At 53.8% G+C, this 41,034-nt stretch carries 48 protein-coding genes; 10 read left to right on the top strand and 38 right to left on the bottom strand.

Annotated features, from left to right (window positions below):
• Positions 1-198 precede the first annotated feature (198 nt).
• The 24 genes from ACLHIL_RS07390 to ACLHIL_RS07505 form a co-directional block, all read right to left on the bottom strand.
• Positions 199-471: a hypothetical protein gene (locus tag ACLHIL_RS07390; RefSeq protein ID WP_411297317.1), complete on the bottom strand. Its 273-nt coding sequence runs from the start codon at positions 469-471 to the stop codon at positions 199-201.
• Between the two features lie 4 nt (positions 472-475).
• Complete coding sequence (locus ACLHIL_RS07395; RefSeq protein WP_411297318.1) at positions 476-1,678, bottom strand: peptidoglycan DD-metalloendopeptidase family protein; 1,203 nt, start codon at positions 1,676-1,678, stop codon at positions 476-478.
• Between the two features lie 78 nt (positions 1,679-1,756).
• A complete protein-coding gene (locus ACLHIL_RS07400) occupies positions 1,757-2,017 on the bottom strand; it encodes a hypothetical protein (RefSeq protein ID WP_411297319.1) in 261 nt (86 codons plus the stop codon).
• 17 nt (positions 2,018-2,034) lie between these two features.
• Positions 2,035-2,538 (bottom strand): hypothetical protein, encoded by a 504-nt coding sequence (locus ACLHIL_RS07405; RefSeq protein WP_411297320.1) that lies wholly within the window; start codon positions 2,536-2,538, stop codon positions 2,035-2,037.
• A 2-nt stretch (positions 2,539-2,540) separates the two neighbouring features.
• Positions 2,541-2,855 (bottom strand): hypothetical protein, encoded by a 315-nt coding sequence (locus ACLHIL_RS07410; protein WP_411297321.1) that lies wholly within the window; start codon positions 2,853-2,855, stop codon positions 2,541-2,543.
• A gap of 35 nt (positions 2,856-2,890) precedes the next feature.
• Positions 2,891-3,436, bottom strand: a complete 546-nt coding sequence (locus ACLHIL_RS07415) for a hypothetical protein (protein WP_411297322.1) — start codon at positions 3,434-3,436, stop codon at positions 2,891-2,893.
• Positions 3,429-4,436 carry a hypothetical protein gene (locus ACLHIL_RS07420; RefSeq protein ID WP_411297323.1) on the bottom strand — a complete coding sequence of 336 codons (1,008 nt, stop codon included), beginning with the start codon at positions 4,434-4,436 and terminating at the stop codon, positions 3,429-3,431. Before ACLHIL_RS07420 ends, ACLHIL_RS07415 begins: the two co-directional genes overlap by 8 nt.
• Before the next feature lie 12 nt (positions 4,437-4,448).
• Positions 4,449-6,614 carry a hypothetical protein gene (locus ACLHIL_RS07425; protein ID WP_411297324.1) on the bottom strand — a complete coding sequence of 722 codons (2,166 nt, stop codon included), beginning with the start codon at positions 6,612-6,614 and terminating at the stop codon, positions 4,449-4,451.
• The gene (locus ACLHIL_RS07430; RefSeq protein ID WP_411297325.1) at positions 6,611-9,997 is read right to left on the bottom strand and encodes a tape measure protein; all 3,387 of its coding nucleotides are present in this window, start codon (positions 9,995-9,997) and stop codon (positions 6,611-6,613) included. Before ACLHIL_RS07430 ends, ACLHIL_RS07425 begins: the two co-directional genes overlap by 4 nt.
• A 34-nt stretch (positions 9,998-10,031) precedes the next feature.
• A complete protein-coding gene (locus ACLHIL_RS07435; protein ID WP_411297326.1) occupies positions 10,032-10,454 on the bottom strand; it encodes a DUF5361 domain-containing protein in 423 nt (140 codons plus the stop codon).
• Positions 10,409-10,708, bottom strand: a complete 300-nt coding sequence (locus tag ACLHIL_RS07440) for a hypothetical protein (RefSeq protein WP_411297327.1) — start codon at positions 10,706-10,708, stop codon at positions 10,409-10,411. Before ACLHIL_RS07440 ends, ACLHIL_RS07435 begins: the two co-directional genes overlap by 46 nt.
• A 127-nt stretch (positions 10,709-10,835) precedes the next feature.
• The gene (locus ACLHIL_RS07445) at positions 10,836-11,399 is read right to left on the bottom strand and encodes a hypothetical protein (RefSeq protein ID WP_411297328.1); all 564 of its coding nucleotides are present in this window, start codon (positions 11,397-11,399) and stop codon (positions 10,836-10,838) included.
• Positions 11,386-11,571: a hypothetical protein gene (locus ACLHIL_RS07450; protein WP_411297329.1), complete on the bottom strand. Its 186-nt coding sequence runs from the start codon at positions 11,569-11,571 to the stop codon at positions 11,386-11,388. Before ACLHIL_RS07450 ends, ACLHIL_RS07445 begins: the two co-directional genes overlap by 14 nt.
• Entirely contained in the window at positions 11,558-11,965 is a 408-nt protein-coding gene (locus ACLHIL_RS07455) for a hypothetical protein (RefSeq protein ID WP_411297330.1), read from the bottom strand. The genes ACLHIL_RS07450 and ACLHIL_RS07455 overlap by 14 nt, the downstream gene beginning before the upstream one ends.
• Positions 11,962-12,300, bottom strand: coding sequence for a hypothetical protein (locus tag ACLHIL_RS07460; RefSeq protein WP_411297331.1), 339 nt, complete (start codon positions 12,298-12,300; stop codon positions 11,962-11,964). The genes ACLHIL_RS07455 and ACLHIL_RS07460 overlap by 4 nt, the downstream gene beginning before the upstream one ends.
• Positions 12,225-12,596 carry a hypothetical protein gene (locus ACLHIL_RS07465; protein WP_411297332.1) on the bottom strand — a complete coding sequence of 124 codons (372 nt, stop codon included), beginning with the start codon at positions 12,594-12,596 and terminating at the stop codon, positions 12,225-12,227. Before ACLHIL_RS07465 ends, ACLHIL_RS07460 begins: the two co-directional genes overlap by 76 nt.
• Positions 12,584-13,093: a hypothetical protein gene (locus ACLHIL_RS07470; RefSeq protein WP_411297333.1), complete on the bottom strand. Its 510-nt coding sequence runs from the start codon at positions 13,091-13,093 to the stop codon at positions 12,584-12,586. The genes ACLHIL_RS07465 and ACLHIL_RS07470 overlap by 13 nt, the downstream gene beginning before the upstream one ends.
• A 106-nt stretch (positions 13,094-13,199) precedes the next feature.
• A complete protein-coding gene (locus tag ACLHIL_RS07475; protein ID WP_411297334.1) occupies positions 13,200-14,123 on the bottom strand; it encodes a phage major capsid protein in 924 nt (307 codons plus the stop codon).
• A gap of 2 nt (positions 14,124-14,125) precedes the next feature.
• Positions 14,126-14,596, bottom strand: coding sequence for a hypothetical protein (locus ACLHIL_RS07480; RefSeq protein ID WP_411297335.1), 471 nt, complete (start codon positions 14,594-14,596; stop codon positions 14,126-14,128).
• 813 nt (positions 14,597-15,409) lie between these two features.
• On the bottom strand, positions 15,410-16,750 hold the full coding sequence (locus ACLHIL_RS07485; RefSeq protein ID WP_411297336.1) for a hypothetical protein: 1,341 nt from the start codon (positions 16,748-16,750) through the stop codon (positions 15,410-15,412).
• A gap of 79 nt (positions 16,751-16,829) precedes the next feature.
• Positions 16,830-18,227, bottom strand: coding sequence for a phage portal protein (locus ACLHIL_RS07490; RefSeq protein ID WP_411297337.1), 1,398 nt, complete (start codon positions 18,225-18,227; stop codon positions 16,830-16,832).
• Positions 18,224-19,729: a terminase gene (locus tag ACLHIL_RS07495; protein WP_411297338.1), complete on the bottom strand. Its 1,506-nt coding sequence runs from the start codon at positions 19,727-19,729 to the stop codon at positions 18,224-18,226. Before ACLHIL_RS07495 ends, ACLHIL_RS07490 begins: the two co-directional genes overlap by 4 nt.
• Positions 19,668-20,093 carry a hypothetical protein gene (locus ACLHIL_RS07500; RefSeq protein ID WP_411297339.1) on the bottom strand — a complete coding sequence of 142 codons (426 nt, stop codon included), beginning with the start codon at positions 20,091-20,093 and terminating at the stop codon, positions 19,668-19,670. The genes ACLHIL_RS07495 and ACLHIL_RS07500 overlap by 62 nt, the downstream gene beginning before the upstream one ends.
• A 46-nt stretch (positions 20,094-20,139) precedes the next feature.
• Entirely contained in the window at positions 20,140-20,529 is a 390-nt protein-coding gene (locus ACLHIL_RS07505) for a hypothetical protein (protein WP_411297340.1), read from the bottom strand.
• Positions 20,530-22,757: 2,228 nt separating this feature from the next.
• Here ACLHIL_RS07505 and ACLHIL_RS07510 point away from each other — a divergent pair.
• From ACLHIL_RS07510 to ACLHIL_RS07520, 3 genes are all read left to right on the top strand, one after another.
• On the top strand, positions 22,758-22,883 hold the full coding sequence (locus ACLHIL_RS07510; RefSeq protein WP_411297341.1) for a hypothetical protein: 126 nt from the start codon (positions 22,758-22,760) through the stop codon (positions 22,881-22,883).
• A 252-nt stretch (positions 22,884-23,135) separates the two neighbouring features.
• The gene (locus ACLHIL_RS07515; RefSeq protein ID WP_411297342.1) at positions 23,136-23,333 is read left to right on the top strand and encodes a helix-turn-helix transcriptional regulator; all 198 of its coding nucleotides are present in this window, start codon (positions 23,136-23,138) and stop codon (positions 23,331-23,333) included.
• A 246-nt stretch (positions 23,334-23,579) separates the two neighbouring features.
• Positions 23,580-23,768, top strand: coding sequence for a hypothetical protein (locus ACLHIL_RS07520; RefSeq protein WP_411297343.1), 189 nt, complete (start codon positions 23,580-23,582; stop codon positions 23,766-23,768).
• Positions 23,769-23,865: 97 nt separating this feature from the next.
• Here ACLHIL_RS07520 and ACLHIL_RS07525 read toward each other — a convergent pair whose 3' ends face one another.
• The 9 genes from ACLHIL_RS07525 to ACLHIL_RS07565 all read right to left on the bottom strand — a co-directional run bounded on the left by ACLHIL_RS07525 (position 23,866) and on the right by ACLHIL_RS07565 (position 31,910).
• Entirely contained in the window at positions 23,866-24,495 is a 630-nt protein-coding gene (locus ACLHIL_RS07525; protein ID WP_411297344.1) for a hypothetical protein, read from the bottom strand.
• A 13-nt stretch (positions 24,496-24,508) separates the two neighbouring features.
• On the bottom strand, positions 24,509-24,673 hold the full coding sequence (locus ACLHIL_RS07530; RefSeq protein WP_411297345.1) for a hypothetical protein: 165 nt from the start codon (positions 24,671-24,673) through the stop codon (positions 24,509-24,511).
• Between the two features lie 19 nt (positions 24,674-24,692).
• Positions 24,693-26,057: a DEAD/DEAH box helicase gene (locus tag ACLHIL_RS07535; protein ID WP_411297346.1), complete on the bottom strand. Its 1,365-nt coding sequence runs from the start codon at positions 26,055-26,057 to the stop codon at positions 24,693-24,695.
• Complete coding sequence (locus ACLHIL_RS07540) at positions 26,054-26,722, bottom strand: VRR-NUC domain-containing protein (RefSeq protein WP_411297347.1); 669 nt, start codon at positions 26,720-26,722, stop codon at positions 26,054-26,056. Before ACLHIL_RS07540 ends, ACLHIL_RS07535 begins: the two co-directional genes overlap by 4 nt.
• Positions 26,715-29,189 (bottom strand): phage/plasmid primase, P4 family, encoded by a 2,475-nt coding sequence (locus ACLHIL_RS07545; RefSeq protein ID WP_411297348.1) that lies wholly within the window; start codon positions 29,187-29,189, stop codon positions 26,715-26,717. Before ACLHIL_RS07545 ends, ACLHIL_RS07540 begins: the two co-directional genes overlap by 8 nt.
• A 125-nt stretch (positions 29,190-29,314) precedes the next feature.
• Positions 29,315-29,899 carry a hypothetical protein gene (locus ACLHIL_RS07550; RefSeq protein ID WP_411297349.1) on the bottom strand — a complete coding sequence of 195 codons (585 nt, stop codon included), beginning with the start codon at positions 29,897-29,899 and terminating at the stop codon, positions 29,315-29,317.
• Between the two features lie 30 nt (positions 29,900-29,929).
• Entirely contained in the window at positions 29,930-30,769 is an 840-nt protein-coding gene (locus ACLHIL_RS07555; RefSeq protein WP_411297350.1) for a hypothetical protein, read from the bottom strand.
• Positions 30,766-31,125 (bottom strand): hypothetical protein, encoded by a 360-nt coding sequence (locus ACLHIL_RS07560; protein WP_411297351.1) that lies wholly within the window; start codon positions 31,123-31,125, stop codon positions 30,766-30,768. The genes ACLHIL_RS07555 and ACLHIL_RS07560 overlap by 4 nt, the downstream gene beginning before the upstream one ends.
• A gap of 41 nt (positions 31,126-31,166) precedes the next feature.
• Complete coding sequence (locus ACLHIL_RS07565) at positions 31,167-31,910, bottom strand: DUF2800 domain-containing protein (protein ID WP_411297352.1); 744 nt, start codon at positions 31,908-31,910, stop codon at positions 31,167-31,169.
• Between the two features lie 206 nt (positions 31,911-32,116).
• Between ACLHIL_RS07565 and ACLHIL_RS07570 the strand changes: the two genes are divergently transcribed.
• A complete protein-coding gene (locus tag ACLHIL_RS07570; protein ID WP_411297353.1) occupies positions 32,117-32,320 on the top strand; it encodes a hypothetical protein in 204 nt (67 codons plus the stop codon).
• A gap of 48 nt (positions 32,321-32,368) precedes the next feature.
• On the opposite strand, the gene ACLHIL_RS07575 is transcribed toward ACLHIL_RS07570, so the two are convergent.
• Together ACLHIL_RS07575 and ACLHIL_RS07580 are read right to left on the bottom strand one after the other, a co-directional pair.
• The gene (locus tag ACLHIL_RS07575; RefSeq protein WP_411297354.1) at positions 32,369-32,644 is read right to left on the bottom strand and encodes a helix-turn-helix domain-containing protein; all 276 of its coding nucleotides are present in this window, start codon (positions 32,642-32,644) and stop codon (positions 32,369-32,371) included.
• Between the two features lie 64 nt (positions 32,645-32,708).
• Positions 32,709-32,918: a hypothetical protein gene (locus ACLHIL_RS07580; RefSeq protein WP_411297355.1), complete on the bottom strand. Its 210-nt coding sequence runs from the start codon at positions 32,916-32,918 to the stop codon at positions 32,709-32,711.
• Positions 32,919-33,369: 451 nt separating this feature from the next.
• On the opposite strand from ACLHIL_RS07580, the gene ACLHIL_RS07585 reads away from it, so the two are divergent.
• From ACLHIL_RS07585 to ACLHIL_RS07610, 6 genes are all read left to right on the top strand, one after another.
• Complete coding sequence (locus tag ACLHIL_RS07585; protein WP_411297356.1) at positions 33,370-33,873, top strand: hypothetical protein; 504 nt, start codon at positions 33,370-33,372, stop codon at positions 33,871-33,873.
• 415 nt (positions 33,874-34,288) lie between these two features.
• Positions 34,289-34,705, top strand: a complete 417-nt coding sequence (locus ACLHIL_RS07590) for a DUF6782 family putative metallopeptidase (RefSeq protein ID WP_411297357.1) — start codon at positions 34,289-34,291, stop codon at positions 34,703-34,705.
• 3 nt (positions 34,706-34,708) lie between these two features.
• A complete protein-coding gene (locus tag ACLHIL_RS07595) occupies positions 34,709-35,278 on the top strand; it encodes a hypothetical protein (protein ID WP_411297358.1) in 570 nt (189 codons plus the stop codon).
• A 69-nt stretch (positions 35,279-35,347) separates the two neighbouring features.
• Positions 35,348-35,692 (top strand): helix-turn-helix domain-containing protein, encoded by a 345-nt coding sequence (locus ACLHIL_RS07600; RefSeq protein ID WP_411297359.1) that lies wholly within the window; start codon positions 35,348-35,350, stop codon positions 35,690-35,692.
• A 5-nt stretch (positions 35,693-35,697) separates the two neighbouring features.
• Positions 35,698-36,129, top strand: a complete 432-nt coding sequence (locus ACLHIL_RS07605; RefSeq protein ID WP_411297360.1) for a hypothetical protein — start codon at positions 35,698-35,700, stop codon at positions 36,127-36,129.
• Positions 36,130-36,995: 866 nt separating this feature from the next.
• The gene (locus tag ACLHIL_RS07610; RefSeq protein ID WP_411297361.1) at positions 36,996-37,157 is read left to right on the top strand and encodes a hypothetical protein; all 162 of its coding nucleotides are present in this window, start codon (positions 36,996-36,998) and stop codon (positions 37,155-37,157) included.
• A gap of 242 nt (positions 37,158-37,399) precedes the next feature.
• Here the strand turns inward: ACLHIL_RS07610 and ACLHIL_RS07615 are convergent, their stop codons facing one another.
• The 3 genes from ACLHIL_RS07615 to ACLHIL_RS07625 are packed head-to-tail and all read right to left on the bottom strand — an operon-like array spanning position 37,400 to position 40,477.
• Positions 37,400-38,398: a HaeIII family restriction endonuclease gene (locus ACLHIL_RS07615; RefSeq protein ID WP_411297362.1), complete on the bottom strand. Its 999-nt coding sequence runs from the start codon at positions 38,396-38,398 to the stop codon at positions 37,400-37,402.
• 16 nt (positions 38,399-38,414) lie between these two features.
• A complete protein-coding gene (locus ACLHIL_RS07620) occupies positions 38,415-39,347 on the bottom strand; it encodes a DNA cytosine methyltransferase (RefSeq protein ID WP_411297363.1) in 933 nt (310 codons plus the stop codon).
• 26 nt (positions 39,348-39,373) lie between these two features.
• Complete coding sequence (locus tag ACLHIL_RS07625) at positions 39,374-40,477, bottom strand: tyrosine-type recombinase/integrase (RefSeq protein ID WP_411297364.1); 1,104 nt, start codon at positions 40,475-40,477, stop codon at positions 39,374-39,376.
• Between the last annotated feature and the right edge of the window lie 557 nt (positions 40,478-41,034).

The raw sequence follows: 41,034 nt of genomic DNA on the forward strand, positions 1-41,034 counted from the left end.
GCGGTGGAGGAGGGAGCAGAACCCTTCCGCATGGTAGAAGGATTTTACGCGTTTTCGCCCCACTTCCACCCCGCTTTTTCGAACACATGTTCGCCCCACTTTGTGCACTTCACCACACTCTGCCCCACTTATAAAAATAGGAGGGCTGACTACCACACTCCTCGCATGCGATAGCCAGCCCATACCCATTATTATGCGTTAAACATCCGCCACATGTTTTCCGTGTCCACTAGTTACCGTGTTTACCCCGTCTGTGGTGGGGATGTCCGGCGCGTCCTGTGGGTGTTTGGTTGGTCGGTATGCCAACGCTGTGCCGGAGGCGGTCATGCCGAGGATCGCGGCGGTGAGGGTCTGCCATAGCGGGGATGTTGACTGATCCACAATCCCATAGGCGGTCAGGATTGCTAGCCCTGCTAGAGCAATCCCGTAGATCCAGGAACGCACGTGCGGCGCAAAAATCGTATCCATCATGTTTTTATCCTTTCCGTGTTGTTGCCAGGACCCGCTGGAGAGCTTTAATGGTTTCCCCGCCGAATTGCCCATCGAGTAGACAGCCGGCGTATTGCCCGAGAGATTGTAGGTAGCGTTGGGTTTCGTACACCGTGTAATAGCCCAGGTCGCCATCTACCGTGTAACCCACATAGAAGCCCCTGGTTTGTAGCCATTGTTGCCAGGCCTGCCAGGTGTAGCGTCCGGGCTGCCCGTCGATCTCACGGGCATAGACATGCCGGTCGCGCAGAAACTCTTGCAGCCCTTTAACAGTTTCGCCACCAAAATCTCCGTCAATAGAGCGCTCGTAGTAGGTGATTTTCCCGTCCCCATTCTCATCACCAGCATTAGTGCTAGTGGTGGTTGGTGTGGGTGCGCCTTGTCCGGTTGTTGAGCCGATTATTACCCCGTGGGTGGCGAAATCCTCACGCGGATTCCGCGTCTTACCATTAACATCCCAACATTCGAAATGTAGGTGCGGTCCGGTGACGTTACCTGTTGCGCCCATGAGTCCGATCTGTTGACCGAGCGCCACCTGTTGACCGACCATAACCTGGATAGCCGATAGGTGCCCGTAGTATTGGCGCTCCCCATCAGGATTACGAATAAGAATCCCATTACCTGACCTGCCTGCCACAGGTGCCCAGCCGGCTTTTTCTACCACCCCCGCATAGGCGGCATACACGGGTGTACCCGTCTGGTTCGCTATATCAATCCCGGCATGCAACATGGCAGGGATATTCACGGATAGGCGGGGCCGCCATCCGTATTCCGAAGCGACCATCCCTACCGCCGGTGAAGCCATCGTCACCATAGATCCTCCTTGTGTGAAAGTGTTCAGAATATTTGCCCCGGTCCAGCCCCGACCGGTAGCAGGGAAGATCCCCACCCCCAGATCCGGGTTGCGGGCTTCGATTGTTGTGCCATCCCCACGCGAGATCGCAATATGGGTCGGCGTCCACAAAAACGCCCCACGAGTAGTAATGCCTTCCTCGACGCTGATCTGTCGGCCCATGACTGCTAGCGCGGTCGAATGCCGATCCTCACCGCGGGCAAGCAGCCCGATCTGTTGGAGCCCCCAGACGATCAGCCCCGAACAATCAAACTCGCCTGGACCATCCGCGCCCCACACGTACGGGCAGCCCGCTTTGGACTCAACCAGACGCATAAACGTCTCTAGTTCCCTCATCAACACCCTCCCTTTACTCGTGCTTTTCGGGCATAAAAATAGACCCACATCGGGCCTTACACATGTTTTCTTTTTTGGTTATTCCTCGTTACGTATCGTCCACTCCGTCCAGGCGTCCTCAGGCACATCAGGCGGGTCAATCCCATGCTCAATCATCATCTGACGCAACACCGAAACGTATTCACGTAACTCCATACGCGCCGCATGCAGCGAATCCATTTCCGTGCGAGACTTACGCCGCGAACGCCGCCGCTGTTGCACCCCGGACACACCTTGTTTCAACAACTCAACCGTTAACGTCGAGCCAGCGATCAAACCAATAATCGCCCCTGCATCCATCTAGTCCCACTCTCTTCCTAGCCTGCCGCGATAATCCCTAGCTCTTGCTCAGCTGCCACATGCAACCGTGCCTGTGTCTCTGGTAGTAACGGACCTTTACCAAACGCATAGGGCATGTGAGCCACCCGGCGAAACCGCGTGAACCCAAAAAGCACACCGAGGAAAATAGAGCACACAGAAGCCAACGGGGCGTGTAACAGCAAGTCACGGTGAACAAACAATTGGGCCGTGACTAGTCGGAATCCCCAAATCGCGAGCCCGCCAGCCATCGCTAACGCCGATAACCGCTCCAACCAGTACGCGCCCCGCCACGCTGAGGGCATACCCGTACAACCAGCAAACACAAGCAGCAGCCCACACATGAGACGCAAACACGCAGCAACCGGGGATACTCCAGGCAGGTGGAGTAAAAGGTCGATGCCGACCAGTAGTGTCAGTCCGTAGGCTGCCACCATTGCGGCGGTGACCGCCCGCGGCTCTTCCAACGTATGCCACAGCGCTATAACAAGTTTCTTCGACATGACTAGACCACCACCCCAAGATCCGTGGCTGTACCCGTCTCGCAGGTAACACACTCACGTACCGTGCTGATAATCATCTCGTCAGTAATCACCCGTGGATCAAAACCAATCCGACCATGAGCACCCTCATAGGCCTGAGCCTGGACCGCCTTATCATAGGCTTCGATAATCGGTTTACTTGCCGCGATCTTACCTAAAAACCGTGCCGTGAAATCATGAGCGTCTACCACACCCACCAGTAACGCCGCCGTATAAACCCGGCGACGAAAATCCTCATCCTCAATCAACGCATTCAACGACGTCAACGCAACCATCACTAATCAACCCCTAAAATATTGTTCCTACAGTTTCTCTATGCTGGGACGAGTTCCCAACGCAGCTTCTTCACCTTCGACGCATCCTGATCAGCCAACTGCCAAATACAAATCCACGTACCAGAAGCGTCCTTTTGCGAGGTGTAAGACGATACGAACGTCACCGACGCCGAATCCACAACCTCATAATGAAACCCCCACCCAGACGGAGGAGTAAACGGAAACGGTACCCGGATCTTCGCCCACGCCAACGGAGCCATATACCCAAACCCAAACGACGGCAGAGACTGAAAACCAAAACGGTTATACGTTTTACCGTTGATAGTGATTTGGGTTGGTGAGACTACTTCTGGGGGTGGCCCGCCGCCCATTTTGCCCATCACGATCAGACGCCTACCCACCCGTAGGCATAGCACTCGATCCCCTGGGGTGAGTGCCACCAGGGTGCGCGGAGTCGTTCCTAGCGGGTTCGCCGCACCGTCCTCTCGTACCCGTAACGGGTTCACTGAGGCGACCGTCGCCCAAAACCATCGTTGGCCCGTATCCGTATCGGGCGCGAATAGATCAATAAACGGGTTAGCCACCACGCACCTCCCTTGATGTGACCATCATTAACGCGCCTGCCTGGCAGGTAATCCGGATCTCCTCCACCGTTTCCCGCCCGCCATCACGACCGGCGATCACACTGTTTAACTCCAGCGGGGACACCTCCACCGAACGGCTACGCGTCCATGTCGCCTGCTGAGCCTCGCGTAGACGTCGCTGTGCCATCCCATCCAGCACTGCTTGCGATGTTGCCTCTACTGACTCGTCGTGGATGGCTCGCCAGGTGCCTGTGCGGGCGAAATCCTCCCGGTCTTGCGCCACCGCGATCAGATCCGGCGCGTCACCATCCCCGCGAGCCTGAAGTATCACCTTGTTCGCGGCGGTTTCCGGAAAACTTGTTGTCACTTGTGGCTCGTAAAGATCCCGCCCGCCCGGCGTGTAGACCCGCACCACCGGACGCAGATTCGGAGCCGTATAGGGGGTGACGCGATACTGGCCGGAATAGTCGGTGTAGAGAGCGAAAAAACCGGCCGCGTCTAGCAAATCATTGATGATTCGTAGTTTTGATGTGCCCGGATCGAACACCATGTCGGTGCGTAGGGTTTCGTCTCGATCCGTGATAGCCACACCTTTCTCGCCAGTCGATTCCAACAATGCTTTAATCCGAGCGGTGACTTTCGATCCCGCGACTTCTGTGTGAACCTGCTCGACCTTATCCAGCGACGGGATACGGGTACGGTCATACAGGTTGAACGACAGGGAGCCACGCGAATGGGTCAGCCCTTCTGTTTCTTTACAGGATTCCGGTTCAACTAGGTACACGCCTAACGCGACCGGCGCAGCCTCGTCACGCTGATACATCGGACGTATCCTATGCCGCCACCAGTCCACACCCGGATCGCCCTGGGTTTCCATCTGGCCATCCCACCGGATCTGCCGATTCACATTCCCCGTCAACGACAGCGACGTGAAACGATCCAACCGGCCAACCAGCACCCCCTCACGGGTTAACACATCCACCCAATAGCGCTCCCGCATACAATCATCTCCTTATAGTTCTGCCTGCGTGTGAGTACACGAGAACTCCCAGGTACGCCACCTATTACGAGTCAATTTCACCGCCGAAACATAGCCGGTTTGCACCATCCCATCGAAGGTGCGTAGCACGACCGGACTGTCGGTTAACGCCAGATCGGACACTGCTGCTTGGGCTTGCCGTGCTGCCGGTAGCCCCGGATCTGAAACCAGCAGACCGCCAACCGTATAGGTGGTGGTGCATTGCTCGGCAAACACCGCACGGGGCAGAGTATGTCCTGCGAACGTTTGCACAATTGTTTGCCGGTCTGCCGATACCGCTAGCGTCGGATTGTAGGTAACCTTGAGAACTTTCCCTGCCTGTGGACCCCAATTTAGGAACTGGGCTTGCTGTTGCAACGGTCCAGATTCGACACGGGTGCGCGCCGTAGCACCATCTTTCGACACGGCCTCGATCACATAGGCCGCCCCGGTTAACGAGGGCAGCCCGTCCGTGACCACACCCGAAACCTGCCCGGCGGTTGTGCCTGGACGTGAATCCTCATAAACCAAGGTTTCGCCCGTCCCGTCAACCCGTAAAACACGCAGCTTAACCGTCTCCATTCCGCCGGTCAGTAGCGGGCCCTCACTGTAGTTGATATTGATCGACCCGCGGGCGGTATCCCACACGGCAGACCCTGACGGGGTAGACGGCGGACTATAGGAAACCGTGAACGACCGCGACACCGGCAAGGAATCGACCGTGGTTCGCACCGTCACATTCACACTGACGGTTGCCTTGTTCGGGATCCCTGTGAACGTTACCCGATGTGGAGACGTCGAGCTGCCTGTTTTTGACTGGGAATAGCCCGTTGCTGTTGCGGTTGCCTGCCAAAAAACAACCGTCGGGCTCGATGTGAACTCGACGGTCAACATAGACGAATTAACAGTGCTTGACGTGGGCGGGCTAGTGATCTGCACGCTAGGACGATCCACTATCGTGAACGCTGCCGTGTTCGACCACGGCGACCATTTCGTTTTATCCTGGCCTGTCGTGCGCACCTGCCACTCGCACGAACTATTCGACCCCACCGTTAACGCGAACGTCGAACTGGTAGCGGTTTTCACCCCGCTACTCGTCCAACTAGCAGCCCCGTTAAACCTGTATTGAACCTCGAATTGGGTCTGCCCGGATGTATCAGTCGGGTTATGCCGCCACACGAGGTTCACTGTCGCGCCTTTCGGCTGGTTCTGCCCGGAGGGTTGCAGCTCGGTCGGGGCAAGCGGTGCAGAAGCCATAATCACCGTGTTTGACGAGGTGAAATCGGAAACCAGGCCGCCGAGGAGGGCGCGTAGCCGGTACGTGTGGGCTGCCGCCTGGGCGGCATTGACCACCGTGTATGTGGTCGTACCCGGGTTGAGGGTGGCAATCTTGGTAGAGCCCTCCCAGATCTCGATTTGGGCCGCTCCGACCGCCGTGTTTACCCATTCGAGAATAATATTCGTCCCGTCACGCCGACCTACCACAGACGCCGGTGCTCCAGGAGTCATATATAAATGCTCATACAGGTTCCACGGTGAAGACCCGCCCGGACCGTTGGCACGGATCTGATAGTTGATGACCGTGTTCGCCCCTGGTGCGGCCGTATCAATCCAGTTACGCATCTGCCCGTCGAGAGTTGCGATCGTTTCCCACGGTAACGCGTTATAGCAGCGTTGGATCGTGAAACTGGAGATCGGCGCCTCACTGGTAGAGGTCACTGACCAGGATAGCGCCACTTGGTTATCTGACTGGCGGGTCACGTAGAACGCGGGACGTGCCGGCACCTGATAGGCCATCGGACGCACAATATGGGTGACCACCATAGACGGGGTTCCCGTTTGGAACTCCTCTAGGCGCACCCCGAACGACACCGAGTATTCCACGCCGGGCTGTTTCGTGAAAGTCTTCGATACCTGTCCGAGTTGGATTTGCTGGCCGGCTTTAATATTGACCGGAACGTTCGTGAACGTTTGCGTGATTTCCCCGTAAAACACGAGCTTGTTATATGAGTCTGATACCCAGCCGGCAGAACAGGACAGGTATGCGGTCAAGGTGACCGTGTCCGTGTTCTGGGTTGAAGCGACCTGCATGTCGATCCCGATTTGTACTGTTGTGCCTTGCCCGCTGACAGGGCTACCCCACCACATCACATTAATCACACTCCCATCTGTGCCCGATAGCGGGTGGCTGAGCGGGCTATATCGTTCGCGGCTTGCACGCCAGGAATCCCTGAGGCGACTTCCGTCACGTAGGCTTCCATCTGCCGATCCCCTACTTGAAGAATCACAGTGGAGGGCAGACGTGCCGGACCGTACACATCGACAGGCATGGGGCTCACCCCGTGGAGTCCTCCTTGCGCATACGATTCGAGCCGGTATCCGAACTGGCGGGCAACCTCGGCAAGGATCTGGGTGGAGCGGGTTCGTTTCGACCGTGCGAGCGGAATATATGCCTCCCCGCCGGTTTCATCCTCAGCCCAGATACGCCACGCCCCAGCCGGCGCAATCTGCGCAATATGACGTTCCCGCGTATACCGGCCCATAATCGAACCATCAGCATTCGACACGGCCGACGCTACCGTGCCTCCTACCGCGCCAACTTGAATACGTGCTTGCTTTCCAGAAATCTGACCCACGATCTTGTTGACCATCGGCCACAATCCCGCGTCTTCGACAGCGCCGACAGAGACCACCGGATGACGACTCCTAATGTTCGCCTCAACCAAAGCCAACACATCATAAACATTGGTTGCCTGACCGTTAATAACCACGGAACTTTGTGATTTACTGATCGCCTCCAAAGCCTTATTAAGCGCCGTATATGCCGGTGTAGCCTGACCATTAATCTCAACATCACCCGCGGAAGTGGCGATCCGCCCCATAAGATCGGCAAGTGTCTCGTCAGCTTGGAGGGTCTGTCCGAGAATAGTGACCGTCCCGTCAGCATTATTGATCGCACCCTGGATTTCAGATACTTTCTGTTCAGCCGGGTATGTATTGCCGTCAATAGTGATAAGGCCAGTCTCTTTATTAATATCGAACAGCATGTTACCGATCTGACCCCACGCTTTTTGCGTGTCGAGCGTCATCGTCGTTTTCACATACTCAGGAGTCATATTGAGCTGATTAACGTAAGCTCTCGCTGCTTCCTCACTCATCCCAGCAGCAATACACATGTCATAAATCTGTTCAGTGCCACTTTCCATGAGCGCGTTAAGTTTCTCCTGTGACGCCCCATTCTTCTGCTGGGCTTCCACATTATCAATCAAGGACTTACTCAACCTATCGATAGTTTCATCGAAATCTGTTACCGTACCGTTGGCCATCGCCTGCTGGGTTTCCGCCAAGGTTTCGTTGTAGGACCGTTCGGCTTCCCGGGCGGCAAAGAAACTATCTCGTGCGGCTTTCAGTTGATCGTCACGACGTTTCTGGGCGTCAATCACTCCCTGTAACGCTTTTTCTTGGTCACGTATCGTATCTGCAGCCGTCCGATTCTCAGCAGTCGCTTTAATCTGCTCATCACGCGCCTCAGCAGTTTCCTCACTGAGCTTATCTAGCGCTTTCGCGAGATCAAGATAATGTGTTTTGCCGGTATCCTTATAACGTTGCTCCAGATCGTCTTGTAACGCTGTCAACTGTTGCCCGCCGTTAATAACCGCGTCAACAACCTGATTAGTGGCATAGCCGGCGTCCTTAAACCGATCCAGCAAGTTATCTCCCAAACCAAACCAGTTCTCGTCGGCTTCCATCATCTCGATAACCTTTTGGCGAGTGTTATCGGTGGCGTTACCTAAACCATCAAACGTGGCCGACAGCTCCTCGATTTCTTGCCTATTACGAGCAGCAGCCTCACTAATCTTGCCGAAAACAGCGACAGCGGCAGCTATTCCCATCATCGGAAGATTCGCCATAAACGCCGACTTCATAGCCCCGCCCATAGCTTTCAGGCCCGCGCTCATCTTCCCAACCAGGGAAATATTCTCCGGCAGTTTCATCGCCGCCATACGTTTGCCAACCTCGGTTGAGTCATCCCCGAACGCTTTCAACATATTTGACACGCCACTAATCGTTTTCCCAATCGGGCCGATCTTCAGTTTCAACGCTGCGAACGCCACACCGACAGCCAACACCGGGGTAGGGAGTCGGGATATGGTTTCAGCAAGCACCGCCACCACACGCGATAGTGGGACGAGCACCGCAGAAGCTGCCGTTGCTGCCGGCACAAGATACGCCGAAACCGTCACACCTGATTCGCCAACCGCTTTCCACAGTTCACTTAACGCCGGGATAAGGATCTCCGCAGAGGTAAGGATACCGTTACCCATAATCGCGGCAGCCTGAGCAATAAACTTCATCGCCGGAGCGAGAGCCTCCATGCTTCCCATCATGCCCCGGATCGTTTCCCCAACAAGACTAATCACCCGAGGCAGGGCAGCAAGGGCAATCTCCACCCCATGCGTCTGATGCAACTGGTCACGCATAGCAGTAAAGAGGCTAGAAAACGCTACTTTGGTTTTCGCGGTTTCCTCACGGAGCACCACCAGACTTTTCATGATCTTGGCAGAACTATCCATATTCGCAACATTGCTAAGCGAATGTAAAAGATCTAACTGTGACTGTGCAGACCCGGTGGCAAGGAACGAACCGACCGCTTTACCCAACCCGTAATAGGTTTCTGATAGGACTTTCACGGTGGGGATTATGCTGTCGATCTTGTCTTTAGCGACGGTGAACACTTTCGGTAAATCCGCGAACGGCCCGGCAAGGATACCCTGCCCTAGACGGCCTAACGCTGCTCCCAGGTTAGCGAACGATCCGGAAACCGTCTCACCCATCTTTAACGCCGAACCACCGAACCCAGCCTCGATAGCGTCAGCAAACATGTCTGCCGAAATCTGACCGGCTTCACCCATCTTTCGGGCTTCCTCGGCAGTGATCCCCATCTGTTTGGCAACTAGCTGATAGATCGGGATTCCGGCTTCCATGAGCTGCATCGCCTCATCGCCCTGCATTTTCTGGTTAGAGTAGATCTTGCTCCAGATCAGGCTCATCCGGTCAAAATCCACGCCTGCCTGCGCGGCAGAATCACCAATCAGACGCAGTACCCGCTCCAACTCCTGACCAGGCTTCACATTCGCTGTAACCAGATTCTTCGCCGCTGTCGCCGCCGAATCCAAACCGAATGCCGTCCCTTTGACCGCAGCCTCAGCGTTCTTCATCGTCAGGTCAATCTCTTCAGCAGACAGCTTCATACCTTTCAAGCCCTGCTCTGCCTGCTCAAACTTCTTTAACCTGTTAAAACCCTTGGTCAAGGCGGTGCCGATAATAGCCGTCGAGGCTCCAGCAACCGACGCCATACCGCCAACAATCAGAGACTTCGCATGAGAAACAGCTTTCTGGCCGATCCCCATACCCAGCGCGGAACCAATCTTGCTGCCCGCCGTCGAAGTAATACCGCCCAGATCAGCCATAATCCGGCGTTCCGCCCCACGCATAGATGGAATGATCTGCACGTATGCTTTTGCTATCTCAACACCCGCCACCAGAGCCCTCCCTTACAAATGTTTTTCCGCTCTTCTAGAACATGTCAGCCGCCTCATCCACACTGACCTCGACACCGCGCACCTGCTGGCACTCTTCACTACTTTGGTTAGCCATGCCCGGACGTGGGGTAGGCGTGGGAAGGTTCACCCCGCGCGCCCCGTCGCGCGTCTTTGACCACACCAGCCAGCGCACACAATCCAACACGCTCGCCAACAGATAATCCGTGGTCTTCCACGGCGTCCACGCCTCACCCGCCACCACACGCTCTAACGGCAAACCCGGCATAGGATGAGACACGATAAGGAATAAATCCCGCAAATTAAAACACGGCTGGCCCACGTCTCGCAGACGTAAACCCAGCCGGATCAGCTCATATTCGATTTCGTCCCTGAACCGTCCCAACAGGAGGCTCAGGACACCAATTCCCCCAGTTTCAGTGCGGATTGATCCTGCCACGCAGTAATCATCTCGTTAAACTCACGGATCGTCATCGCCCGTCGAGCCCGCACCGCCTCCTCGTCAGAAAACTCCATAATAATCTGAGTAATAAACGCCGCCTGCGGCTTACCCGTATTATCCTCAAGAATCCCCATCGGCACGTTTTCTAAAAACGGTAAACGGATCGTCCCATGCTCGGTGACATGCTCAAATAACTCGTCTTCACCGTGAAACTGTACTACCGGCTCATTTTTGACAGCTTTCTTTACCATTACAACCTCCAAAACGGCTATCTAACAAAAAGACAAATAAGAAAAAAAGGGGGAGACATGTGTGGTCTTACCCGAGGGCGACACTGAGCCGACAGGCAAGACCACACACGCAGAAAAATAGTGAACACTACGCGGCAGGCCCGGTAGCAGTATCCTCGATATACTCGTAAGTGTAGTTTCCGTTATCATCAGCCAACGCCGTGATCTCCACCGGATACTTAATCGCGTCATTATGAACAAACGCGATCTCACCCGAAAGCTTCAACTGACCACGAGGAATAACCAGACGACGCCGGCCATCCCCATCCTTAAGCGAAATAACCCACGCCAACTCGGCAGGATCCAACGCATTATGCTTAATCGAAACCTTCTTATCTTTCGCCTCAACATTCTTCTCACCAAAAACAGCTTTCAACACTTCCGCGTTCGCTGCCTCCATGAACGTCAACGAGATACGTTCCTTATACTTCGTGGTCAACGTCCGAGCAACCAGCCCGCCCTCAACCTCAATCTCCGTATCCTCACGCTCCGGCGACCACGTGAAACCCTCCACGCCAATCAAACCACGCGTCTTAAACGCCGGATCCAACTCCGACTTCGCATCCGTTGGCAACGCCGTATTCAACGGGCCAGCCGCAACCGAACCGCCAACCTTCTCCAACGAACCAATCATCACTTTAGGCAACGCCATTATCTTCACTATCCTTACTCTCCACACCGACATCTACCGGCATGATCCCAACATTTCCTGCTTCTCGACCCACCCAACCCTGGGCAAGCCATGACTCTTCCTCACCGGCTACCACCCAGGCACACACCTGCGAAAACACCGGATGAACAAGCTCTGTTTTATCCTCTACCAACTTCCACCTCTTCCCATCTGACAAGCATGGACACCGTAAACTGATGCCGATCAAGACTCGGCATACGCGGATCGGGATACTGCAACGGGATCGACGGGACAGCCTCATACACGGTCAAACCAGGAAAAGCCTCCTGGTCATCCCGCGATACTGCCGCAAACTCAGCCCAAATCCGTCGAGCGTAGTCAAAACAGACACCCTGATCGGTATGCCAAACCTCAACCAGGATCTGGGCTTTATCTTGTTTCCCGTCCATAGCGCCACCCGTGCGGGTCACTTTCACCGCCCCCGGTACAGGATCCAACATATTCTGTGTAGAGGCTGGGAAACCGCGCGCACGTAAAAACGCCACCACCCCAGCCACCACATCAGCCGGACCAGGAATAACCATCACGAGGACCTCCCTAACGCATGCAACAAGGTCTGATTTTTCGCGCAATCAACCATCGCCCGGACACTATCCGTATAGGCGCTACCAATCACACGCGAACGACCCATCCACGTCTCCGACGCATACCCCTCACCAGCACGGCCCGCAATCTCCTCCGCACACTCGCCAACCAGATCCCGAACCTCATCCGAACGTAAAAACGCCCGCACCTGGGAATGCTGCAACACCACACGACGCACCTGCACAGGCATGATAACCACCCCTATCTTCGATACCTCACCAAACGGATCACCATCCCGCCATGTAACGTCACCGGCAAAATCGGATTCGTCTCCCACCGTTCCACCTCACCAACAACCATGAACAAGCCACCCTCACTCCACGAGCCAGGAAGACTAACCAGGTCATCAACCCCCGGAATCGGGGCAGACAGCGGGGCAGAAACCCGCACGTGACGCTCTACAGCCACCCGTCCGCCAGCGAACTCTTCTACCGGGGGTGAGGGTTGGATGGAAAACACGGGCAGGTCCTCTGTTTTCCACTGTGCTACCGGCACAGATACCGGATTGCCGTACCTGTCTAGCCCGTCGGCCGGTTTACGGTGAATCTTTCCTATCGCGGTTATCCGACGCACGAGCAGTCACCTGCCTCATAGATCGGATAACCCGCAATATCTGTTCCGCATGAGCAAGAATCCCGCGCCCACGTTCGATCACACCACGGGTAATGACGGCCGGTGTCTTTCCCTGACACCGTGATTGAATACGCCGCACCAGAACCTATCGATCCTGGTTCACGTAACGCGTCACGCTCACTATCAGAAAGAAACAACCCGCCAGGCATGTCGCCCGCGAACGTGATACTGCCCGTGAACGACCCATCCGTTTCCTGGCGTTGCCGAATCCCCTCCGGGTTACGAAAGACCCGGGTGACCATCGCCGATACTACGTCACGCACAGTCTCTAACAAGTCGGGCTCACCACCAGAATCAATCCGCGCCTGGATCGAGGGAAACTCACGACGGATCATCCGCTCCGCCCGCCCGATCCACCTGCCGATCGTGTCTTCCTGCCCGTAAGGAGCGTCCGTACCAATCCAGTCAGCGAGAAGATCATCAACTGTCAACCACATACAACACTCCTTAAAAATCTATTGGTGTTGGAATGTCCCTAGTGGCGTGTGTGGGCACGGAAAACCCGTAACCGTATCATCCGTACCCACCAGCCGACCGGGCGTATCATCCGCCAACCGCTGCCGTCTTAATCAACGCGAAACGATCCTCCATCACATACCAGCCATAGACGATCTCAAGACGCAACGCGATCTGATTCTTCCGCTTCAAATCACCTTGACCGTCCGGGTCACCATACGGGATCAACTCCAAAGGCAAATCACGCTGGACACCCCACCGGATACCATCGGCGAAGTCACCAACAATTGCCCGAACACCCGTATCCTTAGCCGCCTCCGGCAGACCAGAAATCGTTGTCCCGACAGCCGTCTTAACCCCCAGGAACGATGTAATATCCGTTCCGAAACCCAGCTCGGGATACCGCGGCATACCATTGGGCTTACCACCCGACAGGCACTGCAAATTCGCAAGCGCGAACGCCATCTTCGGATCGAGAGCCAAACCAGTGATCGGGGTCCCGTCCTCAATCACCAGGCCGATCGCTTGGCGAATATCCGCGTCCGCGTCCGCACTACCCTGGGTGACCGTTTTCTTCGTCGCCGTCAAATAATTCGTCCACGAGGCGATCACGTTACCCGTATGCGGATTCACCCGATGATACAGGCCCATATCCAACGCACGTGACAAGGCGTTCGCGCCTGCCTCGGCAACCTGATCGAGCACGCCAAGCTGATAATCCTCATCCGCCCACATGAATTCATTCGACGTGCGAATAGTCACCTGAGCCTTATGCGGTACCGCCGTGACCTTATCCCACGCGGCAACCGTTGAGGACTTATCCGCGTTTTCTTCCACGAACTCGGCACGAACCGTGTTATTAAAACGCAGAATATCCACCGTGCCGAACTTCATGGGCTCTTGCCCCGATAGTTTCGCCACCGTTGAGGTTGACAGGGTTTTCTTAATCATGCCGTCTGCGATATTGCGCGGAAGGACGGCGGAAAGAGTCTTTGAATCCAAAATAGCCATAGCTATTCCTCCTTGCCTAAAAGTTGTTTAAGAAACTCGCGTTTCTCATCTTGTTTGGGTTGTGATGGCTGGGCTCCAGCCTGGGGCACGTGTGCAACGATTGGACGATCGCCCCGCCACGCTAGTAGCGCCTCAGCCGAGGCCTCCAGCTCTTCTAACGTGTCACCTTTCAACAAGCCAGGATCAACCTTTTTACTGGCTGCGACTTGTGAAAGAAGTTTTTCGTGCTCAAGCCTGGCATTATTCGATTCGAGTTTCGCGATCCGATCTAATGCTTTTTCCAGGTCGGTTTTCTGGGATTGAGCAGCGTCCAGCTCGGTTTTCATCCGGCGTACCTCCGCCATGTTCGCTTTCGCTCGCTCTTCCCATTTACGTGCCTGGATCTTCCAATCCTCACCAGCAGCCTCTTCCTGTGCAGGAATCATGCCTGCCGGTGTCGTATCATGCCCAGTATGTGCTGTATTGTCAGCCATATTTTTGTTTCCTCCCGTGCGGGTTAATGAAAAAGACCCGCCCCCGTGCGGGAACAGGCCAAAAACCATAAAAAATTGTTGCTACTTGTGTTTCTTCCAGCTATGCTGTGGGTAAAGAACGGAGAGCCACCCGTTGTACCCTGAAAATAATTGGGGCGCCCGTCCATAGTGTCTAGGGCTAGAAGACCAGCCGGCGGCTAAGCCTCCGTTCTTTTTTATTTCCTCTAAAACACCCCAGGTAAAGTTAAAGCCCTGCCAATACCGAAGTATCCACAGGGCTGGAGATGGTGCAAGGCTGTCCCTAGGGACTGCCGGCCGCCACCGTATCTGTAGCGTATCATCTTCAGTCAAACAAAATAACAAAATAAAGTATTGACAGATAAATACTCACCCATTACGATAAAAGCAAAGAACGGAGAGCCACCCGGTGCACCTCAAGATTTCTGTTCAACAGATTTCGAAGTGGGCGTTCTCATTGCGGAACTAGAAGATCAGGCGGCGGCTAAGCCTCCGTTCTTTTTATATTTACCCCTAAACACTCCAGGTAAAGTTAAAGCCCTGCCAATACCAAAGTATCCACAGGGCTGAGACAGCGGCCCGGCTGTCCCTAGGGACTGCCTTCCTACTGCCGTGCTTCACAGTGTATCATCTTCAGTCAAATAAAATAAAGTATTGACAGATAACCGCCCGCCCATTACTATGAAGATAAAGAACGGAGAGCCACCCGTTGTACCCTGAAAATAACGGGGCGCCTGGCCATAGTGTCTTGGGCTAAGAGGAAACCGGCGGCTAAGCCTCCGTTCTTTTTTATGCTTAAAGGATTCTTAGCAGTTGTCTACCATCATCCCACATGATCCATAATTCCTTGATCTGGCGGTCAGCAGCATGAGAAGTATTCCATTCGCGCAGATAACGCATTACCTTAGCCGGGATTATTTCTACTCCTTGGAAATCTAGAATGAAATTCTCTTTAATCACATGATGTTCTTTCGCATTTACAATCGATTTCAATAGGTGTTTAGAGATAGTCCCCCATTTAGTTGATGTTGTCTTCAGATCCGCTTCAATATTCTTATTCGACGTCCAATAAAAATCATTAGAAGCCTTACGTCCAACCCCTAACACATGCGGAGGACGAGGAATCCAATTCACATAATGGTCATGCTTCTCCAGACGTTCAAGCGATTCAATCTCCAACGTACTCAGAAACTCACCATTTGTCTCCGACCTTAACTCCGACTGCCGCCTAGCCCACAGCGGCTCATCCTCAGTCCCTCGACCAGCAGGCCAGCCACCCTCCGGAGGAGCATAAATAACACCATTCTTCCGATTCGGCGAACTAGCCGGCAAAAGCTCTAACGGAAAATCAACCCGTTTCGATCCTCTACGGCGCTTTACTTTCGATACTGCTCCGACCGATTCACCAGCCGCTACCTCTGCTCTTACCTCCTGCTTCCCCGCGGCTCGCAATGCCTCCCGGCGACGCTTAACAACATGCTCAATCGAATCATTCTTACGCCAATACGGCTTATACTCCTTGGCATACAACTCATCGAAATCAACACCAGCAACCCGGTCACCAACCCACGCAGTCCCACGAGGATTAGACGGATCAACAACCCAGCGACCTTTCAACGGGACAGCACTACAATGACAATTCTCGTGATACCTCTTCCCATCAGCCGTCGCCGCAGCCGTCTTAGACGATCCATACACCGGACCACGAGACGCCAAGATAATACAAAAATCGCAATTATCCCCAGGCGATAACACCCGCGCCCAATACACATCCTTATAATGCTCAACCGACGCATGGATCACATCACGACCATTACGATCAACCCGGCGGCCAACCCAGCGAGCCCCAAGCGCACTAGCCTGCCGAAGATTACGAGCCTCAATCAACGGCCCAATCGACTGAGCAATAACACTCGCCGATTTCTTCGTCTGACTAATCGCCGGAACAATCGCCGGATACCCAATCAACGTCTCAAACCACTCTTGCGCAGCCTGCTGAGACAAAAGCCCATACCGCTCCAGAACCCCCGCAATCAACTGCTTCAACGCCGGACGGACAAGCTCAGGATCCTCAATCTTCGCCACCGCCTCCACAGCCTCACGCATATCTGCTTCGATCCGCGCATTAATCGCCATGTTGGTGTTCTGATAATCTCGCATTTGCTTGCGGGAAACCAATACATATCACCCCGCTTTCAACAAACGAGTAGAAGAATTAAATAGCCTCCCTGCGCTGACGACTACGCTCCATCTCAGCACTCAACTCAGCCAGGAAACTCACACTCTGCTTCTCATTGAGCAAACGCCGCGTCGTTTGAACATCAAACCCCAACTGCTCAATAATCGCCTCAGACTCAGCCATCCACGGAAACACCGACACCAGCTTCACCGTCGCGTCCGCAGCCGCCGCCCGAGACGTAAACCGAGTATCCCGCCACACCGGCAACAAGCCCGCCAACTCGGCAGGGACATCCAACGACCGATTCGCCACCTGCCACGCCCACACAGCCACCTGACGATGAGCCGCCGACCACGTCGCCTGAGCGTCTTCTGCCTCCGCAATCAAATCCTCACGAGACGCCAAATACGACTCCGCCGACGTCGGATTAGCCTGCGCCAACCCCACACCCAAACTCGACACCGGAATATTCGTCTCACCCGCAAACAAGCCAGCCAACACCTGCAACTGATCCACATGCGGCTGCTGAGAGGCCTGCGAAAACTGCTTCACATCCGCCCGAGGATTCGCCGCGTCATCATTATCCGGAATCGCGTTCACCCGATCCATAATCAACTGCCACGAACCCTTCGTGAACGCGTCCTCATCCGGACCAAACACCATAAACCACGGCGCACCATAAAAATCTGCTGTACCCTCCGAACGCAACACGGTACGCACCGCACTATCCGTCAAGGACATGACCGGGCGTGAAATACGAGAAGACCCAAACGGACGATCCAGACGCGGCTTATACGGAAACTGCACCACCGGAACACGCAAATCCTGCACCTGCCGATCCACCACCCGGCCATCCTCAACCCGGATCGACACAAACGGCAAAAACAGCGTCGCACTCTCAATACGCGCCCCGCCACGAGAAGCAAACCCCTCCGACACCGACTGACCCCAACGGTGAACCCACAAGAACGAATCCAACGCATGCAACTTCGCATTCCACACGCCTGTGCCATCCAACGCTGAAATAAACGACACTAATGCCTCCGGCTCACCCGCCGACACATCACCCGCCGTCACCGCCGCAAACACGGTCGAATGCACCAACGCCGAAACCTGAGCTTGTATCACCATCTCCACATAATGCGAACCAGCCAGGATCTCCGACACACCCAGATCATTCCCGCCACGACCCGACGCGGGAGCAAACCCATCTAAACGAATCCGGCGAGCCAACATCTCTACCGCTTTCGCCGGCCATCCCAACACGGTACGCACCTGCGACAAATACGGCGGCGCAGTCGGCGGCAACCTATCCAACACATGCTTGCCATCCATATACGCCGACCGCAACAAATTCCGCCGACGCTTACCCGCCAACTGTTTTTCCAACAGGTCAAACACACCCTGCTCAACATCCGTTAACCCAACGATCATAATGACACCACCTTCCAGCCAGACCTGCGCGCCCCAACAGGCTTCATTCCCTTTTGCTCAATACCCGCAACCGCAAGAGTGGCAGCCACCAGCGGAGAAATATTCGACAACTCCTCACGGCGAACCCACTTAAACAACGAATCACCAACAAACTTCATCTTTGCCCCGCTAACGGCCTGATCCATCTCTTCTTGCCCGATATGCACCAACACACCCTGACGGACCAAGTCATAAAACCGGCCACATGCCTGGAAATACTCCCGCGCCGATACTTGCAACAGGCGCACCCGCTGGCGACGCAACTGACCAATCAACGAACCAGCAGCCGACCCTGCCTCCACCACAATCGCTACCGGCGACCAGGCCTCTTGCAACTGGGCTAGACGATCTGCCACCCAGTCCGTACCCACCTGCCGGTCAACCAGCTCTACATGAATACGGCCATCATCACGAATCGACGCGACAGCGATCTCCGCCCAATCCCGCGTCGGCGGCACATCCACCGCGAACGCAACCGTGTCCGACGGCTCAGAATCCGGATCAACCAGCCCAGCCCAATCCCGAACCTGGATCGCCGCCTCATCACCAACACGCGCCCAAATACCCAGCCGCTCCCGCCGGAACTGCTCATCAGCCATCCCAACCAGCTCAGTGTTACGAATGTAATCCTCAGAAATGAACCGGCCCAGTGACGGATTCGCCTGATACCACGCCTCAATATCACCACTATCAGCCGTATCATCAGCAGACCATTCGACATACATCAACGCACTATCCGCCCCCGATAGTGCCCGATCGCGAACCCGCTCCCACGTCGCCGACGAGAGCATACCCGCCGAGGAAGTGTAAAGAATCTGCGGATTACCCTGCATAGTGCGCGCCGCCATCGTCGGCATAAGAGAAGCAATCTGATCCTCATCAAGATCGAACGCCTCATCAAGCACCACAAGATCACCCGTCAGGCCACGCCCTTGCCGGCCCGTCCGCGTCACATACGTAATCTTCGACCCGTCCGCCAGTTTGATCGACATCTCCGCCGACGAGGTACGAATCCCGCGCACATCATCAAAACGCGACCTGCCTTGTGCTCCAGCTACCCGTGAAAACATCCACGGATTATCTCTGATAATCGCCTCCAACTCGCTAAACGATTTACGTGCCGTGGAAAACAAATGCGCCGTATGCGTAATCACCTTGCAGTCAGGATTCAAAAACAAGTTATACAACTCGATAGCTTCAATGATGACGTTCTTGCCGTTTTGGCGTGGAGCATTAACCGCTACCTCCAAGGCCGCATATTTACCCGTCTGGGTTATACCGAGAGCGTTCCGCACCACCGAGGCTTGCCACGGCATGAGCTCTTTACCGGCAATCGCGATAAGGTCTATCGCGTCCTCACCAGCAGAAAAATCCGCAATCGTTTGTGGAATATGCGCAATCCTAGGCGTTTGCGACCCGCATCTGACGTCTCCGGGCAAGTTCATCAAGCGGGTCACCCCCATTCACTGTCTCCTGCGTATCTTCATGAACATCCCCATCCAACGCGGCTAACTCAGCCAAAACAGCACGCTGCTCACGGGCAATACCCGCAACCGACTGCGGTAGAGCCTGATGGAGATTAGCTTCCAAAACATCAAAAATCTGTAATAGTACTTCACGGCGATCAACCCTGCGCAGGCTGTCCGACGGCGCAGCCTGGATATGTTCCTCCACCGCTTGCGATATTTTTGCCGCACGCCGCGCCACCATCTGCGCTTTATGTTTACGCTCAGCCGCCAAACATTCCTCACATAACGGCTCGCCACGACGACGATGCCGCATGGCTGCCGCATGCGTCCCACACGGCTTCAATTCCCGTCCAGCCAAAACTAATCATCACCTCACAACGCCAAGCCTCTGCCTGGCACTGCTTCTACCAGGCAATATACGGCCTACCAGTTACACATATATAACGCCCAGAATCAGGCGGATAAATCTCAATATTGCGCCCATCACGCACCACCCGCCCCGAACCAGGGGTAAGAGGCAAGAAAATATGCAGCCCATCACCCGAGGGCGAATATTCCACCAAAACCGCACACGCTCGCACCTCGTCCAACACCTCACCAGCCCACGAGGCAAGCCGACCATCAACAAAACAATGATCTAAATCAATACAGCCAATACCCTCACCCAGTACCCAGCCTTTACGAGGCAGGTGGCGAACCTGCTCATACGAAGTCCACGTGCCAGGATCCCGGGTAGAAGCCGGACAACCATCAAGCTGGTAGGGGCGTTTTGTTATTCTGCCGTTACGTTGCATAGGTTTCCATGTCACCCAGCGCGACGATTTAACCATAACGGGCGGTACCACATGGGTTTTCGTTTGCCGGTTGCCCATGACTCGGCATGAAGTTGAGCAGTACTTCGCGTTCGCGCGCTTACCACTGACGTCAACACCGCAATTCTGGCAGGATCTCACATCTCTAATAATAGCAGTGTTTACGGTTAATTACTGCAATAAAGCCAATATGTCTAACAGTAAACAGGTAGCAAGACACGTAAGCGCCTTAGAAACAATTAAAAACAGCCACCCCAATAAAAGCCGGAAAAGGGCGAGAAAGGCAGTCAGAATCAAAAATAAGACGTCTCGTGGTACGTTCCACGTTAGACCTTCGTGTAAAAATCCGTCTATGCGGCGTGGCCTCCCAGCCCACCCTCGGCGGGGTCCTCCCCCTACCTACCCGGGAGGAGCGGGGATATTTTTTTAAAAATTTTTCTCGCACCAATCGCGCGATGTTTTTGGCACTATCCACGCAATAGGTTTCGGTCCAAGGATAACATCTTTTGTGCCCCTGCGTGAGTTACATCCCCGGTGGGCTGGACGTAGGAGTCCGCGTATTTTTCCGCCTCGTGCGATGGGATGAACGTGATCGGCTGTGAATGATCTGGCTGATCGCCAGTTGGCGGTGAAGTCTATGGGTTGTCCGCAGATCCAGCAGGGCTGGTTTTCGCGTTGTGCTTTGCGTCGTAAGGCGTTCGATAGGTCAGCATATAAGCGGCTAGGTGGACGTTTGCGGCTTGCCATATCTCCTCCTTAGCAGGGGCTGGGTCATGTTTGTGCGGGCGGGGTTTGAATGTGGTGGGTGTGGTTGTGGTTTGTGTGCTGGGTGTTCGTGGTTTTGTTTAGTGTTTGGATCATTGTTGTGTTGTGTTCGCGTGTGTCTGCTGTTGTGCTTGCGTGTTTATATCAGGGGTGAGGTTAGGGGTAGGCGTGGTGGTTTGCGGTAGGGGTTTTATCGGGTGCGGGTGCGATTTGAGCGGGGCGGGTGTGTTTTACTGCATAGGGGTTTTATGGTTGTTTTACGCCAAATAGTTAGACATTTACCGTCTTTTATGTTCAGAATGCGGGTATGACGAAGGAAGGAGGTGAAAGATGTTAGGTGAGATTGCATTGCTGGTGACAGCAATTGCAGCAGTAGTCGAAGCCACGATCAAAGTCCTCGACTACCGCCGCAACAAGCGGGATAAATAATATTCCCAGCCAGATCCCCGCCTTCGGGCGGGGAAACCTGGTCGGCTTCAATCTAACCTAACATCAAGAAAATAATCAAGTACTCACAGCGATTATGTAGTGCTAATCACATGCGATCTCTCCCTGTTCTAGGCGGAATAGCTAGACATTTACCGCCGTTCATGTGTAGAATATAGATATGACGATGAAAGGAGGTGAAAAGATGGGCGAGTTTGGAAGTCTCATTGGAGGCTTAGCCGCGGTGGCAACGTTAGTATTCGAAATCTGGCGCTACCACCGCGACCAAAAGAGGGATAGATAGGCCCTCGCGCCACCTTCCCGCCTTCGGGCGGGAAGGTCTGGCACTTCCAAAGTTAGCCTAATACAGAGAAACAAATCAAGCACTCGCACTGGTTGTGTAGCATAAATCGCATAGTATCTGCCTTTATTTTACACCGAACAGCTAGACATTTACCGCCGTTTGTGTGTAGAATAGAGTTACAACGAAGAAAGGAGGTGAAAAGATGTTAGGTGAAATCGGAGCCCTGATCTCAGGGATCGCCGCAGTGGTAACGCTAGCCTTCGAAATCTGGCGCTACCACCGCGACCAAAAGGGTGATAGATAAAATCTCCCAACCAGATCCCCGCCTTCGGGCGGGGAAACCTGGTTAGCTCCAATCTAACCTAACGAGATCGCTATGCACAAGTACGCAACATATCTCATTATTTACGGCGGATTTATCATCAGTCTGCTGCCCCTACCTGGATGGTTCAAGCTCGCATTCGGCCTTAGCGCCTGTGCCTACGCAACCTATCTATGGGTCAGCGAACTACGCCGATACAAGAAGCACAAGAATAACTAAATAAATGACCGTTTCCCCGCCGCTTTGGCGGGGATTCGGCTATTTTTGATCGGACAGATTGACTGTTAACATGTCTCACTTGTACCGCTTATATGGTGCGAATCACATGCAATTTACCCATGTTCTACACTGAACAGCTAGACAAGTCCCGCCGTTCATGTGTAGAATGTAGGTATGACAACGAAAGGAGGTGAAAAGATGATCGGACAGATTGGAGCCCTCGTCGGAGGGCTAGCCGCAGCGGCAAACCTGCTCCTCCAAGTATGGATTTACCGCCGCGAGCAAAAGCGAGATAAGTAATTATCTCAACCAGATCCCCGCCTTCGGGCGGGGAAACCTGGTTATCTCCAATCTAACCGACATGAAGACTATGCGCAACTACGCAACATACATCATCGTTTTCGGCATGTTCCTACTACAGGTATTACACGCCCCCGATTGGCTCATGTTCGGATTCGGACTAGCCGCCTGTATCTACGTGACATATCTATGGGTTAGCGAACTACGCCGACACAAAAAGAACACACAACACCACCCCTAAGGAGGCCAATCATGGCACGCAAAGAACCATTAAAGTTCCTTTCCCTATCCGAAGCCGCTATCTATCTCGGACTATCCCCTAACACGTTCCGGTCCTACTCACACAAGAAAATGCTTCCAGAACCCGATGCATTCATCGGTGACGTGCGTGGATGGAGCGAGGAAACCCTAGATATTTGGCAGGCGAACCGACCACGAGCCAACAAGTAAAAAGGCTCACAATAAGCCTGTGGCGGGGTGTGCGTTGATCGGACGCTACCCCGCCACAGGCTTATGAAAGGAACCCCCTGAGGTGACCACGCTCAAGGATTTGACACCATGCGAGAAACCCGCCAGTTAGAGGCTTCTTCTATGGAAAAAGGGCGCACGAAACGCCCACAAGCGTAACGGTATCAGAATTGATGTCAGTATGCAACTATTCGACACACCATTTTGGCAGATCATTAGGATTAGTTTATGAGCACTGTTTACGTCACCGCTCGCCCCTGGCACGGCGGATGGGAATTAGAACTTAATGAGGATAACTGCACCCAGGTAACCAATCTTGATCACGCCCGCCAACAAGTCATTGACTACCTCGATTCTATCGACCCTGCCACAGATCACAGCCAATGGACTATTAAAATCTCCCACCACACCACCTAACAGCCCCAATAAGCCACCTATACGCCCCACAGACGAAGTTTCACACCGCTTCCGCTACCCCCATACCAGAAACACCACTAACAGGCTCACAGGAGCATTAGCGGGCTTTTATCACATCCGCCAGCCACACCCGCCCATCCGACCGCGTCCTCACCGTGCCCCGCGCAATCCGATTACGCAACGCCGCACGACTCACACCCGCAACCGCACACGCCTGACCACGAGACACCCACACCCGCGCACCAGCCAACCGCCACACCACCGCCACCCGCACCTGCTCGGCAGTCCCGTAATAATCACAACCCCGACACACAAGACCACCATTCGCGTGATACTCCAACCGCTCCGAAAGACAAATCGGACACGTATGAGCCGACACCACCGGCTCCAACACCGCCCGCCACGCCCGATAGATCCGATCCAAATCCTCCACCATCCGCCCATAATCAGGAAACGTCTTACGAGCCACATCCAGACGGCTAACAATCCACCCAGCCGCACGACCATCCCCAAACCTCCAACCCAACGCCAACGCATACGCCCGAATAAGCCCCAACTGCTCCGCCAAGCGCTCGCGGCTCATCACGCTACATTCCACGGGTGAAACGCTCTGCCGTGCTACCGCGGCAGGCTGGCTAACACTCTGGCTAGCAGTTTTCATGACCATTTCTGGCTCCCATTCGTCGAGTCTGGCGCAGACGAGTTCAAACGGGGTCGTGTTGTCCATTATTGGGCCTCCTTTACTGGTCGTGGTTGGGCATGAAGCCGATGGTGCGCGGGGTTGGATCAGTCTCAGCGAGGACCGTATCGGTGTAGGTATCTCCTGGGACGGGCGGGCTATCAAAATCCGGTTCGGGTTTGGGGTGTCCGAGGCTGAGCGTGACGGTCAAGCGTATATTCCACATGTGTATGTCCCTCCGCTGCTCACAAGTGGGTTTTCACTGCGTCAATCAACGCGCACTGGGTGAGATCCTTGCGCTTGAGGGCTGCCAGGATTTGTTCGTCAATCGTCCCAGCAGCTACCAGGTGGGTGATGGTGACGGGCTGGGTTTGTCCTTGCCGGTATAGGCGGGCGTTGGTCTGCTGATAAAGCTCAAGGGACCATGGGAGGGAAAACCAGATGAGAATATGCCCACCAGCCTGGAGGTTCAGGCCGTGCCCCGCAGAAGCTGGGTGGATCAGACCGAGCGGGATACGCCCCGCGTTCCACTCCTCAATGTCTTTCGCCGTCGAGATACACCTTGCGTGGAATCGGTGGCTGATCCGGTCTAGGTCGTGCTTGAACCAGTAGGCGACAAGAACGGGGTGACCGTTCGCGGCTTCGATCAGATCTTCGAGGGCGGCGAGCTTCGCACTATGGATTTCGAGGTATTCGCGTGAGGGCCGGCTTGGATTGTCGAGGTAGAGGGCTCCGGAGGCAAGCTGGGTGAGTTTGCCGGCAAGCACGGCAGCGTTAGCCGCGTCGATTGTTTCACCCTCGATCGTGGCGATCAGGTTCTTTTTGAGTTCGTTATAGAGGCGGGTTTGTTTGTCGGTGAGATAGACAGCCTGGCTGGTGGTGGTCAGGGCTGGCAGATCAAGGTGGTCGGCGGCGCGCATGGAGATCGTCATATCGGAAATCGCCTCATAGATCTGTTGTTCCGCATCGGGTTTGAGTTCGTAGCGGGTGAATGTCATGTTGCCGTACCTGTGGGCGGTGAAGTATTTAGCACGGTAGTGGCTGATGTGTTTGCCGAGGCGCTGGCCTTGGTCGAGGATTCGGTATTGGGCGAATAGGTCCATCATCCCGTTGGGGCTGGGTGTGCCGGTCAGTCCGATAATCCGGGTGATGTACGGGCGGGCGCGTAGCAGGGCGCGGACTCGTTTGGAGGCATGGTTTTTGAAGCTGGAGAGTTCGTCGATGATGACGGTGTCGAACGGCCAGTGCCGGCCGGTCTGTGCGTAGTGGTCGATGAGCCAGGGGATGTTTTCACGGTTGATAATCACTAGCTGACTGTCGGCGGTGAGGGCTTGGAGGCGTTGGGTTGGGCTGCCGGTGGCGAGGGTGTAGGTCAAATGCTGGGTGTGGTCCCATTTCGCAATTTCGCTCGGCCAGGTGGTATTCGCAACCCGTAGGGGCGCGATGATGAGGGCCCGCTGAGTTTGTTTAGTGGCGATGAGGTGGGTGAGGGCGGTGAGGGTGATGACGGTTTTGCCTAGCCCCATGTCGAGGAAGATCGCGGCCTGTGGGTGGGTGAGGATGTGGCGGGTAGCGGCGGTCTGGTAGTCGTGGGGCGTGTAGACAGTCATTGTTGTTCCTCAAGTGTTGTGACGAGTTGTGTGATGTGTTCGGGCTGGTCGATGAGGTAGACGGGATAGCCGAGGGTGTTGAGCTGGTGGTGTCGGTGGGTTTGGATGGGGGTGGTTTTTTTGCCGCTGGTTTTGATTTCAGCGAAGACAACCCGCCCGCTGGGGGTGAGGATGATCCGGTCGGGTACGCCGACTAGGCCGGGGCTGACGAATTTCCAGCACAGCCAGCCGTGGGTGTGGCAGGCGGTAGCGAGGAGTTTTTCGAGGGTTTTTTCTGAGTGTTTTCTGGCCATGCCTGATCCCGTTTTCGTGGCTGGTTTTTGTTGAGTCAGTACACAGTACAGAAATTTTTTACTTAGTTCCCCTATACGTATATACGTATATATATTTTCTCGTATAGCGTGTATGTATATATTTTCTGTACTTCTGTACTGTAAAGTAATAAAAGTATTGTGTTTACTGGGAAAAGTGCCAGTACAGATTGCCTTAAAATTCTGTACTTTATTTGTACTAATCGGCTTATCTGTACTGTAAAAACGCCCGTTAGTTTTACTTTCAATATATTTAGTTTTATTTTCAACACGCTTAGTACGGTTTTTTAGTACAGAAAATACAGATTTTTGATGCGGCAAAGTACATTTCTGTGCTCCGTTTTTCTTACCCATCGAGGGCCTCCTCCAGCTCGTTCGACTCCACTTGCAAACCGACGTAGTAACGCACACTGTTCGACACACAGCTTTCAATCCCGCGCCGTTTTAACCGCCGCCCGAAACTGGCCTTGCTTATCGCGTCATACCCGTTGCGGGTACACCACCGCTCATAGACGCTGTAGACGCGGGATACCGGCACTTGAAACAGATCCCGATTCTCAGCATGGATAGTGCATTTTTCGTCGATGAACATCTGTACGTTGTCTTGCTCGACCTCATAGGTTTTCGTGGCGACCCTGACCGCCGCTGGTTCTTCCATGCCGTGCTGGAAATAGTCCCACGCGCCATCAATCAGCCAATACAAAATCCCTGGAGCTTCCTTGAGGAGTTTTTCTTCCAAATGCGGGTCGCGCTGATCTTCAGGAACCACATTGTTAAATGGGACTTTCTTGACGCGCCGCCAAAACGCGCTGCCGCCTGTTGCCACCTCAGGCTCGTAGTTGGAGATCATGACAATGGTGTGGGTGGGTGTGAAAGTGAAGAAGTCTTGTCGCATGAACCTGGCGGAGATCAGATCCGAGCCAGTTAATAGTTTGACTCTGGCTTCGGCGAAGTGCTGTCCTTCTTCGGTTTCGGATGTGACGGCGAGGCGGACGCCTGAGAGGGCGGCGATGTCGGCGGGGTGCCGGTTTTCTGCTCCTTTGGTGAACATAGTGGATTGAACGGTGGTGGAATAGCCGTCTGTTCCTGTTCCGAGAATGTGCTGAATAGTGTTAAGCAGGGTTGATTTACCGTTAGCTCCAGCTCCGTTGAAGAACGCAAAGATTTGTTCTTTGACTTTCCCGATTAACGCCATGCCGAGGAATCGCTGGACATAGGTGACCAGTTCAGGATTTCCGGCAAATGTTTGAGCAAGGAATGCCTCCCACTGTGTGATGGGTACGGTGGAGTCGGGTGTGACGGTGGTGGAGCGTAGGCAGAGGATGTTGGGGTCTGGTGGGGCGAGTTGGCCGGTTTTCAGGTCGATAGTGCCGCCGGGGGTGTTAAGGATGTAGGGGTCGGCGTCGAAATGTGTGAGTGGCGTGTAGATTCCGGGCATGGTGGATGCGAGGGCGACGGTGGCGTCTATTCCGGTTTTGGATAGGGAGCGGCGGCGGTGTGCCTGGTCTGGTTTGTCATCTTGTGGGAGGTTGCGGGCGAGGGTTCGGGCGGCTTCGATGGCGGTGGCGTTTTTGTGGTCGCGTTTCCATTGTGTTCCGGTCCAGTACACCCATGAGCTGGTTTCGGGGATGTAGCGTAGTTGGTTGCGGTAGGTGTCGGCGAAGCGGATGGCGTTGCCGTCATCGGTGCGGGTGTACGTATCAGGCTCGTCTATTGTTAGGGCGGGCATGCCGCTAGGCGTGTTACCTGCTGGTTGACTGGCGGTGGCGTGTTGGTTGATCCAAGTATCCAGGCCGGTGGTGTCGCGGGGGTGTTCGCCGGGTTTTCCGTACCCGTCACGGGCTAGGGTTTTAGCGGCCGCATGCACATCCCCGCCGTGATTTAACTGTGCGTATGCGCCGAATTTCGTATACGGGATGTCATTGTTAAACACGGTTGAGGTACTGAATACGTAGAGTCTGTCCCTGTCGGTGGCGTGGCCGGTGGTGGCTGATGTGCCCTCGGTTTTCCCTGGCCGGCACCAATAGGTTGTGGTGCCGCGAATAAATGCTTTTGTCCAGCCGTGTGGGGTGAGGATGTCTTCCCAGCTAGTTTTATTCTCGTAGTCATCTCCTGGTCGGACGCCGCCAATCATGGGGCTGGTAGAACAGGCAGGCATGTTTGGGCTGGGTTCGGCAGGCTGGTGGAGGGTGCGCAGCAGGTCAGTAAACGTTTCGTATTCGTCAAAGGTGACGTGTGCGGCCTGGTCGATCGTGCCGGTGATTGCCTGCCACGGTTTACCAGAAGCATGGAAACGCCCAGAGGTTGGCGCGATGACAGAGTATCCGCCTTCCCCGCGGGTTTCCGCCACCACTTTCCGTTTCCCGTCGATTACGGCTTGGGCGAGTTTCGTGTTCCCTGGTAGCTCCTGGCCGTCTTCCAGGTCAACATGCACATACCAGTGATAGCCGCCGGAAGGGGACTGCTCGAACGCGCCGCCTGTGATTTTGTCCCATAGGGGGCCGAGTCCGCTGTCGCGGGCGATTGCTTCCAGTTCGGTCAACCGATCAGCCCCGGCGGCTTCCAGTTCGACCATGACCAGGTTGTTTGATACTTTTCCGCATACGACGGCAAGCCCGTAAGTATCGCTTTGGAACCATTGCGTGATTTGTTGGAGGCTGGCTGGCTGGTGTTGGTATTGTTTCCAGGGGAAAGCGGGGCGTTTGTCGCCTTTTGTTGGTGTGTGGGGCAGGATGGGGATGACACTGATTCCCTGCCGTGCAGCCTGTAGGGCAACGTCTAGGACGTGTGTGGCGGTCGCGGTAATAGCGAGTGTTGTCATTAGTCCCTCTCCTTGGTGATCGCAATATTGTTTTATTGACGTGTGTTTTGTGCTTCATCTAGGGCTTGCACCTAGCTGTGTCCCTGACGGTATGAAGCCACCCGCATATATGCGCGGGTTAGGGGTTAGTTGGTGATGTTGTCGCGGATTGTTTGGATCGCGCTTGGTTGCATGCCGGTGGTTTTAGCAATGCTCGCGTTGTCTAGGCCGGCGCGGATTAACGCGGGAATGTCATAGCCCTGTCCTGCCGGGGCTACCGGCTCGGTTGGTGTGGGGGTTTCGTCGAGTCCGGCACTGTCCAGATTCGCGCGCACGTCGATCCGGTATTCGAATTCTTTTGCTGGTTGCAGGCGGGGATTCTTCTCGCTGGGTACTTCGCGGACGAATGTGGCGGTGAACATGTTGCCGGGTGCTAGCGCGGTGTTTGCGTCTGTGCCGCACCGGCGTAACGCGGTTTTTAACGCGGTTTTTTGTGATCCCCATAGTTTGATCCACACTGCTATCCGGTTCTGCCCGCCGGTATCGAGCTCGATACGGATTTGTTTTTTGGGTTCGCCACTGTTCCAATAGTCTGGTTTCCCGGACTCGTAGTCGATGGCTTGGCGGATGTCTGCTGCGATGATCCGGCCGGTGTAAGTGTCGCCGATGTGGTCAAATTTTGCGCTGGGAACACTGTCGGCTAGTTCGGCGTTGAAATCGAATTCGCTCATTTTATTTTTCTCTCTTTCTCTTACTTGTTTTTATGGCGTTAGCAACGTGTTGAGGTTGGTTGGATAGTCGGGGTATCGGGGGCAGTCGTAACAGTTAGCGTCTCTGGGTAGGTTGGTGATCCATGTGTCGCGTGCGGCGGTTCCGGCGTGTTTTTCGATCATGGTCAGGCTGGTATAGATACTGTTTGCTCGCTCTAGAGCCGCATGGGCGATGTTTTCGTCGTATTCGGCGGTCCACCAGTATCCGTCGTTGAGGGTCATCCGGTTCCTGGGCATGAAGTAGACGGCGACGTGTGAGGTGGGGTATCCGGCCATGTTCCAGCCGCGTGCATACAGGTGTGCTTGGACTTGGTAGCGCATAGAGGGCTGGCCGGTGGCTTTCACCTTGCGTAGTGTCGTATCCCCCACGATCTTCCAATCGACTGTCATCCCACAGGTGCCAGGGCCGCGCATGTGTGTCCGATACAGGTCGGTAGAGCCGGTGATGGGCTGGCCGCCGATTTTGCCGACGGTGACTTTCTGTTCGGTGAAGAATTCGGGTGTGTCCACGCCGTCTTCTTGTGGCGGGTTGGCGTGGTTGTGGGCTTGGAAGATTCGTTCGAGTTTTTCGTGTACGGCGGTGCCGATGAATGGTAGCCAGGGGGTGTCGTGGCCGTGTTTGGTCCAGCCGGCGAGGCGTGCGGCGAGGCAGTGGTCGCATTCCATGCCGATTTCGGATGGTCCGATCATGGTTTGTAGGGATCGTGGCTGGTTGGCGATGGCGTGTTCGATGATGGAGGTGATGTAGCCGTGGCTGGCTTTCCCGTCATCGGGGTGTGGTTCGGCTCCTGGCGTGTGGGGTATCCGGTAGATTCGCGTGTTCAGGCTCATCGCAGGCTCACTACGGGCTTGTCGGAGGGTTTCAGATATGTGTCGAGGTCGGCCGGTGAGAGGTGTTTGCGGACGTCACTGGTGGAGATTTGAGGCTTGTACAGGTAGGGGTAGCTGGTGACGGGGTAGTCTTTAGCGATCTTGGTGGTGTCAAGGCGGCGTGGGTGGGTGACGGTGATTTTGACGTCTCCGACTTTCCCGCCGGCGGGCAGGAGGGCTGCGAGGGTGTTTTTGTGTTCGGTGATCTCGTTGTTGATCGTGTTTGCCATGTCGGTGAGGTGGAGGATCCGTTGGACGTGGTAGGCGGGATCATTGTCTTGCGGGGCAGCCAGGATGGTGGTGGTTGTCGTGTTCATTGTGTTTCCTTACGTGGTTGTGTTGAGGGAGTTTTTCGGATTTATAAGAAGTGATGGGAGTTGGGGTTGTCTTTTGTGTGGATCGGGTGCTGTAGGTTCTCTATGGCGTGTTCCTCGCAGCTGGTTCTTGCCCGGCAGAACGTACACCATAGGCCTGTTTTGCGGCGTCCCTCGCCACGCCAGGCTTGATCGCCTGCAGGTCTGACCGTGTTTTTCGCCCAGTCGAGGAGCTCGTCTAGGTTGATGTGCATGGACGAGACGTGGTCGCGGCGCGGCCGGAAAATGTGACCGTATATCTTTTCGATGGAGTACAGGTTGCGTACCATCTGATAGGCGCCTAACGCGTAGAGCTTGAGATAGGAATGATTGCCTGCTTCTGCCTGGGTGTTTTTGTCGTATGTGAAGTCGAAAACGTGTAGGGCGTTATCTGTGATGGCGATAGCGTCAACGGTTGCGAATCCGCCGGCGACCCACTGGTCGAAACGCACCCGGGTTTCGACCCATAGTTGAGAACCCTGCGGGATGTGTGAGGCAATAAAGCTCACGTATGCGTCGGTGTGGCGTTCCATCTCGGCGGCGTATTCGTCGGGGATGACGGGTTTTCTTTTGGGTTCTAGGTGGAAGAAGCAGCGTAGTTTGTGTTCTGCGAGGGCGTGGGCGATGGTGTCCTCGACTGTTGTAGCTCCGGTCGTGTCGGGATGGTTTTGTTCGGCAAGCGCGGATGGTGGACAGTTGATCCACCTGTCAGCGTTTGACCCGCCAAGGAGTGAGTGTCTAGTTCGCACAGGGATAGTCCTTTGCCTATACCGATAGGGAGTTTTTCGGGTTTATAAGAAGTGATGGGAGGGTTGATGGCGGCCATTTACTCGGACCAACCGCACGGATGAGGACGTTTTCTAGATCCACACCGTTCAGGGCTCGGATAAAGAGTGGGGTTTTTTTCTTGTGGGTCTGGTTCGGGTTGGGGTTCGGTGTCCCATTGGATGAGGAAATGGTTTGGCCGGTGGACGATTTGGGGCGGGCAGGCGAGTTGGCGGCGGTTCTCAGCCAGGTCACGCACAATACACAGGAGGTGATTAGCGAGTTTCATTTGCGGGCTGTGCGCGTAGCTTTTCCCTGCCGTGGCGTTCACTGTGGTGGTGAAGATCCGCCTGGCGGGGATCGTCCTGCTGCTGGTCGTAGTCGTAGCGGATGAGCTGGTAGATGGCATAGGTGATTCCGATCGTGTAGACGGTGAGGGCGGTTAGAGGTTTAGGTAGGTCGATGAGCGCCCAGCAGGCCGCGACGAGAGCCACGGTCGCTCGAAACTGGTAGCGGTATTTGCTCGGTCGATGACGGTTTGGCCGGTGTCGATGTGACGGTTGATGAAGGCTTGTAGGCTTTCGGGGGTGATGAGCCTGCGGCCGCCGATTTTCACTGTTTCGAGCTGGTCGGACCATGCGTACCTGTAGATCGTGTTCGGGGTGGTTTTCAGGATTTTGGCTGCTTCTTTGATGGTTAACAGCGGTTCGATGGTCATGGGGTTTCCTTGCGGTGCGTAAATAGTAGGTGTTGGTTTTCGTGGTCATGGGGTTGTCCTGTGTTTAGTTCCAGGCGGGGTCAAGTGGTTCGGGTGTGTGCTCTTCAAAAAGTTCAGAGAGCTTGTCGTGGGCTTCTTCCCAGGCGTTCAGTTCGTGTTTGGCTTTCACAGAGCCACGTGTCCGGCGGTCCTGGGCAACATCACGAGTGGTCTCGATCTTGTAATCCAGCCAGTCCATGTATTCGACGAGAATCCGTCCGTATTCACTGTCCATAAAAAGATCCTTCAATAAAGCGTTTTGTCTTCTGTCGTATCACCCATTAGACAACACTGGCAAAAAAAGAGCTTCTATTGGCACGTCTAAAACCTTGCAGATTCCACGCGCAAGCTGAACCTTAGTGTACTTTTGCCGTCCAACAACAAGGTGACAAATCAAGCCGCGGCTACATCCAATGCGAAAAGCTAGATCAGCATACGAGTAGTCCTTGTACTCAAGTAGTTGCTTGAGTCGCACGGGGCTGACAAGTCTAACCATCATCGGAGAAGACCTTAGACATTTCTTTTGGTTAACGGGCATGTAACCAATATACAAACATGTATAGTTGGTGTCAAGCCCTTATTAATGACTGCTGGTATTTCCGCGAAATCACAACGTTGTAACGCCTATACACTGTGTATAGTTACACCCTAGACAACACGTATGTATATCTGGAAAGTTTTTCGTCATGAGTAACATGCCTGAGCCTTGGGGGACATGGGCGGAAAAGGCGGGACTGAAAAGTTACCGCGACATAGGCAATAAGGTCGGTCTTAATCACAACACAGTTCGCCTTACTTTTCTCGGAAAAACAAAGACTCCAACTGCCGAGACTATTGCTGGGTTGGCTAAAGCATTGCGTCGGTCGGAGGAGGAGATCACTCACGCACTCGGCATGGAATCCCGATCCGTGCGCTCATACACCCCACCACCCGAAGCACAACTACTAGATATTCGTGAACGTAATCTTGTTGACGAGCTGATCCGCGTACTGGTTCGTAAACGGGAAACCACTGCCGAGTCTGGGTCGGTACGGCTTACCCCCGTACCCCAAACCGAGCCGGAGTCTAGTGAGGAATTATCTGACCAGTTGCTTCTCGAATCGTTGCCAACCACTACGTTAGAGTTTGACCCGGAGCGTCATGCGGCGTTCATGGGTGATCCTGGCGATGACACCTGGGAAAGCTGCTAGAATGTTAGATGGTAGCAGCGGGTGAAATAGACCGCAGGGCACCACGTCGGAAAACAGTAGGCGTTTTCTCCTGTCATTGTTTTCTTGTATGCCCCGGATGGGGCGTCTGATGGGTTACGGTCATCGCGAGGATCACGCCCCGACCCTACCTGTAGGGTTGTTGTCGCAGGTACGTTTGGGACCTGCGCCACGTTAGACACGTGGAGAAACAAGTGACGTAGAGTTACAGCTCTACGTCATTTGCGTTTTGTGAACCCTACTACCCACACCGAGCGCTTTTCCAGAAGTTTCCTCACCCGCCCGTCTGGTTATTCCATTCCTCACCACTCCTACAGCCGCTCAGATAGGTACACTAGGGGCACCAGAAAACCTAAAACCAGTCCATAGAAACCATACACATCGAAGGGGCACGTGTATGCTGAAAACCTTGCTTGACCAGGCTGCCAGGCTAGGCGTGCAGGTCTGTACAGATCCTCGCCCACGCACTGATAGGGTTTACGGGTTTTACGACCACGACCGGCGCATGATCGTTCTATGCGGGATCGCTGCCCGTGATGTGTGTCTTGCGTGTGCGGTTCTTGCTCACGAGTTGACCCACGCGATTAAAGGTCATGCTGGCAGGCAGGATGAGCATGTGGAGGGCCTGTGTGACAGTCGTGCTGTTAATGTGATAAGTCTTGACGCTTATACGACTGCCGCCCGTTACTATCCTGATAACATGTGGGCGATAGCTAGCGAGCTCGGGCTGCCTCAGCGTCTGATCTGCGCCTACCAGCAGCACCTTGACAGTACCCGTAGGCTGGTAGATCGGCCACGTCTGGAAGCTGTGTGAATCATGAAAACATTGAAACAACCCTACGGGCAGCATTACCCGCAAAATCCCTCTTTTTCCGAGCGTGCTTGTAGCCACGAACCGAGGACGCGATGGCAATGGGAGCATACAGTTAATGAGCACGGAGAACCATTCATGCTCATCGAGCTAGAACAGTTCCTTTCCTATCTTCCTGAGGCGACACGTCTTGAAGTACTTTCCGAGATTGATCTAGCAATCAAGCTCGCTGAGAGCGGGCAGCTTAACTTCTCTGACGGTAGCTATTCTAGCTATCGTCTTGTTAGTAGTGATCCAACGTATAATGCGTCTCATCCCGTTGGCCCTGTGAAGCGTATTGTTTCTACAAAAGCTGTGTTCGAGATAGTTTTTGAGGGGCGTGATTATGAGCGTAAGGGTTCAGATCATTACCGTTTTGTGCGACTGTTTTTCACCGAGCCGCCTTTAGATATGTGTTCTGAGGGATGTGGTTTGCTTTCGCTAATGTTTTCAACAAAGCCGCTGGGTGGGACGGATCTTCAGAATAGCGATGCGCGGGTGGCACAGGATCGTTATGATCGATGGTTTGTGGCATAGTCCCTATATATTTTCTATACTTACACATATAGAGTGTTGTCATATAAAACAACGTGGGAGGTAGTTGGTATGGATCTTATTAAAGCACTCGGGTATGACTCTAACCCGAAAGCTCATCTTGCCCGCAACCTCACCCGCGACCATCACGAGATGGTGAAAGCCCTGGTGAAAATCAGAAAAGACAATGGGCTATCCCTGCGAAAAGTCGCTGAAGATATGGGGACGGACGCTAGCGCAGTTCACCGATTCGAGACAGGACAGACAGACTTTCGTCTATCAACCCTGCGCCGCTACGCTATAGCAATCGGAGCTAACATCCACACCACCGTTACTCCACTAGAAAATACGCCAAACTATACGAGCGTGAAAACAGTATGGGGCGGCACCCCGATTAAATCTATCGGAACACGGTAATAACAATGGCACAGCTTTTTTTCTGCACTCCGTCATTAACGGGTCTCAATGTCAGCCCTACAGAAGAGAATATAGATAACCAGTTCGACTTTCTTCTTCGTATTGGTGACGAGTCCTATACTGATGGGCGTTTAACTAAATTTGTTATCGCCTGTGGGGCAACAAATGTTGTTAACAAGTGGATGTTCGGTGCTGTAGCTCAAATGTGGGTTCACATCACTGATGATAGTGAACCGGGTGAGGGTGAGGAAGTAAGTCAGTGGCTGGCTGACCTCTTCCGTGAAAACGTTAAACAGATCGCGGAAATGCTTTGGGGTTGCTGCCTGCAAGGAATTCGTTCGGTCGCAGGGATGATAGATCTTAGTACGTGTCAACCTCCAGACATGCCTTTAACGGGAATGACAGTATCTTTTGTTGACCTGAGAGATGAAGAGTAAGGGCTTTGCGTGTTTGGCACGGGAGAAGCATAATAGTGTTGCGTAGTCTTTTTGGTCGTTGACGCCCTCACTTATAAGGGGAGCGCCGATGACCAAAAAGGCTTTTATATTGACGTGTGGTAGCCTATCGGTAGGTGCCTAAGCCCCGGCCTCAGGTCGTATAGCCGGCACCCGCTGGGCTAGACCACAGGTCTGTTACTCAGCATGTTTTGAATAGTTTAGCGCCGCCTCTAGGATTCCCTAGGGGCGGTTGCCGTATGTACTGATGGATATGCCTGTTGGTGTGCGGATCGCGACCAGGGTTGAGGTGGTATAAAAACGGCCCCGGCCATTTTGTGCTTGAATCAGAGGCCAGGCCGGGGAACTGTTGTTAACGACTCTATAATTTATTCTATGCCATGTCAATAGTCTTTTTATGAGCGCCATCACAGCTAAGGCTGAGGCGATATAAAACCGGCCCCGGCCATGTTGTGCATGCAGTGCAGAGGCCAGGCCGGGGGTCTGATAGTCCTATGATAGCAGTTTTCGTCATTTTTTGACGGTTTTTGCGGTGGGGGTTGTTGTTTTTGGCGTTCGCACCAGTGGTTTTATTTTTGCGCGTTTTGCTCTTCTTATGGCGTTTTGCACAGGTTTACACATTGACTATAGGCGGAAATGCGCCTATAGTTATTGGTATAAGGAAAGAAAGGAGGTGAAATGATGAACAACCTAGGAGAAATCCTCACCGGGCTAGGAGCAACTATCTCAGGAATAGCCGCCCTGATAACCGCTCTTCGCGCCGGCAAGGACAAAGAGAAGTAACCAAACTTCTCAGCTAGACCCTCACCGTGAGGGTCTAGCCTCCCTAGGATAATATCATAAACACCATGACACCTAAAGAAACACTATTCGCAAGCCTCCTCATCATCCTCCTAGCCGTATGCACCATCACCCAGCTAGACGGAGCACCTCAAATCATGGCAGGCACCGGAATCCTCCTCGCCGCCATCGCCATCCTCATCGCCACCATCAAAGGACACCACAAATGATCCACTACCTATCCACCAGTGAAGCAGCCGAACACCTCGGCATATCCCCCAACACTTTCAACTCCTACCTAGCCAAAGGACTCACACCCGCCCCCGACGCCACCATCGGCAAAACACGAGGCTGGCTACCCGAAACACTCGACACATGGAACGCCAACCGGCCAGGACGAGGAGCACGCACGGACCTGAAAAAACCACAACAAAACTAAAACACCACCACCCCAGCACGCCTCACAAACCAGCTAAATATCCCACGGCTCATCATTCGAAAACAACTGAGAAGGAAACGAAACAAGCTGAACATCAAACTTCAACGACGGCTCAACCCTGCTAGACGCATTATGCAACCGCATAGAAATCTCCCACCCATTATCACACGCCACCAAAATAGTATTAGTTGACTGTTTCCCATCCGGATCCGTCTTAAACCCGACAAAGTAAAACTTTGACGGAGTTTTCAAAACAGGAATCTTCGTGATAGGTCTACCCGATTGCGAAGCCTGGCTCAGCGTCCCAGCAAGATTAATCGCCTCCACACGCGTCACACGCTTAGAATCATTAGTAATAACCTTATAAAAATCATTCCGACCAATAAGATAATGAACCAGCTTAGACGGCACATCACTGTAAACCGTAGATAACCGCACTATTTCCCTAACAAAAGCCTCCAGAACTGGAACATAATACCTTTCAGCCTTATCAGGAATATCCGCCCATAAGGCTTCACGATTATTCTGCTTAGCAGTATCCCTAATCATTTTCAACGCCGAAAACACAGGCCTAATAGTGTCAAAATATGTATCCGAGCACGGATAACCAAACCACTCTTCACCAAAATCCAACGTGCCAGACAGCCGGCTATGCTTCACCGCGTGATGATTATGCTTACACGACAACCCAATCTCCCACAGGTTGCCTTTCCTGATACATAAAACATCCCTCACATCCCCTATCTGCCCTTGTGAATCAGCCTGGACGGTCAATATCAGCGGATCTGAAGCGTTTGAGCAGCTTAGATGCGGCTCATATCTATCAATAACCCTGACAGCAGCCCGCGCCGCACACAAAAGATTATCCTTCGTGTCAGCCGAAAGACTCTCAAAACATTCCTTAACCTTCACAAGTTGCGGCGTAACAGCTATCAGCGCATTCGTCACACTCTCATACCTGTTATATATTTCAATAACGCATGCGTATTCAAAGGCTTTCCCCATTGTTGTCTGAGACGATTTCCCACCCATAACACTTCCCCGCATCCTACAAAACCGCTGTAAGCACCTGCTTCACTTGAGAAGCAACAGCCGCAGCCAGATTACACGGAACAGCATTACCGATCTGCTTATAAACACTCGTTAAATCCCCTGTGAACCGTATATCTTTCGGGAATGTTTGGATAGCGGCAGCTTCTTGCCAGCTAAGACGGCGGGTATATCCCTGCCCGAAAACCCACTTATCTCTATCAACTTTAATCATGTCTGGAGACCCCGGCCAGAGCGTAACCTGTTTAGCCATAGCCGGGATCGTATAGCTCACGCTATCCCAGTCACGCTTCCTATTACGAGACATATACCGGCTACTAAACGGCGCCTGACACACATCACTATCCGCAGGGTCAGGAACATCAGCCAACGCTTCACGGAGAGTAACAATCTTGTCGTGACGGTTCGGATAGTCAAAACTATTCACGCCTAGGTCTTTTCTGAACCCGATAATAATTACCCGTTCGCGATCCTCTGGAACAGAGTAATGTTTAGCGTTAAGTAGCTTGTAATGCACGTCGTATCCGCAGTCAGAGAATTCTTGGACAATCGCATCCATGACCATTCCCTTGCCCATTGTGAGCAGGCCCTTAACATTTTCACCAACAAACATTAAAGGCTTCTTCGCCTTAACAATCCTCACATAATGCTTATAGAGCGTGTTTCTACTGTCATCAAGTTTGCGTGGACCGGAAAGAGAAAAACCCTGGCAGGGGAATCCCCCTAAAATAATGTCTACATCTGGAATGTCACCGGCATCGATTTTGCTAATATCACCGCAGACAACGTCGGCCGTGCTCCATGTTTTGAACGTTTCGCACGCGTCTGTATTAAAATCGTTTGCCCATATTGTTGTGAAACCGGCACGCTCGAATCCGATGTCTAAACCGCCTGCACCGCAGAACAGACTCGCCTGTGTCATGTGTTTCATTCTTCCCTCCTCTGCTTCACTTAATATTACTTCCCCATCCGTGCGCTCAGCTCTGCGTCCCGCGCACGTGCTGAATGCTGATAGATCAGCACAGTATCAACCGTGGAATGTCCCGCACGTGCCATCAGATCCGCCAATGTTGCGCCTGCCTGGCCAAACAACGTCAATCCCGAATGGCGCAGATCATGAAAACGTGCCTTTGGCAGCCCAGCACGCTCACACGCCCTATGCAACGCGTAGCGCAATACCCGATCCGACACAAACTCCTCCCTGTCATAGTTATGCGGAGCAAACAGCAACGCCTCATCACCAGGAGCACAAAACAAATCCAAATGATCTTTAACAATCCGTGCCGCTACTTTTGGCAGGCTCACCATACGGCGCCCTGCCTCGCTTTTTGGCGGGCCAACCACCGTGCGCCCGGACACGTCACGCTTGGTTGTGCGCTCGATCTTGATCCATTTTCCGTCCTCGCTCACATGCTTACGCTGTAGTGCGCCAACCTCGCCAGAGCGCATACATCCCCAGCCTGCTAGCGCGATAGCGGCTCTGAAACGCGGCTCTGCTACTTCAACGAGCGCTAACAAGTCTGTATGGGTGTAGGTGACTTGTTTTTCTGGTGGGCGTTTCATTTTCTTGTATATGCCGTCAGGCATGGTGGGTAGTGTTTCGATGTGGTCGGTACGCTGGGCAGCGCGTAGCAGTGAGCTGAGGGTGCGCAAAGACGCGGAGAATACGGCTTTGGTGCTGGTGGCGCGCAGGTGGTCGGCGAATTCGTTGACTGCTGTGGTGTCGATAGCGTGTAGTGGGGTGTCTGGTCCGAAGAATGGCAGGATGTGGGCGCGCACGTAGGAGCGGTAGGAGCGGTATGTTCCTGGCGAGTAGTCGCTGTTGTTGATTTGTTCAAGCCATTTGTTTGTCCAGTCGTATAGGGTGATTTGTTTTCGTTCTAGGCGTTTAGGGTCTTCCCATGTTCCGTCGAGGATGGTGGCGTGGATTCGGGCGAGGTCGTGGCGTACTTGGCTGACGCGGTCTCGTGTTGGCGTGTAGTAGGTTTTGCCTTTGTGCTTGTAGCGGCCGTGGGGTCGGCGGTCTGGTTTTTGGACGACGTTTCCGAATGTTGATCGCATGTTGGTGTGTCTTTCTGGTGGTCTTTTGGTGTCTGTTTGTGCCTCACTTATTTTTCTTTTGCGGGGCAACTTGCCACGCTTTTTGCCCCTTTTATCGGGTTAGTGTAGTGAGTTCTGATTTAATTCAAATTTTTCTTTTATTAGCTTTTTCTTTTCCCTTTTTTCCTATTTTTCTTCGCGTTTCCTGTCTGCCTATCGTCTTTATCAGCTTTTATCAGCCTTTATTGGACTCTAAAGCTGCCTCACTTTTTCGCTTCGATGACACTTCGACGATACCTCATTTCCACCGCACAACTGGGGTATAAATAGGGTCATTCATGCACCTTTTGTCGGCTTTTTCCGTCAGGCTCGACCTAACACCCTGATTAGCACTTTTTGGCTTGATAGCAACGAAAAACCCCCCTCAGGATTCCCTGAGAGGGGCTCATTCGCGGTGGAGGAGGGAGCAGAACCCTTCCGCATGGTAGAAGGATTTTACGCGTTTTCGCCCCACTTCCACCCCGCTTTTTCGAACACATGTTCGCCCCACTTTGTGCACTTCACCACACTCTGCCCCA

The sequence above is a fragment of the Trueperella sp. LYQ143 genome, assembly GCF_046599595.1.
Lineage (GTDB): Bacteria > Actinomycetota > Actinomycetes > Actinomycetales > Actinomycetaceae > Trueperella.

Bases quoted from the DNA above. Each gene is read 5' to 3' on its own strand.
- ACLHIL_RS07390 (WP_411297317.1), bottom strand. From the start codon at position 471: ATGATGGATACGATTTTTGCGCCGCACGTGCGTTCCTGGATCTACGGG.
- ACLHIL_RS07395 (WP_411297318.1), bottom strand. From the start codon at position 1,678: ATGAGGGAACTAGAGACGTTTATGCGTCTGGTTGAGTCCAAAGCGGGC.
- ACLHIL_RS07400 (WP_411297319.1), bottom strand. From the start codon at position 2,017: ATGGATGCAGGGGCGATTATTGGTTTGATCGCTGGCTCGACGTTAACG.
- ACLHIL_RS07405 (WP_411297320.1), bottom strand. From the start codon at position 2,538: ATGTCGAAGAAACTTGTTATAGCGCTGTGGCATACGTTGGAAGAGCCG.
- ACLHIL_RS07420 (WP_411297323.1), bottom strand. From the start codon at position 4,436: ATGCGGGAGCGCTATTGGGTGGATGTGTTAACCCGTGAGGGGGTGCTG.
- ACLHIL_RS07440 (WP_411297327.1), bottom strand. From the start codon at position 10,708: ATGGTAAAGAAAGCTGTCAAAAATGAGCCGGTAGTACAGTTTCACGGT.
- ACLHIL_RS07445 (WP_411297328.1), bottom strand. From the start codon at position 11,399: ATGGCGTTGCCTAAAGTGATGATTGGTTCGTTGGAGAAGGTTGGCGGT.
- ACLHIL_RS07470 (WP_411297333.1), bottom strand. From the start codon at position 13,093: ATGTGGTTGACAGTTGATGATCTTCTCGCTGACTGGATTGGTACGGAC.
- ACLHIL_RS07475 (WP_411297334.1), bottom strand. From the start codon at position 14,123: ATGGCTATTTTGGATTCAAAGACTCTTTCCGCCGTCCTTCCGCGCAAT.
- ACLHIL_RS07480 (WP_411297335.1), bottom strand. From the start codon at position 14,596: ATGGCTGACAATACAGCACATACTGGGCATGATACGACACCGGCAGGC.
- ACLHIL_RS07485 (WP_411297336.1), bottom strand. From the start codon at position 16,750: ATGGCGATTAATGCGCGGATCGAAGCAGATATGCGTGAGGCTGTGGAG.
- ACLHIL_RS07490 (WP_411297337.1), bottom strand. From the start codon at position 18,227: ATGATCGTTGGGTTAACGGATGTTGAGCAGGGTGTGTTTGACCTGTTG.
- ACLHIL_RS07495 (WP_411297338.1), bottom strand. From the start codon at position 19,729: ATGGGGGTGACCCGCTTGATGAACTTGCCCGGAGACGTCAGATGCGGG.
- ACLHIL_RS07505 (WP_411297340.1), bottom strand. From the start codon at position 20,529: ATGCAACGTAACGGCAGAATAACAAAACGCCCCTACCAGCTTGATGGT.
- ACLHIL_RS07510 (WP_411297341.1), top strand. From the start codon at position 22,758: ATGACAACGAAAGGAGGTGAAAAGATGATCGGACAGATTGGAGCCCTC.
- ACLHIL_RS07515 (WP_411297342.1), top strand. From the start codon at position 23,136: ATGGCACGCAAAGAACCATTAAAGTTCCTTTCCCTATCCGAAGCCGCT.
- ACLHIL_RS07520 (WP_411297343.1), top strand. From the start codon at position 23,580: ATGAGCACTGTTTACGTCACCGCTCGCCCCTGGCACGGCGGATGGGAA.
- ACLHIL_RS07525 (WP_411297344.1), bottom strand. From the start codon at position 24,495: ATGGACAACACGACCCCGTTTGAACTCGTCTGCGCCAGACTCGACGAA.
- ACLHIL_RS07530 (WP_411297345.1), bottom strand. From the start codon at position 24,673: ATGTGGAATATACGCTTGACCGTCACGCTCAGCCTCGGACACCCCAAA.
- ACLHIL_RS07535 (WP_411297346.1), bottom strand. From the start codon at position 26,057: ATGACTGTCTACACGCCCCACGACTACCAGACCGCCGCTACCCGCCAC.
- ACLHIL_RS07540 (WP_411297347.1), bottom strand. From the start codon at position 26,722: ATGGGTAAGAAAAACGGAGCACAGAAATGTACTTTGCCGCATCAAAAA.
- ACLHIL_RS07545 (WP_411297348.1), bottom strand. From the start codon at position 29,189: ATGACAACACTCGCTATTACCGCGACCGCCACACACGTCCTAGACGTT.
- ACLHIL_RS07550 (WP_411297349.1), bottom strand. From the start codon at position 29,899: ATGAGCGAATTCGATTTCAACGCCGAACTAGCCGACAGTGTTCCCAGC.
- ACLHIL_RS07555 (WP_411297350.1), bottom strand. From the start codon at position 30,769: ATGAGCCTGAACACGCGAATCTACCGGATACCCCACACGCCAGGAGCC.
- ACLHIL_RS07560 (WP_411297351.1), bottom strand. From the start codon at position 31,125: ATGAACACGACAACCACCACCATCCTGGCTGCCCCGCAAGACAATGAT.
- ACLHIL_RS07570 (WP_411297353.1), top strand. From the start codon at position 32,117: ATGGTTTGGCCGGTGGACGATTTGGGGCGGGCAGGCGAGTTGGCGGCG.
- ACLHIL_RS07575 (WP_411297354.1), bottom strand. From the start codon at position 32,644: ATGACCATCGAACCGCTGTTAACCATCAAAGAAGCAGCCAAAATCCTG.
- ACLHIL_RS07580 (WP_411297355.1), bottom strand. From the start codon at position 32,918: ATGGACAGTGAATACGGACGGATTCTCGTCGAATACATGGACTGGCTG.
- ACLHIL_RS07585 (WP_411297356.1), top strand. From the start codon at position 33,370: ATGAGTAACATGCCTGAGCCTTGGGGGACATGGGCGGAAAAGGCGGGA.
- ACLHIL_RS07590 (WP_411297357.1), top strand. From the start codon at position 34,289: ATGCTGAAAACCTTGCTTGACCAGGCTGCCAGGCTAGGCGTGCAGGTC.
- ACLHIL_RS07595 (WP_411297358.1), top strand. From the start codon at position 34,709: ATGAAAACATTGAAACAACCCTACGGGCAGCATTACCCGCAAAATCCC.
- ACLHIL_RS07600 (WP_411297359.1), top strand. From the start codon at position 35,348: ATGGATCTTATTAAAGCACTCGGGTATGACTCTAACCCGAAAGCTCAT.
- ACLHIL_RS07605 (WP_411297360.1), top strand. From the start codon at position 35,698: ATGGCACAGCTTTTTTTCTGCACTCCGTCATTAACGGGTCTCAATGTC.
- ACLHIL_RS07610 (WP_411297361.1), top strand. From the start codon at position 36,996: ATGACACCTAAAGAAACACTATTCGCAAGCCTCCTCATCATCCTCCTA.
- ACLHIL_RS07615 (WP_411297362.1), bottom strand. From the start codon at position 38,398: ATGGGTGGGAAATCGTCTCAGACAACAATGGGGAAAGCCTTTGAATAC.
- ACLHIL_RS07620 (WP_411297363.1), bottom strand. From the start codon at position 39,347: ATGAAACACATGACACAGGCGAGTCTGTTCTGCGGTGCAGGCGGTTTA.
- ACLHIL_RS07625 (WP_411297364.1), bottom strand. From the start codon at position 40,477: ATGCGATCAACATTCGGAAACGTCGTCCAAAAACCAGACCGCCGACCC.